Source organism: Shewanella zhangzhouensis (assembly GCF_019457615.1).
GTDB classification, from domain to species: domain Bacteria; phylum Pseudomonadota; class Gammaproteobacteria; order Enterobacterales; family Shewanellaceae; genus Shewanella; species Shewanella zhangzhouensis.
Genome location: NZ_CP080414.1, coordinates 3,199,794 through 3,256,485, shown reverse-complemented (window position 1 = coordinate 3,256,485; position 56,692 = coordinate 3,199,794). Strand labels below are relative to the sequence as shown.

Annotated in this window: 56 protein-coding genes (2 of these 56 only partly in view); 41 read left to right on the top strand and 15 right to left on the bottom strand. The window is 54.4% G+C overall.

Annotated features, from left to right (window positions below; genetic code table 11):
- From prmC to K0H63_RS14185, 6 genes are all read left to right on the top strand, one after another.
- Positions 1–579 carry the 3' portion of a peptide chain release factor N(5)-glutamine methyltransferase gene (prmC, locus tag K0H63_RS14210; protein WP_258405586.1) on the top strand. Its footprint begins 279 nt before the window's first position, so only the last 579 of its 858 coding nucleotides appear in the window; the start codon falls outside the window, past its left edge; the stop codon is at positions 577–579.
- A gap of 151 nt (positions 580–730) precedes the next feature.
- A complete protein-coding gene (locus K0H63_RS14205) occupies positions 731–1,129 on the top strand; it encodes a SirB2 family protein (protein WP_011760673.1) in 399 nt (132 codons plus the stop codon).
- Complete coding sequence (locus tag K0H63_RS14200; protein WP_220065244.1) at positions 1,126–1,914, top strand: transglutaminase family protein; 789 nt, start codon at positions 1,126–1,128, stop codon at positions 1,912–1,914. Before K0H63_RS14205 ends, K0H63_RS14200 begins: the two co-directional genes overlap by 4 nt.
- Positions 1,915–1,962: 48 nt before the next feature.
- Complete coding sequence (locus tag K0H63_RS14195; protein WP_220065243.1) at positions 1,963–3,201, top strand: DUF819 family protein; 1,239 nt, start codon at positions 1,963–1,965, stop codon at positions 3,199–3,201.
- A gap of 45 nt (positions 3,202–3,246) precedes the next feature.
- Positions 3,247–4,095, top strand: coding sequence for a 3-deoxy-8-phosphooctulonate synthase (kdsA, locus tag K0H63_RS14190; RefSeq protein ID WP_220065242.1), 849 nt, complete (start codon positions 3,247–3,249; stop codon positions 4,093–4,095).
- A gap of 90 nt (positions 4,096–4,185) precedes the next feature.
- The gene (locus K0H63_RS14185; protein ID WP_220065241.1) at positions 4,186–5,061 is read left to right on the top strand and encodes a DMT family transporter; all 876 of its coding nucleotides are present in this window, start codon (positions 4,186–4,188) and stop codon (positions 5,059–5,061) included.
- Between the two features lie 12 nt (positions 5,062–5,073).
- On the opposite strand, the gene K0H63_RS14180 is transcribed toward K0H63_RS14185, so the two are convergent.
- Both K0H63_RS14180 and K0H63_RS14175 read right to left on the bottom strand, forming a co-directional pair.
- Positions 5,074–5,976: a ketopantoate reductase family protein gene (locus K0H63_RS14180; protein WP_220065240.1), complete on the bottom strand. Its 903-nt coding sequence runs from the start codon at positions 5,974–5,976 to the stop codon at positions 5,074–5,076.
- The gene (locus tag K0H63_RS14175) at positions 5,973–6,368 is read right to left on the bottom strand and encodes a VanZ family protein (protein ID WP_220067912.1); all 396 of its coding nucleotides are present in this window, start codon (positions 6,366–6,368) and stop codon (positions 5,973–5,975) included. Before K0H63_RS14175 ends, K0H63_RS14180 begins: the two co-directional genes overlap by 4 nt.
- 165 nt (positions 6,369–6,533) lie before the next feature.
- Between K0H63_RS14175 and K0H63_RS14170 the strand changes: the two genes are divergently transcribed.
- Positions 6,534–7,019 carry a YajQ family cyclic di-GMP-binding protein gene (locus K0H63_RS14170; protein WP_011760666.1) on the top strand — a complete coding sequence of 162 codons (486 nt, stop codon included), beginning with the start codon at positions 6,534–6,536 and terminating at the stop codon, positions 7,017–7,019.
- 13 nt (positions 7,020–7,032) lie between these two features.
- On the opposite strand, the gene K0H63_RS14165 is transcribed toward K0H63_RS14170, so the two are convergent.
- The 4 genes from K0H63_RS14165 to K0H63_RS14150 form a co-directional block, all read right to left on the bottom strand.
- A complete protein-coding gene (locus K0H63_RS14165) occupies positions 7,033–8,433 on the bottom strand; it encodes an AmpG family muropeptide MFS transporter (RefSeq protein ID WP_220065239.1) in 1,401 nt (466 codons plus the stop codon).
- A 129-nt stretch (positions 8,434–8,562) separates the two neighbouring features.
- Positions 8,563–8,889 (bottom strand): hypothetical protein, encoded by a 327-nt coding sequence (locus tag K0H63_RS14160; RefSeq protein WP_011760664.1) that lies wholly within the window; start codon positions 8,887–8,889, stop codon positions 8,563–8,565.
- Positions 8,890–8,954: 65 nt separating this feature from the next.
- The gene (locus K0H63_RS14155; RefSeq protein WP_220065238.1) at positions 8,955–9,542 is read right to left on the bottom strand and encodes a peptidylprolyl isomerase; all 588 of its coding nucleotides are present in this window, start codon (positions 9,540–9,542) and stop codon (positions 8,955–8,957) included.
- Between the two features lie 21 nt (positions 9,543–9,563).
- Positions 9,564–10,124, bottom strand: coding sequence for a YajG family lipoprotein (locus K0H63_RS14150; RefSeq protein WP_220065237.1), 561 nt, complete (start codon positions 10,122–10,124; stop codon positions 9,564–9,566).
- Positions 10,125–10,266: 142 nt separating this feature from the next.
- Here K0H63_RS14150 and K0H63_RS14145 point away from each other — a divergent pair, with 142 nt between their 5' ends.
- The 4 genes from K0H63_RS14145 to grxB all read left to right on the top strand — a co-directional run bounded on the left by K0H63_RS14145 (position 10,267) and on the right by grxB (position 13,713).
- Positions 10,267–10,827 carry a porin family protein gene (locus K0H63_RS14145; protein ID WP_220065236.1) on the top strand — a complete coding sequence of 187 codons (561 nt, stop codon included), beginning with the start codon at positions 10,267–10,269 and terminating at the stop codon, positions 10,825–10,827.
- A gap of 240 nt (positions 10,828–11,067) precedes the next feature.
- Complete coding sequence (locus K0H63_RS14140; protein ID WP_220065235.1) at positions 11,068–12,051, top strand: DUF2804 domain-containing protein; 984 nt, start codon at positions 11,068–11,070, stop codon at positions 12,049–12,051.
- 87 nt (positions 12,052–12,138) lie between these two features.
- On the top strand, positions 12,139–13,002 hold the full coding sequence (locus K0H63_RS14135) for a sterol desaturase family protein (RefSeq protein WP_220065234.1): 864 nt from the start codon (positions 12,139–12,141) through the stop codon (positions 13,000–13,002).
- Positions 13,003–13,062: 60 nt separating this feature from the next.
- On the top strand, positions 13,063–13,713 hold the full coding sequence (gene grxB, locus K0H63_RS14130; protein WP_258405585.1) for a glutaredoxin 2: 651 nt from the start codon (positions 13,063–13,065) through the stop codon (positions 13,711–13,713).
- Positions 13,714–13,822: 109 nt separating this feature from the next.
- Here the strand turns inward: grxB and K0H63_RS14125 are convergent, their stop codons facing one another.
- Positions 13,823–14,974, bottom strand: a complete 1,152-nt coding sequence (locus tag K0H63_RS14125; protein ID WP_220065233.1) for a methyltransferase — start codon at positions 14,972–14,974, stop codon at positions 13,823–13,825.
- A 91-nt stretch (positions 14,975–15,065) separates the two neighbouring features.
- Here K0H63_RS14125 and K0H63_RS14120 point away from each other — a divergent pair, with 91 nt between their 5' ends.
- From K0H63_RS14120 to K0H63_RS14015, 22 genes are all read left to right on the top strand, one after another.
- Positions 15,066–15,686: an alpha-ketoglutarate-dependent dioxygenase AlkB family protein gene (locus K0H63_RS14120; protein ID WP_220065232.1), complete on the top strand. Its 621-nt coding sequence runs from the start codon at positions 15,066–15,068 to the stop codon at positions 15,684–15,686.
- 117 nt (positions 15,687–15,803) lie between these two features.
- Positions 15,804–16,331, top strand: a complete 528-nt coding sequence (locus K0H63_RS14115; RefSeq protein ID WP_220065231.1) for a glycine cleavage system transcriptional repressor — start codon at positions 15,804–15,806, stop codon at positions 16,329–16,331.
- Between the two features lie 55 nt (positions 16,332–16,386).
- Positions 16,387–16,686, top strand: coding sequence for a BolA family protein (locus K0H63_RS14110; protein ID WP_220065230.1), 300 nt, complete (start codon positions 16,387–16,389; stop codon positions 16,684–16,686).
- Between the two features lie 150 nt (positions 16,687–16,836).
- Positions 16,837–17,343 carry a TRAP transporter small permease subunit gene (locus K0H63_RS14105; RefSeq protein ID WP_220065229.1) on the top strand — a complete coding sequence of 169 codons (507 nt, stop codon included), beginning with the start codon at positions 16,837–16,839 and terminating at the stop codon, positions 17,341–17,343.
- A complete protein-coding gene (locus tag K0H63_RS14100) occupies positions 17,343–18,704 on the top strand; it encodes a TRAP transporter large permease (RefSeq protein ID WP_220065228.1) in 1,362 nt (453 codons plus the stop codon). Before K0H63_RS14105 ends, K0H63_RS14100 begins: the two co-directional genes overlap by 1 nt.
- A gap of 33 nt (positions 18,705–18,737) precedes the next feature.
- On the top strand, positions 18,738–19,829 hold the full coding sequence (locus K0H63_RS14095) for a TRAP transporter substrate-binding protein (RefSeq protein ID WP_220065227.1): 1,092 nt from the start codon (positions 18,738–18,740) through the stop codon (positions 19,827–19,829).
- A gap of 85 nt (positions 19,830–19,914) precedes the next feature.
- Positions 19,915–20,424: an S-ribosylhomocysteine lyase gene (luxS, locus tag K0H63_RS14090; RefSeq protein WP_220065226.1), complete on the top strand. Its 510-nt coding sequence runs from the start codon at positions 19,915–19,917 to the stop codon at positions 20,422–20,424.
- Between the two features lie 117 nt (positions 20,425–20,541).
- Positions 20,542–22,347, top strand: coding sequence for a hypothetical protein (locus K0H63_RS14085; protein ID WP_220065225.1), 1,806 nt, complete (start codon positions 20,542–20,544; stop codon positions 22,345–22,347).
- Between the two features lie 385 nt (positions 22,348–22,732).
- Positions 22,733–24,067 (top strand): Na(+)-translocating NADH-quinone reductase subunit A, encoded by a 1,335-nt coding sequence (locus K0H63_RS14080; RefSeq protein WP_220065224.1) that lies wholly within the window; start codon positions 22,733–22,735, stop codon positions 24,065–24,067.
- Positions 24,067–25,266, top strand: coding sequence for an NADH:ubiquinone reductase (Na(+)-transporting) subunit B (locus K0H63_RS14075; RefSeq protein ID WP_011760647.1), 1,200 nt, complete (start codon positions 24,067–24,069; stop codon positions 25,264–25,266). The genes K0H63_RS14080 and K0H63_RS14075 overlap by 1 nt, the downstream gene beginning before the upstream one ends.
- Positions 25,259–26,056 carry a Na(+)-translocating NADH-quinone reductase subunit C gene (locus K0H63_RS14070; RefSeq protein ID WP_220065223.1) on the top strand — a complete coding sequence of 266 codons (798 nt, stop codon included), beginning with the start codon at positions 25,259–25,261 and terminating at the stop codon, positions 26,054–26,056. The genes K0H63_RS14075 and K0H63_RS14070 overlap by 8 nt, the downstream gene beginning before the upstream one ends.
- Complete coding sequence (locus tag K0H63_RS14065) at positions 26,056–26,682, top strand: NADH:ubiquinone reductase (Na(+)-transporting) subunit D (protein ID WP_011760645.1); 627 nt, start codon at positions 26,056–26,058, stop codon at positions 26,680–26,682. Before K0H63_RS14070 ends, K0H63_RS14065 begins: the two co-directional genes overlap by 1 nt.
- A gap of 5 nt (positions 26,683–26,687) precedes the next feature.
- A complete protein-coding gene (gene nqrE / locus K0H63_RS14060; protein ID WP_011760644.1) occupies positions 26,688–27,296 on the top strand; it encodes an NADH:ubiquinone reductase (Na(+)-transporting) subunit E in 609 nt (202 codons plus the stop codon).
- Between the two features lie 49 nt (positions 27,297–27,345).
- The gene (nqrF, locus tag K0H63_RS14055) at positions 27,346–28,602 is read left to right on the top strand and encodes an NADH:ubiquinone reductase (Na(+)-transporting) subunit F (RefSeq protein WP_220065222.1); all 1,257 of its coding nucleotides are present in this window, start codon (positions 27,346–27,348) and stop codon (positions 28,600–28,602) included.
- Positions 28,603–28,677: 75 nt separating this feature from the next.
- Positions 28,678–29,703: an FAD:protein FMN transferase gene (locus K0H63_RS14050; protein WP_220065221.1), complete on the top strand. Its 1,026-nt coding sequence runs from the start codon at positions 28,678–28,680 to the stop codon at positions 29,701–29,703.
- A gap of 3 nt (positions 29,704–29,706) precedes the next feature.
- Complete coding sequence (gene nqrM, locus K0H63_RS14045) at positions 29,707–29,931, top strand: (Na+)-NQR maturation NqrM (RefSeq protein WP_011760641.1); 225 nt, start codon at positions 29,707–29,709, stop codon at positions 29,929–29,931.
- 136 nt (positions 29,932–30,067) lie between these two features.
- On the top strand, positions 30,068–31,027 hold the full coding sequence (locus K0H63_RS14040; protein ID WP_220065220.1) for a GGDEF domain-containing protein: 960 nt from the start codon (positions 30,068–30,070) through the stop codon (positions 31,025–31,027).
- Between the two features lie 148 nt (positions 31,028–31,175).
- Positions 31,176–31,646 (top strand): bacterioferritin, encoded by a 471-nt coding sequence (bfr, locus tag K0H63_RS14035; protein ID WP_011760639.1) that lies wholly within the window; start codon positions 31,176–31,178, stop codon positions 31,644–31,646.
- An 11-nt stretch (positions 31,647–31,657) separates the two neighbouring features.
- The gene (bfr, locus tag K0H63_RS14030) at positions 31,658–32,128 is read left to right on the top strand and encodes a bacterioferritin (RefSeq protein ID WP_220065219.1); all 471 of its coding nucleotides are present in this window, start codon (positions 31,658–31,660) and stop codon (positions 32,126–32,128) included.
- A 195-nt stretch (positions 32,129–32,323) separates the two neighbouring features.
- Complete coding sequence (locus tag K0H63_RS14025; RefSeq protein WP_220065218.1) at positions 32,324–34,321, top strand: methyl-accepting chemotaxis protein; 1,998 nt, start codon at positions 32,324–32,326, stop codon at positions 34,319–34,321.
- Between the two features lie 85 nt (positions 34,322–34,406).
- Positions 34,407–35,474 carry a DNA polymerase IV gene (dinB, locus tag K0H63_RS14020; protein ID WP_220065217.1) on the top strand — a complete coding sequence of 356 codons (1,068 nt, stop codon included), beginning with the start codon at positions 34,407–34,409 and terminating at the stop codon, positions 35,472–35,474.
- A gap of 109 nt (positions 35,475–35,583) precedes the next feature.
- Positions 35,584–36,747, top strand: a complete 1,164-nt coding sequence (locus K0H63_RS14015; RefSeq protein WP_258405584.1) for a tRNA/rRNA methyltransferase — start codon at positions 35,584–35,586, stop codon at positions 36,745–36,747.
- Between the two features lie 79 nt (positions 36,748–36,826).
- Here the strand turns inward: K0H63_RS14015 and K0H63_RS14010 are convergent, their stop codons facing one another.
- From K0H63_RS14010 to aguA, 5 genes are all read right to left on the bottom strand, one after another.
- Positions 36,827–37,243 (bottom strand): hypothetical protein, encoded by a 417-nt coding sequence (locus tag K0H63_RS14010; RefSeq protein ID WP_220065216.1) that lies wholly within the window; start codon positions 37,241–37,243, stop codon positions 36,827–36,829.
- Between the two features lie 77 nt (positions 37,244–37,320).
- The gene (locus tag K0H63_RS14005) at positions 37,321–38,757 is read right to left on the bottom strand and encodes a helicase HerA-like domain-containing protein (RefSeq protein ID WP_220065215.1); all 1,437 of its coding nucleotides are present in this window, start codon (positions 38,755–38,757) and stop codon (positions 37,321–37,323) included.
- A gap of 31 nt (positions 38,758–38,788) precedes the next feature.
- Entirely contained in the window at positions 38,789–39,040 is a 252-nt protein-coding gene (locus K0H63_RS14000) for a hypothetical protein (RefSeq protein ID WP_220065214.1), read from the bottom strand.
- Between the two features lie 181 nt (positions 39,041–39,221).
- The gene (locus K0H63_RS13995; RefSeq protein WP_220065213.1) at positions 39,222–40,925 is read right to left on the bottom strand and encodes an amidase; all 1,704 of its coding nucleotides are present in this window, start codon (positions 40,923–40,925) and stop codon (positions 39,222–39,224) included.
- A gap of 35 nt (positions 40,926–40,960) precedes the next feature.
- Entirely contained in the window at positions 40,961–42,058 is a 1,098-nt protein-coding gene (gene aguA, locus K0H63_RS13990; protein ID WP_220065212.1) for an agmatine deiminase, read from the bottom strand.
- Positions 42,059–42,391: 333 nt separating this feature from the next.
- Between aguA and K0H63_RS13985 the strand changes: the two genes are divergently transcribed.
- Entirely contained in the window at positions 42,392–43,300 is a 909-nt protein-coding gene (locus K0H63_RS13985; protein ID WP_220065211.1) for a LysR family transcriptional regulator, read from the top strand.
- 69 nt (positions 43,301–43,369) lie between these two features.
- Here K0H63_RS13985 and K0H63_RS13980 read toward each other — a convergent pair whose 3' ends face one another.
- Positions 43,370–44,830, bottom strand: coding sequence for an aminoacyl-histidine dipeptidase (locus K0H63_RS13980; RefSeq protein WP_220065210.1), 1,461 nt, complete (start codon positions 44,828–44,830; stop codon positions 43,370–43,372).
- Between the two features lie 212 nt (positions 44,831–45,042).
- Between K0H63_RS13980 and K0H63_RS13975 the strand changes: the two genes are divergently transcribed.
- The 4 genes from K0H63_RS13975 to K0H63_RS13960 all read left to right on the top strand — a co-directional run bounded on the left by K0H63_RS13975 (position 45,043) and on the right by K0H63_RS13960 (position 51,284).
- Positions 45,043–46,572: a M17 family metallopeptidase gene (locus tag K0H63_RS13975; RefSeq protein ID WP_220065209.1), complete on the top strand. Its 1,530-nt coding sequence runs from the start codon at positions 45,043–45,045 to the stop codon at positions 46,570–46,572.
- Positions 46,573–47,427: 855 nt separating this feature from the next.
- Positions 47,428–48,717, top strand: a complete 1,290-nt coding sequence (locus K0H63_RS13970) for an NCS2 family permease (protein ID WP_011760626.1) — start codon at positions 47,428–47,430, stop codon at positions 48,715–48,717.
- Between the two features lie 165 nt (positions 48,718–48,882).
- Positions 48,883–50,022: a glutamate 5-kinase gene (gene proB / locus K0H63_RS13965; protein ID WP_220065208.1), complete on the top strand. Its 1,140-nt coding sequence runs from the start codon at positions 48,883–48,885 to the stop codon at positions 50,020–50,022.
- On the top strand, positions 50,022–51,284 hold the full coding sequence (locus K0H63_RS13960; RefSeq protein ID WP_220065207.1) for a glutamate-5-semialdehyde dehydrogenase: 1,263 nt from the start codon (positions 50,022–50,024) through the stop codon (positions 51,282–51,284). Before proB ends, K0H63_RS13960 begins: the two co-directional genes overlap by 1 nt.
- Before the next feature lie 116 nt (positions 51,285–51,400).
- Here K0H63_RS13960 and K0H63_RS13955 read toward each other — a convergent pair whose 3' ends face one another.
- Positions 51,401–51,823: a hypothetical protein gene (locus K0H63_RS13955; RefSeq protein ID WP_220065206.1), complete on the bottom strand. Its 423-nt coding sequence runs from the start codon at positions 51,821–51,823 to the stop codon at positions 51,401–51,403.
- A 241-nt stretch (positions 51,824–52,064) separates the two neighbouring features.
- Between K0H63_RS13955 and K0H63_RS13950 the strand changes: the two genes are divergently transcribed.
- Positions 52,065–52,688 (top strand): hypothetical protein, encoded by a 624-nt coding sequence (locus K0H63_RS13950; RefSeq protein ID WP_220065205.1) that lies wholly within the window; start codon positions 52,065–52,067, stop codon positions 52,686–52,688.
- A gap of 48 nt (positions 52,689–52,736) precedes the next feature.
- Here K0H63_RS13950 and K0H63_RS13945 read toward each other — a convergent pair whose 3' ends face one another.
- Entirely contained in the window at positions 52,737–53,648 is a 912-nt protein-coding gene (locus K0H63_RS13945) for a DMT family transporter (RefSeq protein ID WP_220065204.1), read from the bottom strand.
- 267 nt (positions 53,649–53,915) lie between these two features.
- Between K0H63_RS13945 and dnaK the strand changes: the two genes are divergently transcribed.
- Both dnaK and dnaJ read left to right on the top strand, forming a co-directional pair.
- A complete protein-coding gene (dnaK, locus tag K0H63_RS13940) occupies positions 53,916–55,829 on the top strand; it encodes a molecular chaperone DnaK (RefSeq protein ID WP_220065203.1) in 1,914 nt (637 codons plus the stop codon).
- Positions 55,830–55,917: 88 nt separating this feature from the next.
- Positions 55,918–56,692 carry the 5' portion of a molecular chaperone DnaJ gene (gene dnaJ / locus K0H63_RS13935; RefSeq protein ID WP_011760619.1) on the top strand. It continues 356 nt past the right edge of the window, so the window shows 775 of its 1,131 coding nt (coding positions 1–775); the start codon lies at positions 55,918–55,920; the stop codon falls past the right edge of the window.

Here is a 56,692-nt window from a genome sequence, read left to right as displayed (position 1 = left end):
CTTATCCCACGGCCTGACACCGAGATGCTGGTGGAGACGGCGCTCAATCTGCCACTGCCTGAAAACGCCAGGGTGCTGGACATGGGCACGGGGACCGGCGCCATTGCCCTGGCTCTGGCCAGTGAGCGTCCAAACTGGCGCATTACGGCGCTGGATAAGGTGGATGATGCCGTGGCTCTGGCCAGGGCCAATCGAGAGCAACTGGGCTTAACCCAGGTGGAAATCCTCCAAAGCGATTGGTTCAGTGCGGTGAAGGATGGTGATTTCGATCTGATTGTCTCCAACCCGCCCTATATCGATGAGCACGATGAGCACTTGGCGATGGGGGATGTGCGTTTTGAGCCCTTAAGCGCGCTCACCGCTGCCGACGAAGGCTATGCGGACCTGAACCATATCGCCATACATGCCCGGGAACACCTCAAGGTGGGCGGCTATTTGCTGCTCGAGCACGGCTTTGCCCAGGCGTTGAAGCTCAGGGAGACTCTGGTGGCTCTTGGGTATGACAAGGTCGCCACTGTGCGGGACTTTGGCTCCAACGATCGCTGCACACTTGGACAGTGGCATGGTGACGATGCCTGAGGGCATTTGGGGCACCCTTATTTAGCGTAACATCGCCAAGGGCTGCCCAGGTTCGGGCAGCATTGGTAAGGGCTCAAGGATTCGGGTACACTAGCGCCTTTGTTTTTCGGGCATTTAGTTTCAGGACTCTTTTATAAAAGGCAGCCAGGCTATGGAATCCATCAACAACCTCTATCCCGTTTTCAAGCATCTGCACCTGACACTGGTGGCAACCAGTGTGCTCTTCTTTGTGGTGCGTTTTGTGCTCAAATTAAAAGAATCTGCCCTGCTGCAGAAAAAGGTCATGCGCATTGCGCCCCACATCATAGACACCTGTCTTTTGCTCTCGGGTCTGCTGATGTGTTTCCTTATCAAACAGTACCCCTTCGTTGACCCCTGGTTGACCGAGAAAATCCTGGCTGTGGTTGCCTATATTTTGCTGGCCATCATGGCGATGAAGTCCAACCGCAATAAGTTTTTCCGCTTTTTTGCCTTCCTCGGCGCCATCGCCTGGGTGGTGTATGCGGCCAAAATCGCCGTGTTTAAACAGGCCATAATGCTGGCATCATGAGTGAATTTTCGTTAGCAGACGGTGTTTCCCTGCCGGAAACGCCGCTGGATATACTTGCGCATTTGGGGCTCGCCGACAGGCAAAAAGCTGAGTGGGCCTGGCTTGAAATCGCCGGTGGCGTGCTTAGCCATTATCTGGTGGACAGAGACGCCAGACTCAAGGCATTGCTTAGCTGGTTTTACCGGGATCTGGGCTTTCGGGCCAAGGATGACTATTTCAGTCTTGAGGCGGCGAGCCTGGCACACACCCTGATGTTTCGTCAGGGGAACAGCACTACGCTGGCCACAGTATTGATGTTGCTCGCCAAGCAACTGGATTTGCCACTCGAACCCATTTTATTGCCCGGCCATACCTTGCTTTGCCTGAAGGAAGGCAAGAAAAAACTCTTGCTGGACCCACTCAGTGGCGAGCTTATCGACCGTAAGCGGGTGCATGCGCTGGTGCGTGGTGAGCTGGGTAACTGGGCACCAATGAAGCCGGCCTATGTGAAAACGTCCGGTGTGAAAGCGCTTATCAGCCGTATGCTGGGAGAGATCAAGGCGGGCGCCATAGTGCAGCAGCGCTTTGATGTGGCGCTTGCCTGCAGCAATATGCTGCTGGACTGGCATCCCGATGACACCATGCTCATTCGTGAAAGGGCCTTTATCGCTCAGCAGCTTGGCGCCATTCGGGTAGCCGAAGCCGACCTCAGGCAGTTTATCGACCTCAGTCCCCACGACCCTGTGGTGGAGCTGGTGAAAATGCAGCTGCGTGAGCTGGGTGAACATCACGAAGTTCTGCATTAACAATTACATACCTTACAAAATTAATAACACTTTCAGGGGGAAGAAAGGATGACAACGGCGCCATTGGTTACCAACGACGCAACCGTACTGGGATTTTTGGCCATTATTCTGGGATTTGTGTTTTACACCCACAGCCACCCCAGCTGGCAAAAATTCTATAAATTCGTCCCGGCGTTGCTGCTGTGCTACTTCCTGCCTTCGCTGCTCAATACCTTCGGCATAGTCGATGGCCACAGTTCGCAGCTGTATTTTGTTGCGACCCGCTATTTGCTGCCTGCGTGTTTGGTATTGCTGATTTTGTCGGTGGATCTCAAGGCCATCATGGGTCTGGGGCCAAAGGCTGTGATCATGTTCCTCTGCGGCACGTTGGGGATTGTGATTGGCGGCCCGATGGCGCTGCTGCTGGTGTCTGCCATTGACCCTTCGTTGACCAACGATATGGGCCCTGACTCTGTGTGGCGTGGTATGACTACGCTTGCCGGCAGCTGGATTGGCGGTGGTGCCAACCAGGCGGCCATGAAAGAAATCTATGAAGTGGGCGGCAGCGTGTTTTCGGTGATGATCACCGTCGATGTGATTGTGGCCAACGTGTGGATGGCGGTGCTGCTGTTTATGGCGTCCCGCGCCAAAGAAATCGATGCCAAAACCGGTGCCGATACCAGTGCCATCGAAGCGCTTAAAGAGAAGGTTGAAAAGTACAAGGCTGAAAATGAACGCAACCCCAGCCTGACCGATTTGATGCTGATCCTGGCGGTGGGCTTTGGTGTCACAGGTTTTGCCCATATTGCGGCGGATTTCCTGGCTCCCTTCTTTTCCGAGCACTTCCCCTGGACCAAGCAGTACAGCCTGACCTCGGGCTTCTTCTGGCTGGTGGTTCTGGTGACGACTGCCGGTTTGGCGTTGTCGTTCACGCCGCTGCGTCATCTGGAAGCGGCAGGCGCCTCCAAGGTGGCGTCATCCTTCCTTTATGTGCTGGTGGCCACCATCGGTCTGCACATGGACGTGAGTGAAATCCTCAAGACGCCGATTTACTTCCTGCTGGGTATCACCTGGATGTTGGTTCACGCGGGCTTTATGTTGCTGGTGGCCAAGCTTATCAAGGCGCCACTGTTTTATATGGCGGTGGGCAGCCAGGCCAACGTGGGCGGCGCGGCTTCAGCGCCCGTGGTCGCTGCAGCTTTCCATCCCTCATTGGCGCCTGTAGGTGTGCTTTTGGCGGTGTTCGGTTATGCTTTGGGCACTTATATGGCGTGGCTCTGTGGCCAGCTGTTGCAGCTAGTGGGCTGATTTTTCCACCGGCGCCTGCGCCGGTTTATTCTTTGAGAGGCATAGATGAGTATCAAGACTATCCAACTTGGCGACATCGCCATTGCCAACGACAAGCCCTTTGTGCTCTTTGGCGGTATGAACGTGCTTGAATCGCGGGATCTGGCCATGAGTATTGCCGAGCAGTACGTGGAAGTGACACAGAAGCTGGGGATCCCCTATGTATTCAAGGCCTCTTTTGACAAGGCCAACCGCTCGTCCATCAACTCCTACCGTGGTCCCGGGATGGAAGAAGGCCTGAAGATTTTCCAGGAAATCAAAGACACCTTCAATGTGCCGCTCATTACCGACGTGCACGAGCCGCACCAGTGCGCCCCTGTGGCCGAAGTGGTCGACATCATTCAGCTGCCGGCGTTTCTGGCACGCCAGACCGACCTGGTGATTGCCATGGCCAGGACCGGCGCCATCATCAACGTGAAGAAGCCACAGTTTCTGGCACCCCATGAGATGCGCCACATCGTGAAGAAATTCAACGAAGCCGGTAACGACGAGATTATCCTGTGTGAGCGTGGCAGCTGCTTTGGTTACAACAACCTGGTGGTGGACATGCTGGGCATGGATGAGATGAAGCAGAGCGGTTATCCGGTAATTTTCGATGCCACCCACGCGCTGCAGCGTCCCGGTGGTCGTGAAGATTCTGCCGGTGGTCGCCGTGCCCAGGCCACCGAGCTTGCCCGCAGCGGTATGGCACTGGGTCTGGCCGGTCTCTTTATCGAAGCGCATCCGGATCCCGACAACGCCAAGTGCGATGGCCCCTGCGCTCTGCCACTGCATCAACTGGAAGGCTACCTCAGTCAGATGAAAGCAGTAGATGACCTGGTGAAATCTTTTCCTGCTCTGGACACCAGCAAGTAAACCACAGCGTTAATTGGCTGTGATATGCTCAAACGCCCGGCTTTGCCGGGCGTTTTTTGTTCTGGGGAATTGAGATCTGGGGGAGAAAGTATGTGGGTGATGTTCACCCTGATGGCGGCCTTTATGCAGGCCTGGCGTAACGCCTTTCAAAGTGAGCTCAGTCGTGATGTCGGCGTGCTTGGCGTCACCTTGGCGCGCTTTCTCTATGCGGGCCCGCTGGCTGCATTTTATCTGGCCGGGCTCTACCTGTGGCAGGATGCGGCCATTCCCACCTTCGGCGTGGATGCGCTTGGCTTTATTCTCGGGGCGGCGCTGATGCAAATTCTGGCCACCGCCTTAATGGTAAAGCTGTTTCAGCTTAAAAACTTCGCCATTGGCGCCGGGCTTGCCAAGAGCGAGGCGCTGGTGGCCGCTATCCTTGGGGTGGCCTTTTTTGGCACCAGCCTGTCGCTCTTTGGCTGGCTTGGGGTGATTGTAGGCACTGTGGCGGTGTTTATGCTCTCAAGCAAGGGCGGGCTCAGGACCCTGTCGCCCAAAACCTTGCTGCTGGGGCTAGCCAGTGGCAGCGCCTTTGCGCTGACGTCCCTTTGGGTGCGGGAGGCCAGCCTTTGTCTCGACGTGCCTTTTCCCCACCGCGCCGCCTGGGTGCTGTTGCTGGTCATTGTTACTCAAACGGTGATTTTGCTGCTGTGGCTGCTGATAAGAAAGCCTGACGAGCTTAGGGCCATGATGGCCAGAAACCGGCTGACGCTGGCTATCAGTGTCAGCAGTTGTCTGGGGTCCATTGGCTGGTTTTCGGCCATGTCGCTTACCGCCGTGCCCTATGTGAAAACCCTAGGGCAGGTGGAAATTTTCTTTATGATGCTGGTGTCGAGTCTATACCTGAAACAGAAGGTACAGGTGAAGGACATGGCCGCGCTGGTGCTGATTGCGATTGCCGCCATCATGGTGATGTGGCCGCAATAAGAGGGGCGTGGCTTAAAAGCGTCGCTCCAGGGCATGAATTGCTTCGACCAAGGCTTTGTTGGTGGGCGTAGCTATGCCATGGCGATTGCCAAGGCTCACCAGATAGCCATTGATGGCATCAATCTCGGTTTTGCGCTTATGGTCCACATCCTGGCGCATTGAGGAGCGATTGGCGGCGGTAAGGCGAATGACCTCATAGACCCGGGCCGACAAACACTCTTCCTGCAATTCTATGCCCTGAGTCCCGGCTACCTGAACCAGTTCCCTCAGCACAGCGGCAATAGTCGCTTGATAGGCATTATCTGCCAGCTCGCCGTTACAGACACCGTGAATGGCGGTGAGGGGATTGATACAGGCATTCACCGCGAGCTTTTGCCACAGGGCTGGCAGTATGCCCTCCACCCACTCACTGCCGGGAATGGCGCTGAGCAGCATGGCTTTAAGCTCTGGCGCCATGGCTGGCCCCATGCAGTGACCAAATTGCGTAAGACCACTGCCGGTTTGCTTAAGGTCGTGTTTGCCAAGGCGTAGCGCACCCTGGCTGGTGGTGCCGAGCGTCAGCCCCCGTCCATCTAACAGGGCCGCCACCTCTTCGTGGGGACCAAGGCCATTATGCAGCAACAGCAGATGGCAGCGCGGTGATAATTCGGGGAGCACCCGGGTCACGGCTTCAACGACCTGATAGGCCTTCACTGTGACGATAAGAAGCTTAAGCTCGCCCAGCAGGGCTTGATTGTCCCCGGGTTTGGCGAAGCTCAGGGTGCTGCGATTGCCACTCAGGTCGGTGAGGCTGTAAGGCTCTGTAATGGCGTTCAGTTGCCGGTCGAGCAGAAAGGGCAAGGTACCCGTCGCCGCCAACTGATGGGCAATTAACTGGCCAACGGCACCGGCACCCAGAATGCCAATTCGGCTCATGCGCCCTGAAGCCTGGATGCGCGGCGGTACTTACTGTACAGCCAGGCGGTGAGGAAGAAGGCGGCCACGCCCGCAAGATCGGCGGCGATATCGCCCCAGGAGGCTGAGCGGTAGGGCAGGCGCGACTGGATGACTTCAATCAAACCTGCGTAGGCAGCCAGTGCCAGCAACATGATGTACCAGCGTGGCCTGAATGCCAGTTGGGTGAGCCAGGCCAAACCAAAGAAAGTGCCGAAATGCCCCACCTTGTCCAGATGAGGAATGGACTGGGGATAGCTGGGTTTGGAAAAGACCAGATAACTGGTGATACACAGGGCAATCACCAAAATGATTTTAAACAGAAACTGCCGATTCTTCACATGGAACTTTCGCTGGTAGACATAGGCGCCCATGATAGGGAAATGTACAGCCAAAGTCACTCACCGGCCTGTAAAACTCTGTGTCTTCACCGGCGGACTTGGGGCTTCACCTGTGCTGGCCGGATCGTTACACTATGCTCTATTCGGATTGAGGCCCGTTTCGTCAGAGGCCTGTTTTGCTTTTCAAGGGGTTAAAAAATGCCGTCATTTGATATTGTTTCGGAAGTGGATGCCGTCGAGCTGAAAAACGCCGTGGAAAACACCCGCCGTGAAATGGATGGCCGCTTCGATTTTCGCGGTGTTGAGTACAGTGTGGATTTCAAGGACATGGTAGTCATACTGCGTTCCGAGTCGGATTTCCAGTGTCGTCAGATGGTGGATATCCTCAGAGGCCAGCTAGCCAAACGCAACGTGGATGCCAAGGCCATGGAAGTGGACGACAAGATAGTCCACACCGGCAAAACCTTTGCACAAAACGTGAAATTCAAGCAGGGCATCGAGCAGGATGTGGCGAAAAAACTCATCAAGCTCATCAAAGACAGCAAGGTGAAGGTGCAGGCGCAAATCCAGGGGGATTCGATTCGGGTCACCGGCAAGAAGCGCGATGATTTACAGGCCATTATGCAGCTGGCCCGCACTTCCGAGCTGGGCCAGCCATTTCAGTTCAATAACTTCCGCGACTGACTCAAGCCTTATCTCAGTCTGTCACCTGCTCGCTCCGTGCTTCGGTGTGGGCAGGGGGCGACACCTTTTCTACCAGCCACACCAGCAGCAATACCGGCAGACCAATCAGGCTGGCGGTGATGAAAAAGTTCACATAGCCAAAGGCATCGACCCAGGCGCCGGAGAAACCGGCAATAAACTTGGGAAACAGCAGCATGATAGACGACAGCAGTGCATATTGGGTGGCGCTGTAGCCGCTGCTGGTCAGGCTCGATAAATAGGCGATAAAGGCCGCGGTGGCGATACCGCCACTGAAGTTATCGATGGATATCGCCAGCGTCAGCAGCTCCATGTTGTACCCAACCACCGCCTGCCAGGCAAACAGCAGATTAGTGGTGGCTACCAGCAGGGCACCCAAAAACAGAATGCGCATGGTGCCGAATTTCGCGAGCAAGACGCCTCCAAAGGCGGCACCTACCAGGGTCATGATAAGGCCATACACCTTGCTCAGAAAGGCGATTTCCTCTTTGGAAAAGCCCATGTCCACATAGAACACATTCGCCATAATCCCCATGACTATGTCTGAAATCCGGTAGCAGGAAATCAGCGCCAATATCAGGATTGCACTCTTGCCGTAACGCTTGAAAAAATCGATGAAGGGCGCGGCGACAGCGTTATAGGTCCAGGATAGGGCCGCAGCCGTGCGGGGGGAGTATTTTTCGCTGAGGCGCTCGCGCATCTCGGCTTCCAGCGCATTTGCCTGGCCCTGGTCGACGGCTGGCTCTTTGGCACACAGGGTGGTTATCACCCCAATCAGCATCAGGGCGGCCATGACCATGTAGGCGGTTTGCCAGGACGCGAGCCGATATCCATCGGCTTCCGGCGCGACCCAGGCGGCGATGGTCAGGGCGCCGGCGGTCGCGATAATCATGGCCGAGCGATAGCCGATTTGATAAGCCGCCGCCAGGGCCGCCTGCATCTCCTGGGGCGCCGATTCAATGCGAAAGGCATCTATCACTATGTCCTGGGTGGCCGAGGCAAAGGCCACCATCAGGGCGCAGACGGCCATATAGGTGAGGCTGTCTTTAGGGTCGCTGCTGGCCATACCCACAATGGCGCCAATCAGCATTAACTGAGCAAACAGCATCCAGCCCCGGCGCCGACCAAAGAGTTTAGAGAACACCGGCAGTGGCATGCGGTCCACCAGAGGGGACCATAGCCATTTGAAGGCATAGAGGATGGCAATCCAGCTGAAATAACCTATGGCGGTACGATCGACACCGGCTTCACGCAGCCAGAATGACAGGGTCGAGAACACCAGCATCAGGGGTAAACCGGCGGAGAAGCCGAGGAACAGCATCACCAGTACCCGGCGATGGCGGTAGACCGCCAGGAGTTCCCAGAGTCTGATTAAGGCAGCGGTAGGTAAATACATGATGGCCGGACAAGCGAAAAGGGCCTTTAGAATAACTTACTTAGCCAAGTGCGGGTCAAGCGGATTGGCAAAAGTTAATCTGTCGTCTGCATAAAAAAGACCCGCCAATGGCGGGTCTTGGGGACAGAGTCAGGATGCGGGACGCACTCCGATGCAGCCGCCCGGGATCTGACCACCGATGCTCAGGTAATCACAGCAGTCCTGCAGCTGCTTTCGCAGGAACAGGTTGCCGCGAAGTACCCAAACGGGCCAGCGGTCAAAGCAGTGCATCAAATGCCAAAACACCCTTTCAGTGTCAGACTGCGCTTCACCCTGGGGTGACAACTGTTGCCACTCCTCGAGGGTATCCCATAAATACAGCTGGATTTCGCGGTAATCGAGCTGGTCACTCAAGAACGCTCTTCCATACTGAGCCAGTTGGGGCGCTTTGCTATCGATGAAATCCGTTGGTGTCATCGTATCGCCTCCTTGTTTTGCTCCCTGAGTATAGTCAGCTTTAGAGTGCTGACTCAAAACACAGTTTATTTTCTGGGCAACAATTTGGCTGACTTGAGCACAATCTGGGTAACGGGAACATCGGGCCAGTTCAGTTTGCTGTTGTGCTCAGTGGGCACGACAGCCATGGCTTCCAGAATTTCGCGACCTTCCACCACTTCACCGAAAACGGCATAGCCCCAGCGGCGCTTGGAGGGGTCGAGCTTGGTGTTATCTGCCACGTTGAAGTAGAACTGGCGGGTGGCCGAGTGGGGATTGTTTTCCCTTGCCATGGCGATGGTGCCAAAGGCATTGGATAAGCCATTGCCTGACTCGTTAACGATGGGGGCAGACTCTGGCAGCTCTTCCAGTTTGGGGTTCAGGCCACCACCCTGCACCACAAATTCCGGAATAATGCGGTGGAAGATGGTGTTGTCGTAGTCGCCCTTCACTACATAAGTCAGGAAGTTATCGACGGTAATGGGGGCGCGGGTGCGGTCAAGCTCCACCACAATCTTGCCCATGGTGGTTTGCATTTCCACCTGGGGATAGAGGTTATCTGGCTGAATATCCACTTTGGCCGCCAGTGCCATGTTCGACAGGCCCAGCATCAGGGCTGCGATGATCCATTTCATTTGTGATTTCCTTTTTCGTTGTTATTGCATCAGAAATTGGGTCAGTTCGGGGTCGTTGACTATGTCGCCGGCAAGCTGGGTAATGAGCTTATTCATTTCCAGCTCCAGAGTGGCCAAATCCAGGCTCAGAGGTCCTTTCATGGTGCCTCTGGCGGTGTAGCGCTTACTGAACAGTTGCTGCTCGTTGCGGGCGTAGGCGCTGATAATGATTTCATTGGCGGCCTCGTAACCCAGCATGGTTTCATTGATATCTGACTGTAAACGTTCCACTTTCAGTTCAAGGACGTTGGTGGCGGCAGGGTCTAGCTGAAAGCCCTTATTACTGAAAGACTGGCGGAACAGATTGCCCAGCTGAACGGCAGGCGACTCGCCAGTCCCCATCAGTTTGGCCGGGTCATCCCCTTTGGTAATACGTACAGCGGTGTTGGTGCTTCTGGCATCCTGAGTACTCAGGGCGATGCGTCCACTGGCGCTGCTGCTGATGGCGGGCACATCGGGACTCAAAGCAAGGTAATTGGATGGACTGCCCGCGCAGCCGCTAAGGGTCAGAATGGCAGTCAATACGGCTAAGGATTTCTTCATCTGGGATCCAAAACGAGACAAAAGTCGCATCAGAATACCAGATTTGTCCGCCATCGCCAGTCAATGAAATCCAGTTCAGTAAGCATTCAGTTTGTGTCTGGCATGCTCCTATGGCTAATCGCATTCAACCATAGGGAAATCAATGAAACTATTCAGTTTAAGTGTAATGAGTACACTGATAGCGATGGGAATTGCCAGTGCCGAAGTGCGGGCAGAAGCCGGCCCCCATATCGCTGGGGTCAACCTGGGTTATGGTACTCAGGAATACGAAAGCCGTGATGGCGAGCATTGGGATGCCGGAGACGGCTTCAAGTACGATATCTGGTACAGGTACATGCTTTCCAGCAACTGGGGTGTTGAACTCAGCTATGGCCAGGGCACTGGCGGTGCGTACAGTGCCATGATCGATATACTCTCGGACGTGAGAGAGCTTGAGTACTCCAACTACCGCGCAGCCCTCTACGGCCAATACAATTTTTCCCGTGGCAACAGCGTCTATGCAAAAGCAGGGATGGCCTTTTCCGATATCACATATGATCTGGATGATTCCCGCATCAAAGAGGATGCCGAAGGCTTCTTTGGGGCAGTCGGCTGGCAACACAGATTCCACTCGGGTTTTGGATTGGGGGTTGAGTACCAGTACACCGATCTGAAGCAGCTCGAAGTCCAGAGCATTAATATCGCCTTCTCCTGGCAATTCTGATACTTCGGCGCTTGCAGCTTTGCCCTGCAATTTCACTACGCCCTCAGTCGAGGGCGTTTTTGTGCCTGTAGCCTGCGCGGTGTTTTTACAAATTGGTAACGCCGGGCTTTAATCTGCCGACAATCGGCGTTAGAGTAAAAAACCAAAATAATAATAAATTGCACGATGGAACATTCAACAAGCACAGCAGGGATGGCCAATTCAGCCACATTCAAAACCTTGGGGATCCAGGATAGCCTGATGGCTGGCGGACGCCCCTGTTTTGGGCATTTCGATGGCCCGGTTGCGTCTTTGGGGCTGGATAACTTTATCCTGATGAACGACATGGATAAGCCTGCCTCCCGCTTACAACGCCATTTTGGCTATAAACAGTTCGAGTTTATTGCCGTCAATACCCCCAATTACCTGATAGGCATAGCCCTGGCTGATATTCGCTATCTCGGCAGCGGTTTTTGCTACGTCTACGATAAAAGTAAAAACCGGGTGTATGAGCAGCACTGGATAAGGCCCCCGGGCAGCTTTAGCCTTGGCCCTTCGCCGGTATCGGCTGCCAGTGCCATGGCCGGGGTCAGCATTCACCGCCGGGATGGACTCTGGTCGGTGGCGCTGGATTTGGTGCTGGACACACTGCCGTTGAAGGCCGAGTTGCAGCTGGAGCCGTTGCCGCTTTCGCTGCCCATGGCACTTTGCAGTCCCACCGGCTACAGCGGCTGGACGTACACCCAAAAGCACAATGCCTTGAGTGTAAAAGGCAGCCTGTACATCAACCATGAGCCCCAGCCCCTTGGGCGGGCTTTGGCGGGGTACGATTTTTCTGCAGGCTACATGCGACGCGAAACCAGTTGGCGCTGGGCCTCCATCAACGCCCATGTTGGTAATCGCCTGTTTGGACTCAACATTGCTGCAGGGGTAAACGAAACCGGCAGCAGTGAAAACGTGCTTTGGTTAGACGGGGTCCGTAAGCACCTGGAGCCTGTGCATTTCGAGTTTGACCGCAGCCAGGCAGAGCATGGCCGCTGGCGCTTGTGGTCTGATAGGGACGAGCTTGAGCTCGAATTTACGCCACTGGCCAGCCGCTCAGAGCGGCTTAACCTGATACTGCTGAAAAGCAACTTTCGCCAATATCAGGGGCGTTTTTCCGGATGGGTTCGTGATGTGGCAGGGCACAAAGTGATCCTGGACGAGGTGTTCGGTCTTACCGAAGATCATTTTGCCAAGTGGTAAGTGCCCACAGCATCAGTATTGAAATCATAACAACAATAAGTTGCCCGCAAGCTGCAACGCTTTTGGATACAGACAACAGGGAAGACCATGAACCTCGACAAGCTAATCGCTCACCCGGAACTGCTGCTGATAGTGTTGGCGCCGATTTTTTTTCTGTGCATGGCGCTGGAGTTCGTGGTCGCCAATGTGCGTAAGCGACTGCCGGAAAATGCCAGGTACAACAAGGCAGAGCTTCTGTGTAACCTCAGCCTGGCGGGAATGCATCAGGCTGCCGATCTGCTCAGCGGATTTCTGATCGCCAAACTGTACCTGTATTTCTTTGGCTGGCGGCTGTTTGATATTGAAATGAATGGGCTGAATTTTGTGTTGCTGCTGCTGGCGCAGGATTTTTGCTATTACTGGTTCCACCGTTGCAGCCACCGCTGTCGCTGGATGTGGGCCGCACATGTGGCCCATCACAGTTCAGAAAACATGAACTTTTCCACCGCATTCAGACAAAGCCTGATGTATCCGCTGGCGGGAATGTGGATATTCTGGCTGCCTCTGGTTGTGATTGGTTTCGACCCCGCCTGGGTCGTGTTTGCGGTGCTGGCCAGTCTTGGGTTTCAGTTTTTCGTCCACACCCAGCTGGTGGACAAGCTTGGGCCACTGGAGTGGGTGTTCAATACTCCCAGCCACCACAGGGTGCATCACGGCTCAAACCCCCAATACATAGATAAAAACTACGCCGGTGTGCTTATCGTTTGGGACCGGCTGTTTGGCACCTTCGTCAAAGAAGAAGAAACCGTGCGCTACGGCATCACCAAGCCGCTAAACAGCATGAACCCGCTCACGGTCACTTTCAGCGAATGGCGTGATATGTTCAGGGATGCCATGGCGCCGGGGCTGAGTCTCGGCGAGCGCTTGCGTCAGCTTTTTGCGCCACCTTCCAGCGCCACCGATAAGGATTGAGCCTTCGCAAGTCCTCTGGCTTGGAGTAAGCTGGGGCGTCCAATTCTGAAAGAGAACCCTATGAAACTCTTTGTATTCGAACATTGTCCCTATTGTGTTCGCGCCATGATGACAGTGGGCTATAAGGGCATTGCGCTGGAAAAAGTGATACTGCAAAACGATGATGTGGATAGCCGTATCCGCATGGTCGGTGCCAATATGGTGCCCATTCTGCAAAAAGATGACGGCAGCTATATGGCCGAGAGCCTGGATATTGTTGCTTTTCTCGACGCGCTGGGCGGTGAGGCACAGCTTAAGCCCGCCGACCATGAGCAGCAAATCGCCGCCTGGCTGGATAAGACTGGTTATTACACCAGCCGGCTATTGCACCCCCGCAACGTTCAAATGAACCTGCCTGAGTATGGCTCCGAAGCTGCCGTCCGCTGGTACACAGAGAAGAAAACAGCGGTCATCGGTATGAGCTTCGAAGAGGCCTTTGCCGCGTCGGCCGAGTATATTGCTGCGCTGGAGCCACTTTTTACCGAACTGGAATTTATGCCGCTGCCGAGTGAGCGAAACAATCAGTTGGGTTATGACGATGTGTTGCTGTTCCCTGTGCTGAGAAACCTCACCGCGGTGAAAGGGCTTAACTTTGGAAAGCGAGTTCGCCGCTATATAGATGAAGTGGCAGTGCTTACCAAGGTTGCGCTGTTTGATGCTATGGCGATTTAGCGCCAACACCCTCCAGGCCTGTTCACCACAGTCATCCGATAACGAAAACGCCCCATAACAGGGGCGTTTTTGCGATGTCACCACAAATTGTTATCAGCACTGGCGTGCGCTATTTAACCGCCTGCAAAATCACAAATTTGCCGTTGCTGGCCACGGTTTTACATTTGCCAAACAAGCGCTTGAGTTTGATGTGATAACCTAGGTGGCGGTTGCCAACTATATGCAGCAATCCCCCCGGCTTCAACGCTCGTTTGGCATCGTTGAACATCTGCCAGGCGATATGGTCGGTAATGGCTTCCCCCTGATGGAACGGCGGGTTGCAGAGTACCAAATCCGCCTGCACCTCATGGGGCAGGTGGCTTAAACAATCATCCCAGATAAATTCAGCCCGGCCGGCATCCAGATTATTTAAAGCCCAGTTCTGGCGGGCACTTTCCACTGCCATGGCCGACTCATCCACCAGGTAGAGCCTTGCATCCGGATAAAGCTGGGCGGCCTTGAGGCCCAGCACACCATTGCCGCAGCCAAGGTCGATAATCGAGTTGAAATCTCCCGCTGGCAGATTCGCCATCATCAAGCGGGCACCAATGTCCAGTTTGCTGGCCGCGAACACGTTACTGAGATTGCTCACCTTTAAGCCGTGCTCTGGCACGTCCCATACACTGGGCTTGCTGGCTGGCCGCGGATTGCCATCGGCAACGATGGTGATGACGCGGGTCTTCTTCCAGGTGAGGCTGGCGGTTGCCGGGCCCACTGCTTTGGCAATCAGGGCCAGCAGCGATTGATTGATGTGCTTGGCTTTTGCCCCCATCAGGATCACATCCCCGGCTTTCAGGGTTTGGCTCAGCTGGTTTAAGGTATCGGTCAGGAAGTTGAGATTCTTGGGCAGTTTCATCAGTATCTGCCTGCCTTGGGCGAAGCGGCCCAGATCGATGCAGTCCTGGTAAGTGACATTGGCGTTTGCGAGCCCGTTGGCAGCCAGATTAGCCTGGCAGCCCAAATGTGTGGTGCGGGTATCGGCAGCAAAGACGATATCGGCATCGGGCCTGGCGGCGGCAAGGGCGCAGGTCAGGGCGCCAAAGCTGTCATTGATCGCCAGAAATTTGGCTGCCAAGCCGGTGTTGGACTCTTCCAGGTATTTCAGCAGGTGTTCGTCGGCGGCGTCCCAGGCTTGCAGGTTGGGATCGCTGGTGGCGGGATACCTGTGCAGGTCCAGCTCACACGGGTTACCGGAAAGGAATGCTGAAAATCGGGTCGTCATATGTCAGAGTATCTCATCAGTGGGGGCGCGATTATCGCAAATTGTCGCGCCGCTTGCGACTCTTCCTGTTACCTCAAGCATAGGGGCAGATGTGACCAATCAGCTTGAATTCGCATTGGCGGGTGCCAAGGGGGCAAAGTCAGAGCCGCCTGTCAGCCATGTACCGGCCTTTCTGAGCCCCCGGCAACAGGCACTGTTGATGGCCGAGGCCGCCGATTACCCCTTCGAGTCGCCCATGATTAAAGTCTATGGCAAGTGGCACCCCATACCCCGGCAGCAGGTGTGGTTTGCCGATGAAGGCTGCAGCTACCGCTACTCTTCCTTACTCATCTCTCCAACGCCCTGGCCACATTATTTATTGCGGCTCAAGCAGGCGCTGGAAGCGCATAGTGGGGCCGCCTTCAATGGTTGCCTCGTCAATCATTATCGCGGCGGCCAAGACGCCATGGGATTTCATGCAGACGATGAACCCGAGCTGGTGGAGGATTCTGTTATCGCCATCGTCAGCCTGGGTGCCTCACGCCCCTTGGTGATGCGCCGTCGGGTGGATGGTCTTCGTTACCGGGTGGTCTTACAAAGTGGCGATCTGCTGCTGATGCATCCCCCTATGCAGTCCACCTGGGAGCATGCCATCCCACGCAGCCAAAAGTCGCTGCCACCGCGGATAAGCTTCACCTTCAGAAACCTCAAGCCCTATTTTCACGGTCGCTGATTTTCACAGTTGCTGATTATGCGGGGCCTGGTTTGAACTGTGCACTTAACCACAGACCCGGGCGTCAGCCCCAAGTAGAGTGAGACATCACCCAGTCGTGTTTAGGGAGTCGAGTCCATGAAAATTCAGTTTATTGCCACCGTCGTTGGGCCACTCGGTCCGGACGTGCTCCAGTCTCTGGCCAAGGTCAGTCGTGAGCTGGGGGCTGAGTGGCTTTCCAGCAAGCTCATCATGCTGGATGGTCAGTTTGCCGCCATGATGAAAGTCAGCATCGACGACGATAAAGAGGCCGCGTTGAGAGACAATCTGGCGCGGGAATTCCCTGCCCTGGGATTTGTTTATGCACCAGTGGCTGCGGTGGAAGGGCCTGTGCAGCAGATACAGGTGGAACTCGACTGCAATGACAGACCCGGATTGACCCGGGATGTGAATGACGTTCTGGCCAATCTTGGTGTGTCTGTCTCCCATATGGAAAGCCACAGGGTGCAGGTCACAAGCCTTGGGCGCACTCTGTTTAACGCCTGCTTATCAGTGGCATTGCCGCCTGAGATGGACATTGGGACACTGACCTCGGCGCTGGAAGCGGTGGAGCCCAACGCCAGGGTCCATTATCGGGAATCGGCCTTTGCGGCACACAGAGTTTGATCTTTGACCGGGGCGGCGCTAATCTGCCGCCAATTGCCATTACCGGAACACTGTTATGTCTGTTGCCGATATTATTTCCGCCAAGCTGAATGAAGCTTTTGCCCCCACCCATCTTGAAGTGATTAACGAAAGTTACATGCACAATGTGCCCAAGGGCTCTGAAACTCATTTCAAGGTCGTCATTGCCAGTGACAGCTTTGAGGGACAACGTCTGATTGGCCGCCACCGCGCCGTGAATGCGGCGCTTGCGCAGGAGCTGGCCAACGGGGTTCACGCCCTGTCGATGTTTACCTATACGCCCGACGAGTGGCAGGGTATGGATACGGTACCTGCATCGCCCAAGTGCCGTGGCTGACCTGGTTATTGTGCACCATTAAAACACCCGCCCCCGGCGGGTGTTTTGGTTTTCACCCTCTGCCATGGACCTTGGCGGTTTCCTCGCTGTGGGTTTTCTGTTATCAATAGGTTGCATCGATAACAATAACGACATAACTACAGCTAAATTATGGGAAAACTGATTGGATTTTTTGAGGGGACAACCGAGGCCGTCGGTAGGCTGGTGGGTTGGTTTACCCTTGGCATGGTGCTGATGACCCTCGCCGTGGTGGTGCTCCGCTATGCCTTTTCAACCGGTGCCACGGCGCTGCAGGAAACGGCGCTGTATCTTCATGGCGCCGTGTTTACCCTGGCGGCGGGATTTACCCTGAAACGCGATGCCCATGTGCGGGTAGACGTGTTTTATCGCCAGTGCAGTGAGCGTACCCGTCATTGGATGGATTTCGTTGGTTGCCTGCTGTTTCTGTTTCCCCTGTCTCTCGCCATAGGCCTGTACAGCTTTGATTATGTGATGAATGCCTGGCGTATTCATGAAAGCTCTGCAGAGGCTGGCGGTCTGCCCTGGGTTTACCTGCAAAAATCACTGCTGCTGGGGCTATGTGCCAGTTTGATATTGCAGGGACTGTGTGAGCTTTACCGTCATGGCAAGGCGCTCTTTGGCAGGGAGTCCTGCTGATGGCGCTGCTGCTGTTTCTGATCATTTGTCTGGTATTGATGCTGGGCTACCCGGTGGCACTCACCCTGGGCGGCGTGGCCTTTTTGTTTGCCCTGGTCGCCAGCTTTTTCGGCGCCTTCGATATGGGGCTTTTTGGCCTGCTGCCCAATCGCATCTTCGGCATTCTGAATAATCAAATTTTGATGGCGGTGCCGCTGTTTGTGTTTATGGGCGTTGTACTGGAAAAATCCCGGATTGCCGAACAGTTGCTCACCACCATGGGCGAACTCTTGGGGCGTTTTCGAGGCGGCCTGATTTTCAGCGTATTTTTTGTGGGCGTGCTGCTTGCGGCCAGCACCGGCATTGTCGGCGCCACTGTGGTCACCATGGGGCTGATGTCACTGCCAACCTTGCTTAAGCGCGGTTACAGCCCCGAATTCAGCGCCGGTGCCATCTGTGCCACCGGCACCCTTGGGCAAATCATACCCCCTTCCATCGCCTTGGTGCTGCTGGGTGACGTATTGTCCAATGCCTATCAGCAGGCTCAGCTGAAGATGGGTATTTTCAATCCCAAGTCTGTGTCCGTGGGCGATCTCTTCGCCGGAGCTCTTATTCCCGGCTTGATGTTGGTCAGCCTGTATATGCTCTACACCCTGTTTCGCTTATGGCGCTCTCCGGCGGATTTTGGCACTGCTCTTGTGCAGGAAGCTGAGCCTACGTCGCTTGCCAAGGTGATTTCAGCCTTACTGCCGCCGCTGCTGCTGATTTTTCTGGTTCTCGGCTCCATTCTGGCCGGTATTGCCACCCCAACTGAGGCGGCATCTGTGGGGGCAGCAGGTGCGCTGGTGATTGCGCTGCTCAAGCGGCAAATGAGCATGCTGGCGTTGAAGGAAGTGATGCAAAGCACGGTCAAAATCACCTCCATGGTGTTTTTGATATTGATTGGTGCCTCTGTGTTTTCGCTGGTCTTCAGGGGGCTTGGCGGCGAAGAGCTGATACATAACCTGTTTGCCAATATGCCAGGTGGTGTGGTGGGGGCCATGTTGCTGGTAATGACGGTTATCTTCGTACTCGGATTTATCCTCGACTTTATCGAAATCACCTTTGTGGTGGTGCCTCTGGTTGCGCCCATTTTGCTAGCCATGGGGCTGGACCCAGTGTGGCTTGGGATCATGATTGCCCTCAACCTGCAAACCTCCTTCTTAACCCCGCCCTTTGGTTTTGCCCTCTTCTATTTACGGGGCGTGAGTGGTGACAGTGTTTCGAGCGGACAAATTTATCGTGGGGTGATTCCTTTCGTCATCCTGCAGTTACTGATGTTGATACTACTTGGGATTTGGCCGGCACTTGCCACCTGGCTGCCGTCGGTTTTGTATGGCTGATGATGTCCAGGCCTGTTTAAAGGAGTAAGGAAAATGCAAACAAGAATAGCAATTTGCCTTTTGATGGCCGTGAGCCTGCTGTCCGGCTGCAATGGCGACAAACAAGCCGCTGAGGCAGCGCCGATAGTCAGCGTCAAGCCGATAGAATGGAAGCTCGCCACGTCCTGGCCCAAGAATTTCCCCGGCCTTGGCACAGCGCCGGAACACTTTGCGGTGATGGTGGATGAAATGTCGGCCGGACGTCTCAAAATCAAGGTGTATGGGGCAGGGGAGTTGATGCCGGCACTGGAAGTGTTTGATGCGGTCAGTCAGGGCTCCGTACAGATGGCCCACAGCGCGTCTTATTACTGGAAAGGCAAGGCGCCGGCGGCGCAGTTTTTCACCTCCATACCCTTTGGGCTCAATGCCCAGGAGATGAACGGTTGGCTGACCTATGGCGGCGGACTGGAGCTGTGGGAAGAGGTGTATGCTCCTTTCGGTATTCTGCCTTTGCCGGGGGGCAACAGCGGCGTACAGATGGGCGGATGGTTTAATAAGGAAATCAACACCATTGATGACCTTAAAGGGCTTAAAATGCGCCTGCCTGGCCTGGGTGGCGAAGTGCTGAAACGCCTGGAAGGGGTGCCCGTTACTCTCCCGGGGCGTGAGCTCTATACCGCTATGCAGACCGGCGCCATTGATGCCACCGAATGGGTGGGACCATACAACGATTTGGCCTTTGGGCTGCATAAGGTGGCCAAGTATTACTACTATCCTGGCTGGCATGAACCGGGTACCACGCTCGAATTTATGATTAACAAAGCCGCTTTCGATAAATTGCCCAAGGACTTGCAGGCCATAGTGAAGATTGCCGCCAAGGCGACCAATCAGGATATGCTGGATGAATACACCGCCCGCAACGTGGGGGCACTGGATTCGCTGGTGAAAGAACATGGTGTGGTGCTCAAACAATTTCCCGAGGAGGTAATGGCGCAACTCAGAAGCGTATCGGCGGAGGTAATCTCTGAGCAGTCGAGCCAGGACCCTATGATGAAAAAAGTGAACGATGCCTACCGTGAGTACGAGGCCGGTGTCAGGAAATACCATCTGATTTCGGAAGACGCCTACACCCGTTTACGGGAATGAGTTTTGGCAGGCCCTGCTTTGATGCTATGCTTGCGTCACTTTGCACCACCCAATTGTGCCCCAACAGAAGGGGCTGGAGAGCACCATGCCATTATTGGACAGTTTTACCGTTGATCATACCCGCATGAACGCCCCGGCCGTGCGCGTGGCCAAGACCATGAGCACCCCAAAAGGCGACACCATTACCGTGTTTGACCTGCGTTTTTGTGCCCCCAACAAAGACATTCTCAGTGAGCGTGGTATCCACACTCTCGAGCACCTGTTTGCTGGTTTTATGCGTGATCATCTCAATGGTGATGGTGTCGAAATTATCGATATCTCTCCCATGGGCTGCCGTACCGGCTTCTACATGAGCCTGATTGGCGAACCGGCAGAAAAGCGTGTGGCGGATGCCTGGCTGGCCGCGATGGAAGATGTGCTGAATGTGGTTGATCAAAAGGCCATACCCGAGCTCAACGAGTATCAGTGCGGCACCTATGAGATGCACTCACTGTCCCAGGCGCAAGACATTGCCAAAGCCGTGATCGCCGCCGGGGTCAGTGTGAACCGCAACGACGAACTTAAACTGGCAGACGAAATTTTGCACAAACTCTAATTTCTCTGACAGAACGTCAAAAAAGCGGCGCCAGCCGCTTTTTTTTCGTCTAAAATCATCCATGTCACAAAAAAATTACAAATAGACCACCCAAGGTGGTAATTCCGGGATGAATGGATGAAACAAACCCCTGTGCTTGTAGGCTGCCTATTGATGGGCGTTACAAGTTCTCTAGGTTGGGCGAGTGAAGTTACAACGTCCGATACCAGTCCTTTCTTTATTGAGCGACTCGGGTTAAATACCCCGTCAGCACTGCCTCTCTATCCGTCCGGCCTGATGGTCGGCCGGGGCGATATGTTTGGCGAAAGTCGCTTTCTCCATGCCGACAGTCACGGCGCCATCCCAGACTTGATGGGCACTTCTCTTGCGGCAGCCCCCTATGTTGCTCCGGGTGTGTGGCTGGATGCCGGCCGTTTTGGTATTGAGGCCATGGAAAATTGTGCCTCGTACTCTGAGTGGGCTTTACTTGACTGCGGCAACCAAAGCGGCGGTGATTACTTGGTTCCGTCGATAGGCACCAGTGGCAATTCCATAGGGCTTGAAGCGCGGGATGATAAAACCGGCGGCCTCAGGGCGGCGTTTGCCTCCCGCAATGATGCCCTCGATATGAGCTTTGCCGGCAGCCACCTGAGACGTGAAGAAGGCGACGACTGGTGGATTCAGACCAAGGATACCGAAGTCTTTGTTGGCCTTGGGGCCTCCAGTTTACCCGGCGCCAGAAAAAAACAGCGTACCGAGCTCTCCTGGCTTTATAAAGATGCGACTTCAACCCTGCCCGGAAGCAACTGGATACAGCAGAGTGACAGACAGCGTTTGCAGCTCAGTCACAGCGTTCAAACCGGCGAAAGCCGTCGTACCGACACCCGGCTGTTTTATCAGGAAACCGGGTTTCACAGCTTTCTGGCCAATATGACGATGACGCCAACGCCGCCGATTATCCCGATCGATGAGTACAGCGGTAAACTTGGTGACAGTGCCTATCATACCTATGGCATTGTCAGTGAGAGCCTGGACAGATTTGGTGCCCATTCAATAGGCTACCGTCTCGCTTATCAAAGGGAAGGCGCAGAGTATTTGCTGGCAGACAAACACATAGAAGACAGCGCCAGTGTGCTGGATCTCGGTGTTCGTGGCCGCCTGGGCTTTGATTGGGTCGATATCGAAGTGGATGGACTGTGGCGCCGCGCCGATTTGACAAGGGATAGCACCGAAGCGGGCACTGACTTCAGGGTTGACGACTGGCAGTACGGTGTTGGCCTGTGGTTTGCCAATGACAGCGTTGTGCTGAGGGGAGAGCATCGCTTTGCCCCGCCATCACCCGGTAATCTCCAGGCCTTATCCCAAAGCGCCGATCACCTGCGTTTAACGGCGCGTTGGCCTTTGGGCGACTTGATGCTCCAGGGTGAGCTTTGGTATCAGGCATTTGATAACTTACATTTTGATTGCACAGAGCTTTCTGATTGCGAAACGGTTCGCGGCGTGTCTCAACTCAATGCCGGCGAGGTGGATGCTGAGGGGCTGAGTCTGGGGCTGCAGTGGTCAGGGCAATTCGGCATGGTAAAGATGCCCCTGTCTATCCAACTGGAGGAGAATCGTGCCAGTTTTGCGTCAAGCGCCTGCCTTGAACAGTACTCGCTGTGTTGGCAGGATGGTGACCGGGTTCCCTGGCAGCCGCAGCGGCAAGTGACCCTGGCGATGGGGTTGGCAGCAGGTGAGTGGTCACTCTCAGTGATTGGCCGTGACAGTGAATTTGTTGATGAAAACCAGCGCCGAATCGATGTCAGTCTCAGTTGGCAACGTGGTGCCCATCAGGTGTATCTCAGAGGGGATAATGTGTCCGCCGAGCCGCTGTCAACACCCACCGACTTTGGTCCAATATCCGGTGAAGTTTTAGTCAGTCTAGGATATCGCTGGCACGGTTGAACTGTAGACCTTATTGTCTCTCAAATTGTTTATGAGCCTGCTGGTAAACTAAGCAGGCTCATTTGGTTTTTATGGTTTTAAATTGATATTTATCAATTGGATAATTTTATGGTTGCGACATTTTTTTAAATCTGTCACGGCGATGAAAAAGCTGGCAGGAAAACCTTGAAATTCACTGCAATCAGGCGCTCGGGAAGTTTGAAATCACTTATAATTTTCGTGGCGATGGCAGGGCGTTTGGGGTAAAATGCGCGCGACCAGCGTGATTGCGATCGCATTTCTGTGATAAATCTGCGCCAGCTCAACGCGAACGGTGTTGTTTAAAACCGGGTGCCCCGCAGGAACGCGGCGCTTTGTCTTTCCTTCAAACGTAGTGCATGTGGATATGATTACAATTAAGAAAGGATTGGATTTGCCCATTGCGGGTGGTCCAGAGCAAGTTATCCATGATGGCCCAGCCATTAAACACGTAGCTACATTGGGTGAAGAGTATATTGGCATGCGTCCTACCATGAGAATCAAGGTAGGCGACAAGGTAGCCAAGGGTCAGGTGATTTTTGAAGACAAAAAGAATCCTGGCGTTAAATATACGGCTTTGGCCAGTGGTACTGTTACTGAAATCAACCGGGGTGCCAAGCGTGTGCTTCAGTCTGTGGTGATCGAAATCGAAGGTAACGATGCCGTTGCTTTTGATAAGTTCGATGCCGCCCAACTGGACAGCTTGAGTGCCGAGCAAGTAAGAAACAACCTGATTGAATCAGGTATGTGGACCGCCCTGCGTACCCGTCCTTTCAGCAAGGTGCCTGCAGTGGATGCGTCTCCTGCCGGTATTTTCGTTACCGCCATCGATACCAACCCCCATGCCGCCAATCCCGCTCTGGTGATTGCCGAGCATAAAGACGATTTTGCCAATGGCCTTAAGGTGCTGGCAAAACTGACTGAGGGCAAGGTTTATCTGTGTAAGGCGCCAGGTGCCGATATCCCAGCCGCTAATGCCGAAGTGCATGAGTTTGGTGGTGTACACCCTGCTGGCCTGCCAGGTACCCATATCCACTTCATTCTGCCTGCGTCTGCCAAGCGTACCGTGTGGCATGTTGGCTATCAGGATGTGATTGCCATCGGCCAACTGTTTACCACCGGTGAGCTAAACAACAATCGCGTGATCGCGGTTGCCGGTCCAAAAGCCGTTAAGCCTCGTCTGGTGCGTACTCTGCTGGGTGCCAGCATTGAAACCCTCACAGCCGGTGAAGTGGCTGAAGGCAAAGTGCGCAAGGTGTCTGGTTCTGTTCTGAACGGCCGCACCGCTACTGGTCCTCATGCCTATCTGGGTCGCTACCACCTGCAGGTTAGCCTGCTGGAAGAAGATACAGAGAAAGAGTTTATTGGCTGGATTTTGCCAGGCTCGAACAAATTCTCCATCACCCGTGCCTTCCTGGGTCACCTGTCCCCAAGTCGTTTGTTCAACATGACCACCAGTACAGGCGGTTCTGACCGTGCCATGGTGCCAATCGGCAACTACGAGCGTGTGATGCCACTGGATATTCTGCCAACCATGCTGTTGCGCGACCTGGTATCCGGTGATGTTGATGGCTCTGTTGCCTTGGGTGCACTGGAGCTGGATGAAGAAGATTTGGCACTGTGTACCTTTGTATGCCCTGGCAAGTATGACTACGGTTCCTATCTGCGCGGCTGCCTGGATACGGTTGAGAGGGAAGGCTGATGAGCTTGAAAGATTTTCTTGAGCGTATTGAACCGCAATTTGAAAAAGGCGGTAAATACGAGAAGTGGTATGCCCTGTATGAAGCAGCCGCCACTATTTTCTATACGCCAGGTCTGGTGAACAAGGGCAAGACCCACGTTCGCGATAACCTCGACCTCAAGCGTATGATGATCACCGTGTGGGCCTGTGCCTTCCCGGCGATGTTTGTTGGTATGTACAACGTAGGTCTGCAGGCTCAGCTGGCGCTGGCTGCCGGCTTCGCGACTCCAGATGTATGGCAGGTTAGTCTGTTCGGTATTCTCGGTACTGAAATGACAGCCGATGCCGGTTGGGCCACCCTGATGTGGTATGGTGCCTGTTTCTTCCTGCCTATCTATGCCGTGACTTTCGCGGTGGGTGGTATCTGGGAAGTGCTGTTCGCCATGGTGCGCGGCCACGAAGTTAACGAAGGCTTCTTCGTAACTTCTATCCTGTTCGCTCTGACCCTGCCCGCCACTATCCCATTGTGGATGGTTGCCCTGGGTATCACCTTCGGTGTGGTGGTTGCCAAAGAAGTGTTCGGTGGTACCGGACGTAACTTCTTAAACCCTGCGCTGGCCGGTCGAGCCTTCCTGTTCTTTGCCTATCCGCTGAACATGTCCGGTGACACCAGCTGGGTTGTGGCTGATGGATTCTCCGGTGCAACTCACCTGAGCCAGGCTGCTACCGGTGCCCTGGATTACAGCCTGAACCAGGACTGGTGGAATGCCTTCTTCGGCTTTATTCCAGGTTCTGTAGGTGAAGTATCGACTCTGGCAATTCTGCTGGGTGGTTTGGTCATCATCTATACCCGTATCGCTTCTTGGCGCATCGTCGGTGGTGTACTGGTGGGTATGATTGCCGTTTCCATGCTGCTGAACCTGATTGGCTCTGACACCAACCCCATGTTCGCCATGCCTTGGTACTGGCACCTGGTACTGGGTGGCTTTGCCTTCGGTATGATGTTCATGGCAACCGACCCTGTGTCTGCCTCTTTCACCAACCAGGCCAAGTGGGCCTACGGTATCCTGATCGGTGCCATGGCGGTGTTCATTCGTGTGATCAACCCTGCGTTCCCTGAAGGTATGATGTTGGCCATCCTGTTTGCCAACCTGTTTGCGCCACTGTTCGACCATTTCGTGGTACAGGCAAATATCAAGCGGAGGATTGCCCGTGGCTAAGAATAAAGATTCGTTCGGAAGAACGCTGTTTATCGTTGTTGGCCTGTGTCTGGTGTGCTCGATCTTCGTATCGACTGCGGCCGTGTTACTGCGCCCAACCCAGCAGGAAAACAAGCTGCTGGATAAGCAAAAGTACATTCTGGAAGCCGCCAGTCTGATGGATACCAAGGCCGCTAACGTGACCAAGGCTGACATCCTGGCGACCTATAACAAGTATGTTGAAGCCCGCGTGGTGAACCTGAAGACCGGTGAGTTTGTTGATGGCGTGGATGGCAATACCTTTGACCAGGAAAAAGCTGCCCGCGATCCAAAAACCTCTTCCAAGCCAGAGCACGATATTGCTTCTATCAAGCGTGTGCCTGATCAGGCTGTCGTGTACCTGGTGCGCGATGATGCCGGTGCGCTCAAGACTGTGATCCTGCCTGTGAAAGGTTATGGTCTGTGGTCTACCATGTTCGCCTTCCTCGCTCTGGAGCCGGATCTGAACACCATTCAGGGTCTGGTTTACTACGACTTTACCGGTTCAGGTGAAACTCCTGGTCTGGGTGGCGAAGTACAGAATCCAAAGTGGAAAGCGCTGTGGCACGGCAAAAAACTGTTCGACGAGCAGGGTAAGCTGGCAATCAGCGTAACCAAAAACCCAGCAGTAGCTGCGTCTGTACATGGCGTTGACGCCCTGTCCGGTGCGACTCTGACCAGTAACGGTGTTCAGCACTCGCTGACATTCTGGCTGGGTAAAGAAGGCTTTGCGAGTTTCATTGAAAAAGCACGCAACGGAGGGCTGAGCTAATGGCCAACGAACTGAAAAAGGTTCTGACCGGACCTATTATCAATAACAACCCGATTGCGCTGCAGATCCTCGGTGTTTGTAGTGCGCTGGCAGTAACCAGCAAGCTGGAAACTGCACTGGTGATGACCCTGGCGCTGACCGCAGTGACTGCGTTCTCGAACCTGTTCATCTCCATGATCCGTAACCACATTCCCAGCAGTGTACGTATTATCGTCCAAATGGCGATTATCGCCTCGCTGGTAATCGTGGTTGATCAAATCCTGCAAGCTTACGCCTATGACGTAGCCAAGCAGCTGTCAGTATTCGTGGGCCTTATCATCACCAACTGTATCGTGATGGGCCGCGCCGAAGCCTACGCCATGAAGACGCCTCCAATGATGAGCTTTATGGATGGTATCGGTAACGGTCTGGGTTATGGCGCCATCCTGCTGTCTGTAGGCTTCGTTCGTGAACTGTTCGGTAACGGTTCGCTGTTCGGCGTAGAGATCCTGTCCAAGATCTCTGACGGTGGCTGGTATCAGCCCAACGGTCTGCTCCTGCTGCCGCCAAGTGCGTTCTTCCTGATCGGTGTTCTGATTTGGATCATCCGCACCTACAAGCCTGAGCAAGTTGAAGCAAAAGGATAAGGTCAATGGAACATTATATCAGTCTGTTAATCCGCTCTGTTTTCATTGAAAACATGGCCCTGTCCTTCTTCCTCGGCATGTGTACCTTCCTGGCCGTGTCCAAGAAGGTAAAAACTGCCATGGGCCTGGGCGTTGCCGTTATCGTGGTACTGGCGATTTCTGTACCCGCTAACCAAATCATCTATCAGGGCATTCTGGCGCCTGGCGCACTGGCATGGGCCGGTGTTCCAGAGGCAGATCTCAGCTTCCTGAAGTTCATCACCTTCATCGGTGTTATTGCTGCTCTGGTTCAGATCCTCGAGATGGCGTTGGATAAGTACTTCCCACCGTTGTACAACGCGCTGGGTATCTTCCTGCCACTGATCACCGTTAACTGTGCAATCTTCGGTGCTGTGTCCTTTATGGTTGAGCGTGACTATAACCTGCCTGAGTCGCTGGTTTATGGTGTGGGCTCGGGCATTGGTTGGGCACTGGCCATCGTATTGCTGGCGGGTATCCGTGAGAAGATGAAGTACGCCGATGTGCCTGACGGTCTGCGTGGTCTTGGTATCACCTTTATTACCGCTGGCCTGATGGCGCTGGGATTCATGTCGTTCTCTGGTGTGTCCCTGTAAGGGGCACCTCAAGAAGGCTGTTAAGTAAAGGTCTTCTAAGGATAAATTAATGGATATTCTTGGTATTTTTAAATCTACTCCACTCGAGGTTTACCTCGGTGTGAGTATGTTTACCGCCATCGTACTGGTGTTGGTGCTGGTGATTTTGTTCGCCAAATCCAAGCTGGTTTCCAGCGGTGACATCACTATTGGTATCAACCACGATCCCGAAAAAGCCATCAAAACTGCAGCTGGCGGCAAACTGCTCGGTGCATTGGCAAACAGCGGTATCTTCGTATCATCAGCCTGTGGTGGCGGTGGCTCTTGTGGTCAGTGCCGTGTGCATGTGAGGTCTGGTGGTGGCGACATTCTGCCAACTGAACTGGACCACATCTCCAAGGGCGAAGCCAAAAAAGGTTGTCGTCTGGCGTGTCAGGTTAACGTAAAAACCGACATGGAAATTGAGCTGGAAGAAGAAATCTTCGGTATCAAGAAGTGGGACTGTACTGTTATCTCCAACGATAACAAGGCAACCTTCATCAAGGAACTCAAGCTGGCCATCCCTGATGGTGAGTCTGTACCTTTCCGTGCCGGTGGTTACATCCAGATTGAAGCCCCTGCTCACCATGTTAAGTACGCCGATTTCGACGTACCTGAGAAATATCGTGGCGACTGGGAACACTTCGGTTTCTTCAAGCTGGAGTCCAAGGTTGATGAGCCGACTATTCGTGCTTACTCCATGGCCAACTACCCTGAAGAGTTTGGCATCATCATGCTGAACGTGCGTATTGCGACGCCTCCTCCACGTAACCTGAGCCTGCCATGCGGTAAGATGTCTTCTTACATCTGGAGCCTGAAGGCCGGTGACAAGGTGACCATTTCCGGTCCATTTGGTGAATTCTTTGCCAAGGACACTAACGCTGAGATGGTCTTCATCGGTGGCGGTGCCGGTATGGCCCCAATGCGCTCGCACATCTTCGACCAACTCAAGCGTCTGAAGAGCAAGCGTAAGATGAGCTTCTGGTACGGTGCCCGTTCCAAGCGCGAAATGTTCTATGTAGAAGATTTCGACGGTCTGGCGGCCGAGAATGATAACTTTGTGTGGCACGTTGCCCTGTCTGATCCTCAGCCAGAGGATAACTGGGATGGCTACACAGGTTTCATTCACAACGTACTGTACGAAAACTATCTGAAAGACCATGAAGCCCCAGAGGATTGTGAGTTCTACATGTGTGGACCTCCAATGATGAACGCGGCAGTAATTGCCATGCTCAAAGACCTCGGTGTTGAAGACGAAAACATCCTGTTGGATGACTTCGGCGGATAATGGTGTTGGCCCCCGGTGCTCAGGGGGCCAAGTTTCTTAACAGTGTCTGTAAAGAATCGAGAATTGCAGGTCCCAATGAAAAAGACCTTATCAAACTGGCTGGTCCTTGTCGGACTGGCCTTTTTTATTTCAGCTTGTTCTAAAGCACCCGAGGTGGTGAGCCTGTCAGGCAGCACCATGGGCACCACGTATCACATCAAGGTAGTCCCCAGTGACGCCTTACCCCAAAGCCAACTTCTGCAGGCCGAGATTGACCTGGCATTGGAGCGGGTGAATGACCAGATGTCCACGTACCGACCCACCTCTGAGCTGAGCCGCTTCAATCAGTTGCCATTGGAGCAGGGTGTGGAAGTGTCGGACGACACTATCAAGGTGGTTCGCGAAGGTATGCGTTTGTATGACGTCACCGATGGTGCGCTGGATATTACCCTTGGGCCTCTGGTTAATATTTGGGGATTTGGACCGGATAAGCGTCCTATCAAGTCTCCTACCGAAGAAGAGATTGAAGCTGCCAAAGCACGCACCGGTATTCAGAATATCAGCATTGACGGTAACCGCCTCTATAAGCGCAATGCTCATCTCTATGTAGATTTGTCATCCATCGCCAAGGGGTATGGCGTGGATGTAATTGCCGATTTGCTGGATAAGTATCACACCAGTGGCTATCTGGTAGAAATTGGTGGCGAACTGCGCATCAAGGGCACCAAGGGGGATGGCAGCAGCTGGCGTATAGCTGTTGAAAAGCCCCAGGCTGAAGGCCGCGCAGTGTCTCAGGTAATCGAACCCGGCAATATGGGTATGGCTACCTCGGGCGATTATCGCAACTACTTCGAAGAAAATGGCAAACGCTTCTCGCATCTGATAGACCCAAGAACCGGTTATCCCATCGAGCACACCTTGGCATCTGTCACCGTGCTGCACCCAAGCTGTATGACTGCCGACGGCCTTGCGACGGCCATGATGGTACTGGGCACTGAAGCGTCATTGGAACTTGCCAAACAGCAGGGACTGGCGATAATGCTGATTGAAAAACAGGGCGAAGAGTTTGTGGTACACTACAGCGACGCATTTTTGCCCTTCGTTAAGTCCACTCAGGAGTGATGTATGAGTACCTTTATCGCAGCTTTTGCGGTGCTTATGGTGTTTTTCCTTTTGATGTCAATTGGTTATATCATCAAGAAAAAGGCCGTTGCCGGTAGTTGCGGAGGCCTCGGTGCCTTGGGTATCGATAAAGCCTGTGACTGTGATGATCCCTGCGACAAGCGCAAAGCCAAAATGGCTGCCGAAGAGGCTCGCAAGGAAAAGCTGACCAAGGACAGGATCCTTTAACGCAGGACAGCATCAAATAAAGGCTCCCATGGGAGCCTTTATTGTTTTCCGCCTCGGTTTTATTTCCCCGAATAAACACCTATGCTGGCTATACTGGCATGGGTCGGTCATTCAGCACCAAACGGGGGAAAGTGTTATGAGTTCTGCACCCGAACATATACTGAATTCTGTTGCTTCTATTACCGAGCAGCGTCAGTTGCAGTCACTTGCCACCTGTTTGATTGAAACCATTGAGCAAACACTGGGGGTAAAGCAGGTTGCGGTTATCAATGTGGGCGATTTGCCTCATTTTCCAAAATTCCTCACCTCAACCGATTTCGTGCTGGCACTGGATAATCCACCACCCTGTGTGCAGCAATGCATAGAAACCGGTAAAAACGCAATTTGCGATCAGGATGAGCGCTGTAAGGTGGCGCTGCCGGTCAAAATGAATGATGCCGTGGTTAAGGTGCTTCTGGTTTACGACCTCGACTTGAACAATGCCAACCTGATGATGCTGCAGGCATTCGCCCGTATTTACGAAAACTTTGCCCGGGTCGTACTCGACAGCCAGACCGATGGCTTAACAGGCCTGCTTAACCGAAAGGCCTACGACGCACGCCTGTTTCATCTTTTCAGCCACATTCGGACAGAGACCCGCAGGGCACCCTATTTTTGGATGCTGACCTTTGATATTGACTTCTTCAAGAAGATAAACGATACCCTTGGCCACCTATACGGGGACGAAGTCCTGCTTCGGATTAGCCGGGCGATGAATGACTGCTTCAGTGACGAAGATGCCTTATTTCGCTTCGGGGGTGATGAGTTTGTGGTGCTGCTGGACAACAAATCTCAGCATGAAGTCGAGTACATCTGCCGTAAGCTGATGGCGGACGTCGGTAAAATCCAGCACGAAAAAACCGGCCCGGTCACGCTTTCTATCGGGATAACGTCACTCACCCTGGAAGATAACCCCATGTCCGTTATGATGAAAGCCGACAAAGCCCTCTATTTTGCCAAAGACAATGGCCGCAACAGATGGGCGTTTTATCATGACCTCTTTAATCATGGCGATTTGCTGCCGACGCAAATCGATGACGATATAGAGCTGTTTTAATCCCCGCTCGTTGATAAGCATAAACGCAATAAGAATAATTAACCTTTAGATGTTGTTGATATTAAAGGAAAAGTTGATTATTCATCCCAGCTGTACTAGGGTTGAAATTGATGTAGATCAATTTTCATCCAACCAAGGACGTTTGCTTATGAAAGGCCATGCCAGTGTGGTAAGCCACCTCAACAAGGTATTGACTGCCGAGCTTACTGCAATCAATCAGTATTTTCTCCATGCCCGGATGTTCAAAAACTGGGGGCTGGAAAAGCTCAACAGCAAGGATTACAAAAAATCCATCGAAGACATGAAGCATGCCGACAAACTGATTGAGCGGGTGCTTTTCCTCGAGGGATTGCCCAACCTTCAGGCATTGGGCAAGCTGCGGATCGGTGAACATTCAGAAGAAATGCTGGGCTGCGACAAGAGCATGCTGGAAGAGCAGTTGCCTCTGCTGCGTGCTGCCATCGCCGAATGCGAAAAACTGCAGGACTATGTAAGCCGCGACATCCTCGAGGACATCCTTGAAGACGAGGAAGAGCATCTCGACTGGCTTGAGTCCCAGTTTGAGCTTATTCGCCTCACCGGCATTCAAAATTACTTGCAGTCGCAAATGGACGATTGAAGGAGAGCAAAATGAAAGGTCATCAGGAAGTTATAGATGCGCTGAATGGTTTGCTAACCGGTGAATTATCGGCCATGGATCAGTATTTTGTGCATGCCAGAATGTATGAGGATTGGGGACTGAATGAGCTTTACGAGCGCATCGCCCATGAATCAGACGACGAGCGCGAGCATGCGGCCAAATTGGTGTCCCGTATCCTGTTTCTGGAGGGCACGCCGGATGTCGCCAGCAGGGAAAAGCTCAACATAGGCAAAGATGTGGAAGCCATGTTAAAGAGCGATCTGGCGTATGAATACAAGGTGGCCGACAACCTGCGACGGGTTATTGCCCTGTGTGAAACCAAGGGGGATTATGTCACCCGTGAGCTGCTGCAGCAGCTGTTGGAAGAAACCGAAGATGACCACCTGTACTGGCTGGAAAAACAACTGGGTTTGATAGACCGCGTTGGTTTGCCCAATTACCTCCAGTCCAAAATGTCCTGAAGCTATTTGTTTACTTTCTGCTTCACCTCCATGGAAAACGCCGGCAAGTACGCCGGCGTTTTTATGTTAAAGACGCCCAGCTGTACGGAGCTATTTGCCTAAATTTACTGTGATTTCACTGTTATCCTGCGGCTATTGTTGCTAGATTGGTGGGCTTATTTCGCCCAACAACAATAACTGCGAAAGGGTAATCCGATGGGACATATCAAACGTTCTTTGAGCCTACAGCTTGTACTGACGCTGGTTGGCGCTCTGGCGATATTGCTGGCGCTGGTCGCAACCTTTTTGGTGCGTGATGCCAGCCAATCCACCCGCGCCACCATTGATGGCGACATCAATGCGCTGATGGAGCAAAAAAGCCGCGACATTCGTGGCTACTTCGTTGCCAAGGGCCAGATCATCCATGCGGTGTTTGCCGAGCCCGGCCTGGTGGATTGGTTTACCCATTACAAGGCCAGGGGCAGCAATCTTGCCAGCGATGCCCAATATCAGCGCATAGTGCAGTACTTCAGATATTTTTCCGACAAGGATGCCGATATCAAGTCGGTATTCTTTGGCTCTGCCAATACCTTTGAATATTTCGACCTCAATGGCCGTTACGATGGCGACCCCAATTACTACACCAACAAGCGTCCCTGGTGGCAGGAAGCTCTGGACAAGGGCGGTCTGTTTGTGGGCGACCCGGCTGTCGATGCCAATGATGGCTCTATCTCGGCAACGGTAAAAACGCCGGTTTATGGTGCCAACGGCCAGTTGTTGGGTATTGGCGGCATGGACATTCTTATCGATACCATTGGCAAGTCGCTGCTGGCACCCATTAAATATCAGGGTTCTGGCCAGGCGTTTCTGATGACTGGCGATGGCAAGCTGGTGTACTTCCCCGGATTTAACGAGAGCTTTCCTCCTGGCTCAGCCATTCAAAAGGTCGACAATAATGGCAGCGAAGGTTTCACTGCCCTTGGCCAGCTGATGCAGCGTCAATCAAGTGGATTTACCGATGTGGTCTATCAGGGGAATCCCCAACGCGTGGCCTTCGTTGAAGTGGCGGGGGACTACCCCAAACAAAAATGGCACCTGGCCTTTATGCTTCCCCACGAGGTGATTGAGGCGCCGGTGCGCGATGCATTCTGGAATGCCTGCCTGATGTCCCTGGGTATCATCCTCCTGGTGGGCGTGACCGTTTGGCTGTTGCTACTCCCGCTTCGCAGGCAGCTCAAGTCGCTGCTCGGTGCCATGGACAACATGGCCAGTGGTGAGGGTGATTTGTCCCGCCGTATCGACATTCAGCGGGAAGACGAGCTGGGACTCATGGCCGATGCCTTCAATCGGTTTGCGGCCAAGGTACAACAAATGCTGCGCCAGACCCGCGACCTGACCCGTGACGTGGATGACGGCATTGTCGAAGCCCGTAAAATTTGTGATGTGGCTGTTGGCGCCGTTTCCAGGCAAAAGGCACAAATCGACTCGGTAGCGGCCGCCGCTATCGAAATGGCTCACACCAGTCAGGAAATGGCTGCCAGTGCGCAGCGGACGGCTGACTTTGCCGAAACTGCCCAGACACAGGCCGATGACGGCAAACAAATAGTCGCTGAGGCTACCACCGGCATAGAAACCCTCTCATCCAGGGTGATAGAAGCCGCGGCAGTGATAAAAGATCTCAGGGGCAGCTCAGAAAAAATTGGTGAAGTACTCAGCGTTATCCGTAACATTGCCGAGCAAACCAACCTGCTGGCGCTTAACGCCGCCATTGAAGCCGCCAGGGCCGGAGAGCAGGGACGGGGTTTTGCCGTGGTGGCCGATGAGGTGCGCACCCTGGCGTCCCGTACTCAGGATTCTACCGCCAACATTCAGGGCATCATCCAGCGCTTGCAACAAAGTGCCATGGAGGCTGAATCCGTGATGGAGGCAGGCGTGAACGACGCCAAGCGTGGGCAATTGCTTACCAGTCAGGTGCAGGATTCACTTGGCAAGATCACCGATGCCATTGGCGCCATATTGCAGCAAACCACTGAAATTACCGTGGCCATCGGCCAGCAGGCGGTGGTGGCCGATGAGGTGGCGCAGAACGTGGAAAATGTGCGCGGACTGTCCGATGACTCCCATTCTGCCAGTCAGGAATTGGCGGGCAGCCTCAAGGCATTTGAGCAGCTCACCCACGCACTGTCCGGCAATATCTCGCAGTTCCGGGTGTAAGCCGGGTAAAAAGCGCCTCAGGGCGCTTTTTTATTGCCTGTAATTCTGATACTGTTTTTATATACAGTAATATCAGGGCTTACCCATGCGAAAAATCATTCATATCGATATGGACTGCTACTTTGCAGCCGTCGAGATGCGCGATTTTCCACAGTACCGCGGCAAACCACTGGCGGTAGGCGGCAGCAGCGACCGGCGAGGTGTCATCAGCACCTGTAACTATGAAGCCCGCGCCTTTGGTGTGCGCTCTGCCATGGCTTCGGCCTATGCCCTTAAACTGTGCCCCAACCTGCTCCTGGTTCCCGGCCGGATGGAGGTATACAAGGCTGTTTCGCAACAAATACGCGAAATCTTCAGTCGTTATACGTCCCTGATTGAACCTCTGTCGCTGGATGAAGCTTATCTGGATGTGAGTGACTGCAGCTTGTATCAGGGCTCGGCCACCCGTATTGCCGAGGCGATTCGCAGTGACATATTCAAAGAAACCGGCCTGACGGCCTCGGCGGGCGTGAGTCCTATCAAGTTTGTTGCCAAGGTTGCTTCGGATCTCAATAAGCCCAATGGCCAGTATGTGGTGTCGCCCGATACCCTGATACAATTCGTCAGAGCCTTACCCCTGGGTAAGATCCCCGGTGTCGGCAAGGTCACCGAAGAAAAGCTCAATGTGCTGGGACTTAAAACCTGCGCCGATGTACAGCAGGTGCCGCTGACGCTGCTGACAGAGCACTTTGGTAAATTCGGTGCCGTTTTGTACGAAAGGGCACATGGCCGGGATGAGCGGGCCATCGTCTCCCATCGCGAGCGGAAGTCCGTGGGGGTAGAGACCACACTGCCCAAAGACTTGCACACCCGTGAGGCATGCCTGGATGTGCTTTCATCACTCATTCCGGAGCTTAATCGTCGTCTTGGCCGCAGTGCTTCGGGGCGACGTATTCACAAGCTGGTGGTAAAGCTCAAGTTTGATGATTTTCGTCAGACGACCATAGAAAGCCGCGCCGAAGAACCCTCGGTGAGATTATTCGAATCGCTGCTCAGTCAGGCCTTTGTGCGTGCCGAGGGCAGGGGCATTCGCCTGGTGGGAATTGCCGCGGGCCTCGTGTGTCAGAGTGAGTCAGAACAGGAGAGCAGCGCCCAGTTGGCGTTAAGCCTTTAGCGATGAATAAAACTTTCTTGATGCGCCTGTGGTTGTGAGTCAGCGCCTGGGCATCTAAAATAGCGCTGTTTCGTGGCCAGTGGGCCGTGAGTTTAACAGTGAGCACAGCGTGAACAATCCCAAATCCCAACAGCGCGTTTCCAGGCGTCAATCCCCATCGGCCAACGCATCTTCTCCCTGGCAGAAGCAATCCCACGGCAAGCCGTCATCAGGGCGCAAGCGCAGCGACGCGCAGGATGATATGCGACCCGCCAGAGCCGAGCGCTATCAAGGCCGCAATCAACAGGAGCGCACTCAAGGCGACAAGGGGAGCGCAGTGGAGCAAGCTCAGGGCAAGGAAGGGCGCGAGAGAAAAGGCGCTGACCGAAGCTCGGGTAAGGGACGTTTTGACCGCAACCCAGGTTCAGGCCGGACCGAACGACGCGACTCTTATCAACACAGAGAAGATATGCGCGGAGAAGCTACGCGCCGAGAAGCTCCTCGCCGAGAGCCAGCGCACAGAGCGTCCGGCGCCCAGGCAGGTTTCGATGGCAAGGATCAGCGCCTGAACGAGACCCGCCTCTACGGCATTAATGCCTGCCGAGAAACCTTCAAGCTGCGCAGCGATGAGGTGATTAAGCTGTATCTGGATGAGGAGACTGCGCCCAAGTTTGCCGATGTGATGAAATACCTCGCCAGAAACCGCAAGGCATACCATGTGGTTGACGCCGATGAGCTGGAGAAAATTGCCGGCAGTCAGCATCACGGCGGTGTTGTGATGGTAGTGCGTCGTAAACCGGTACAGGACATGGCGGCCTATTTGGCTGCCAACACTGCTAAATCCCGGGATTGTTTACTTGCCCTCGACGGCGTGGGTAATCCCCACAACCTGGGCGCCATTATGCGCAGTTGTGCCCATTTCGGCGTGGCAGGCATAGTGATGACCGAAGCCGGATTACTTCAGTCCGGTGCTGCCGCCCGCACCGCGGAAGGGGGCATGGAACATGTGGAGGGCATTCTCTGTGACAGGCTGACCGATGCGCTGCAGTTGTGCCGTGATGCCGGTTACAGCATCATCACTACTTCCAGCCATGGTGGTGAGTCTCTCTATCGCAGTAAGCTGCCCGCTAAGGTGGTTGTGGTGTTTGGCGAAGAGATGGACGGTGTGTCCAAGGCGGTGGCGAGCCGCGCCGATATTGGCGTGCAAATTCCGGGTACCGGTTTGGTGGAGTCGCTGAACGTGAGTGTGGCGGCCAGCCTGATATTGGGTGAATGGTATCGCCAGCAGGGCTGAGTCAGTCATAACTCACGTGCTACTCGCACAACTCACCTCTTATGATAAAAGCGCCTCTGGGCGCTTTTATTCTTTTATCTCAATCGATTCGGGACAAGGATGGCAATTCGTGCCGGGTGAGATACAGCCTGATAGTCATCAGGGCTATGATGCCGCCAATCAGGGCACACAGCACATGATGCAGTACCAGGTGGCTGAGCAGAAATGCCGGTATATCCTCAAGGCCATCCATCATCAGCAGCTTTATCACCAAGGCGAAATACACAGCCAGATGCAGCAGTACTGCGGTTACACACAGCTGGGCGAATTTGCTGCCCAGATGATTGGTCTGTGACTGGTCGCTCACCTGTTTGCCCTTGAAAGGCCGCGCGCGGGAGCGCATCCAGAGGCGGTTTAGCAGATACGCCACGGAGGCAATGGCCAGTGACATTCCCCCAAGCCCCATCAAAGAGGTTTTAACAATGATGGCAGCGACCACCAGATAGCCAATAAACATCGGAAATACTCAAAAATGTAAAGCCATATGCCACAGCGCAGCAGCTTAGGGTGCCTCGCTTAAAAGTGGCTTAAGCCTCAGCGTTTGAGTGAGCCCAATATTCCCCGCACCAGACTCTGCCCAAGCTTCGAGCCCACGGCCCGGGCGAGACTCTTGAAAAAGGCTTCGGCTGCGTTATCGCTTTGCCGAGAGGATGGCTTTTTCGCCACGTTCGGTTTGGATGACGTTTGGGCTGCATTAACGCGCTGTGACAGGATTTCGAAGGCGGATTCCCTGTCCACGGTTTCCTGATATTTGTTTTTCAGCGGCGAGCGTGCAAGCAGTGCCAGACGCTCTTCATCGGATATGGGGCCGATGCGGGAGGCAGGAGGGCAGATAAGTACCCGCTCTACCTGTGTTGGTGCACCTTTGTTATCCAGCACAGATACCAGGGCTTCACCAACGCCCAGGGTCGTTATCACTTCGGCGGTGGAAAAATTCGGGTTGGGTCTGAAATTCTCGGCGACGGCCCGAATGCTTTTTTGATCTTTGGGGGTAAAGGCCCTGAGAGCGTGCTGAATTCGACAGCCCAATTGGCCAAGAATATTCGGCGGAATATCCATGGGGCTTTGGCTGATAAAAAACACCCCCACACCCTTAGAGCGAATTAGCCGCACCACCTGTTCAATTTTATCAACCAGTACCTTGGGCGCATCATTAAACAGCAGGTGCGCCTCATCGAAAAAGAGCACCAGTTTGGGTTTGTCGGCATCGCCAACCTCGGGCAGGTTTTCAAACAGCTCAGAGAGCAGCCAAAACAGGAAGGTGGCATAGAGTTTGGGAGCCTGATGGATAAGCCGTGTCACATCCAGCAGACTGATAACCCCCTTGCCGGAAAAATCGTTTTGCATCAGGTCGCCGAGCTCCAGTGCCGGTTCGGTAAAAAAGGCATCGGCTCCCTGTTCTTCCAGTACCAGCAGTTTTCTTTGAATGGCGCCTATGCTGGCAGTGCTGATATTGCCGTAATTGCCCGACAGGCTATTGCCTTTGTTGGCCATAAACCCAAGCAGCGCCCGCAAATCCTTGAGATCGAGCAGCAACATGCCTTCATCGTCGGCAAAGGCAAAGCAGCTATAGAGCACACCGGTTTGGGTATCGTTCAGCTCCAGCAGGCTCGAAAGCAGTAGCGGCCCCATTTCACTGATGGTGGTACGGGCCTGAAGGCCACGCTGGCCGTAGATGTCCCAAAAAAGCGTTGGCTTGGCAGAAAAGTTGGGTACGGCCATGCCAATGTGATTGCAGCGTTCTGAAATTTTGGGGTTGTCTTTACCTGCTGCAGCCAGGCCACTGAGGTCGCCTTTTACGTCTGCCACAAAGCAAGGCACGCCAAGCTCGGAAAAGGATTCCGCCAGCAGCTGCAGGCTGATGGTCTTGCCGGTCCCTGTTGCCCCGGAGATAAGGCCATGGCGGTTTGCCATGGCCGCGTTGAGAACAACCTGGGTATTGCCATTGCCACCGAGAAGAATGGAATTCATCTGTTGCTCTCCATGTCAGTGATGCCGAGTATTAGAGGCAGTTTTCCTCTTTATCTTCATCTTTGAAAAGGCCAGCTATTCCGGCAAAAAGGGCATTTATCACGCCAACAGCGGCATTTTCTTTGGCCGTAGTTTCTCTGTGATCCGGGTTGCTGCGATTTTGGTTGTCGTTTTCATAAACGCCAGTCACAAAGGCGCAGCCGGATTGGCTTACCTGATTGGCACTGCAGGCGGTCAGCAGCAGGGTAAGAGCTGTGGCAAGTGTCACAGGAAGTAAACGCATGAGTCTTCCTTGAATCTTATGTAGATAGGTTTATGACTGAGTCCGTCACTGATGGTTCCATGGTTATAGCAAAGAAGCCCCGGCCGGTCATGTTCCTTGACGTCGGAAATTGAGCCTAAAATAGCAAAAAGCCACCCATTGGGTGGCTTTTGATTCAGTATCAGCGAGTTACTTTACCTAATCAGGATAGCTTAGGGGTGCGTGGTGGTATTTGGCGTTTGTTACCGGTGGATTCAAACGCCGAAGCCAGGCTCAGCAGCGCGTTGTCATCGTAGGCTCGGCCAGCAAACGTCAGACCCACAGGCATACCGATATCCGCCATCACACCCATGGGGACAGTCACTGTGGGTACGCCCAGGTGACGGATGGCGAGGTTGCCATTGGCTACCCAAACGCCGTTGCTCCAGGCGATATCGGCAGAAGCCGGGTTCACATCGGCATCGGCAGGGCCCACATCGGCCACGGTGGGGAAGAGCACGGCATCGAGCTTAAGCGCATCCATCCAGTCTTCAAGGTCAAGCTTGCGGGTCTTTTCAAGGCCGCGCAGACCGTCGGGCACTGTGGCAATCTCATTCCACGGCTTGATGCCGCGCTTGGCCATGTTGACGTACTCATCCATACCGGCGGCAAGGTCGCCCTCGCGGTTTGGCAGTGTGCCAGGGTCATGGGGGAAAATCTTGGGTCCATCCACGTCCTCAAGCTTATTGAGCTTGGGGTCACCATTGGCACGCAGGAAGTCATCAAAGGCCCAGCCGGAGAGCTCCCACAGCTCGTCGTGCAAAAACTCTGGGGTGACTATGCCGCGATTGAACACGGTTGGCGCGCCGGGGCGATCGCCTTCGCAGTTGGACACCAGCGGGAAGTCCACTTCAATCACTTCGGCGCCGGCGGCTTCCAGCGCCGCTCGTGCCTGCTCCCACAGGGCAATCACAGAGTCACGGGTATGAATGCGCTGACCGGTCGGGCCGCCAATACCTGGGTTTTCGCTGGTGCCGGCGAGTTCATCCTTATTGATAAACATCTTGGGCACACCAAAGCGCTTGCCTTTGAGGCTTTCAGCGCCAGAGGCTAGGGCGAGATACGACTCGGGGCGCACTTCAGAGGCCTTGGGGATGCTTACCCAGGGCTGCATGCGCCACAGATCGCCGCGGGTATCATTATCGTCGGCTACCACCACATCCAGCACCTCAAGCAAATCTGCCATGGTGCGGGCATAAGGCACGACAACGTCCATGGTGGGGGTCAGTGGCCAATTGCCACGCACCGAAATCACGCCGCGGGACGGGGTGTAGGCGCACAGGCCGTTGTTGGAAGCAGGGCCGCGGCCGCTGGACCAGGTTTCTTCGGCAAGGCCAAAGGCGCAAAAGCTGGCAGCGGTGGCGGTACCGGCGCCATTGGAGGAGCCGGAGGCGAAGGGTGCGGTCAGGTAGTCGCCGTTATAGGGGCTTTCGGCGCGGCCATACACACCGCGCTGCATGCCGCCATTGGCCATGGGCGGCATATTGGTTTTGCCAAGGCAGATGGCGCCATTGGCGCGCAGACGCTCTACGGTGAAGGCATCGCGCTGGGCAACCAAATCTTTAAAGGCCGGGCTGCCGGAGGCGGCGGTCAAACCCTTAACCAGATAGCTGTCTTTGGCGGTGTAGGGGATGCCATCGAGCGGCCCCAGGGGCTCGCCACGGGCGCGGCGCGCATCGGATGCTTCGGCTTCTTTAAGGGCATCGGGGTTGTGCACCACCACCGCATTGAGTTTGGTGTCGGTATCGGGGCCATCAAAGGCCTCGATGCGGGCAAGATAGGCTTTAACCAGTTCGACCGCTGTGGTGCGGCCGGACTCGAGCGCGGCGCGAAGCGTTGCAATGGAAACTTCGGTTACTTCGAACATACGGGTAACTCCGAAAAGATGAATGAACAGGCCGATTATTTGCCGGATGGGATCTGCTGAGTAATGCAGTGGATATTACCACCGCCAAGCAGGATCTCACGGGCCGGGACGCCGATAACCTTATGCTCAGGGAAGATGTCTTCCAGAATGCGCTGAGCTTCACCGTCGGTGGCTTCGTCCAAAAGCGGGTAGACGATACGGTCGTTGGTGATAAGGAAGTTCACGTAGGAACCGGCCAGACGACCTTCGGCCTCACGGGGCACGCCGGTGCCGCTCTCGACGCCGGCAGACTCTTCTTCGGTGCAGTACAGCGGGCCTGGCTGAGGCAGCTTCCATACCTTGAGTTTACGGCCCTTGGCATCCACGGCGGCTTCCAGCACCTTGAGCGCGGCAACAGAGCGTTCGTACTGCGGGTCGTTCACATCGTCGGTCCAGTGCAGTGCTACTTCGCCGGGGCGCACAAAACAGCAGATGTTGTCGATGTGTCCATCGGTCTCGTCCATGTAAACGCCGTCACCCAGCCAGATAAAGCTGGTCACGCCAAGATAGTCGCGCAGGTGCGCTTCGATTTGCTCTTTGGTCAGGTGTGGATTGCGGTTTTCGTTCAGCAGGCACTCGGCGGTGGTGAGACAGGTGCCTTCACCGTCCACGTGGATAGAGCCGCCTTCGAGGATAAGCGGCGCCTGGTATCTGTCCATGCCGTGCTGGGCGAGCATCTGGGCTGCCACTTTCTCATCCTGATCCCACGGGTAGTAGAGGCCGCCCTTGTGGCCGCCCCAGGCATTGAAGCCCCAATCGATACCGCGGCACTCGCCGGCGGCGTTGGTGACTACGGTTGGGCCTGTGTCGCGGGCCCAGCAGTCATCACTGTTCATCTCAACCAGGGTCACGTGGGCGGGCATGATGGCGCGGGCCTTGTCCATAAACTCGGCTGGCACCCCCATAAACACAGGTGTGGCGCCGCCAATGGCATCGGCCACCTTGGCGAAGGTCGCCTGGGCGAAGCGACCGGCTTCGCGCCAGTTATCGGTGCGATAGGGCCAAATCATCCAAACAGCCTGCTGGTGTGCCCATTCGGCTGGCATGGTGAAGCCATCACTGGCGGGAGTAGAGTTAATGGTGTTGATGCTCATCGCTGTGTCCTTGCGACCCTGTGTCGGCAACAAGCCAAGCAGGGACGGTAATGGGAAAATGGCGCATGCCGTTATGTCTTGCGTCGCCACCAAGCAAAGTGGCAACGCGGTGGAATTAATCTTAGCTTCGAACGTCCAGAATCCCAGCGTGGGTAATGCTACACCGGCAAGCCTGGAGACTTTTTCGAACTCTGTTAAATCTTATCACTGAGCCTTATCGAAAAAGCCTTACATCACAGGGTCAAAGTCAAAGCTTTCACAGTGTAAGAAGTTGCACCATCATACAACAAATGAATAAGATGTATGTGCCCATAAATAATGTGAATAGTGGTCATGAAACTGCATCAACTCGACCTTAACCTGCTACTTGCCTTTGACGCCCTGATGACCCAGGGCAGTGTGACCCGCGCGGCCGAGTCGCTGTTTATCAGTCAGCCGGCCATGAGTCATGCCCTGGGCAGACTGCGCACCGCCTTTGGCGATCAGCTGTTGGTGCGCACTCCGCAGGGGATGGTGCCCACGCTCCGGGCCCAGCATCTGCACAGCGGCGTGCGTCAGGCGCTAAGGCTTTTGGAGCAGCAACTCAGCGAAGAAGAAGCCTTCGACCCCCAAAGTTCACGGCGCCGCTTTGTGCTTTGCACCACCGACTATGTGGAGTGCGTGCTGATGCCGCCGTTGATGCAGCGGCTGAATGAACTTGCCCCCGGGGTCAGCATCGAAATTCGTATTCTGCGGGACAGGCTACCGGAGGCGGAGCTTGCGTCCGGCGAAATAGATTTGGTGCTGGGCTTTGATGAATATATGCAGGTACCGGCCTATCTTGGCAAAGAAACCTGGCTCACCGAGCCGCTGGCAGGTTTGGTGCGAAAAGACTTACCCGGGGTTGGCGAGCAGATGGCGCTTAGCGAGCTTATCGCCATGGCCCATGTGTTTCACTCGCCACTTGGCACCTCTGAAGCCAGGCTCGATAGTTGGCTCGGTAGCCAGGGCTTGTCGCGGCGTATTTCGGTGAACAGCCAAAGCTACATGTCGGCGGCGGCGATTGTGTGTCGAAGCGATTATGTATTGGTGCTTCCCCAAAAGGTCGCAGATTTACTGGCCGAACACTGGCCGCTGAAGCGGCTTCAACTGCCTGAGGATGTGCCCGGGTATCACCTTAACTGCGTCTGGCACCCGGCGCTTGGCGGGCATCCGGCGCTGATTTGGCTTCGCAGCCTGATGAAGTCGTTGGTGAGTGCTTAAATGCCGGTTACAGCAACAAATAAAAAGGGCGACTGAAGAGTCGCCCTTTTTATTTGGTTAATTTAAGGCTCAGGCCTTCTCAGGAATACGCTCAAGCACTGCCAGCAGCAACTGCCAGTATTGGCCCACGGTTTCGATGTTCACCATCTCATCCGGGCTGTGTGGGAAGCGGATGGTGGGGCCAATGGAAACCATGTCCATCTCGGGGTAGGGCTTCTTGAACAGGCCGCACTCGAGACCGGCGTGGATAACCATAATCACCGGCTCTTTGTTGTAGATGTCCTGATAGGTTTCACGGACGATGGCCATCACAGGCGAGCTGTTGTCTGGCTTCCAGCCTGGGTAAGCGCCAGAGAGCTCGATTTCAGCGCCAGCGAGGTTAGACAGCGCAATCAGCATGCCTTCAACCTGGGTGCGGCCAGAGTCAATCAGTGAGCGGATCAGGCAGAGGATTTTCACATCCTGCTCGCTGGTGGTGATAACGCCCACGTTAAGCGAAGTTTCGGTGACACCGGCTACTTCATCGCTCATGCGCATCACGCCGTTGGGGCAGGCGTTCAGCAGGTCGATAAAGGTGTTCTGGCTGTGCTCGCTCATCACTCGCTTGGGCTCGGCCACTTCAGTCAGGGTCAGAACGGCGCCGGGATCGGCAATGGCCAGCTCTTCACGCACCAGGGCTTCGAAGGCGCTGACGGCGTCTTTCAAGCCTTGCTCGTGCTCGGCAGGTACCATCAGTGTCAGGCCAGCTTCGCGGGGAATGGCATTACGCAGCGAGCCGCCGTTGAAATCGGCCAGCTCCAGTTGCAGGGCTTCGACGTTTTCAAACAGGAAACGGGCCAGCAGCTTGTTGGCATTGCCACGGCCAAGGTGAATGTTCACCCCGGAGTGACCACCCTTGAGGCCAGACAGGTTCAGCGCGAAGCTCTTGTAACCTTCGGCCGGGGCTTCCCATACCATGGGCAGGGTGATTTCGGCGTCTACGCCACCGGCGCAGCCCATGTAAATTTCGCCTTCCTGCTCGGAGTCGGTATTAATCAGGATTTCGGCATCCAGATAACCGGCTTCCAGACCGAAGGCGCCGGTCATACCGGCTTCTTCGTCGATGGTCAGCAGCACTTCCAGTGGACCGTGGGGAATGTCATCGCTGCCAAGAATGGCCAGGGCTGATGCCATACCAATGCCGTTGTCTGAGCCCAGGGTGGTGCCACGGGCCTTAACCCACTCGCCATCCACATAGGCTTCAATGGGGTCTTTGGTAAAGTCGTGTACCTTGTCGTTGTTCTTCTGCGGCACCATGTCGATGTGTGCCTGAATAACCACAATCTTGCGGTTTTCCATGCCGGGAGTGGCGGCTTTACGGATAATCAGATTGCCGACTTTATCTTCCACCACAGGCAGGCCTTTATCGCGGGCCCATGCCTGAATGTGCTGGCTCAGGGCCGCTTCGTGTTTGGAAGGATGGGGAATGGCACAGATTTGTTCGAACCACTGCCATAGAGGCTGAGGGTAGAGCTGATTAATAGCAGTCACGGAATACTCCCGGCTTTTTTGTCATGACTGGGCGGTGCGCCCTTGATTGCGCCGAGTTTACCACAGTGTGGGCCCCGGGTGGATGGGCAAACATCCCTCTTGTGGAAGCCAAAGTTTCCAGCGAAAGGCCGTGCAGCGGGTGGCAAATGATGCTGATTGCAGGAATAATCAGCCGAGCCTTGCAATACACAATCAAAAGAATAGGACGGGTCATGTTTCAGGCACAATTTGTTGTTGAACAGGATGAAAATGGCATCTTCGCCGGGGAGGGCTTTGATGCCCTCTTGGTGCTGAGCCCCTCATTGGATGCAGTTTCCCTCGATGAAGTACGTCTGCTGGCAGGTCACGCCGCCAGTATCGACAACCGGGTGGGAAAGACCACCACCTTACTGCTGGCACCGGGCCTCGCCGGTGGCCGCTTGATTTACGCCCCCATCGGCAGCAGCTATGGCGATTATGATGACGTGCGTTCTGTCACCCAGGCTGCCCGTAGCGCCATTGCCATGGCAAGAGATGCCGGTGCCTCCCGGCCACTGCTGGCGGTGTTTGGCCGTGACGATAAGGTTGAAGCCATGCTGGCCGCCGCCCTTGGCTGTGGTCAGGAATTATGGACCAGCCTCGAGGCCCGAGAGCAGGGCGCTGCCCCTTGCAGCATTGAAGCCATTGGCCTTTATGGCGCCGATGAGTCGCTCGCCATACTGGCCAGCGCCCTCGAAACCGGTCGCAATCTTGCCCGAGACCTGTGCGGTACCGAACCTGAGCGTATGTCGGCGCCCGCGTTTGCCGATTACTGCGTGAAGGCCTTTGCTGGCACTGATATTCACACCCGGGTGATTGAAGGCCGTGATGAACTGGAGCGCGACTATCCGCTTTTGAGCGCCGTAGGCCGCGCCTCTTTTGCGGTGGGGCGTCATCAGCCTAGAGTCGTGAAACTCGAATACGTGGGCGAGGGCGAGATAGAGCGCACTTTCCTCTTTGCCGGAAAAGGCGTGGTATACGACACCGGCGGCGCCGATCTGAAAATTGGCGGGGCCATGGCAGGCATGAGCCGTGACAAGGGCGGCGCGGCTGCCGTTGCAGGGCTCATGAAAACCCTGTCGTTGCTGAAACCCAAAGGTATTCGTGTCATTGCTGAGCTTGGACTGGTGCGTAACAGCATTGGCTCAGAGGCCTTTGTCACCGATGAAATCATTCCAAGTCACGCCGGGGTGCGGGTGCGCATTGGCAACACAGATGCCGAGGGGCGCCTGGTGCTGGCCGATATCTTAAGCCACCTGCGGCAGAAGGCAGTGGGCGCCGTCAACCCGGAAATATTTTCGGTAGCAACGCTTACCGGCCACGTCGTGCGTGCCTACGGCGGTTATCCTGCGGCGGTGGCCAACTCGGTGGCCCATAGTGGCGATGTGGCCGGGACCATTGCCGCACTCGGTGACAGCGTTGGTGAGCCCTTTGAAGTCTCCAGACTGCGCCGGGAAGACTTTGACAAGATTAAAGATGTATCTGGTGCGTCAGACATATTGTCATCCAACAATGCACCTTCGTCTGTGACCGCCCGCGGCCATCAGTTCCCGGCGGCATTTCTTATCCGCGCCTCGGGCCTTGAGGCACATGGACTTGGCAGCGATAAACCCCTGCCTTATGTGCATCTGGACATCGCGGGCAGCGCCACCGAAGGTGACCCTTTGTATGGTAAGCCAACCGCATCGCCTTTGGCAGTAATGTGTCATTACATTACAAAATAATTACACAATTTATAACTTGTTGAAAAATTGCGGAATGCCATTGGTGTTCCGCTTTTTTATCCGATGTCTGTCACAAATAACCCCAGTTTTAATGTGTAATAAAATTACAGAAATTCGCCAAAATAAAAAATTTATCAAATAATGCTTGTAATAAAACTACAGATAGCTATACTTGCTCTCGTTGACGGGGCAAGATGCCTGTCACCTCTAGTCAATCCAGGATGGATACCTCTCCAGGGAACCGAGTGACAAGTTGTCTCCACGGAAATGAGAATCTCTAGCTCCAGGGAACCGAGCCAAGCTTCGCTAGAGTACTAACTGACTTGTTAATTTGGAGCTTATGACTATGTCTTACACTGGTAAAAACGCTTTCGTTTGGCAGAACACCTGGTTTAACGCAACTCTGCTGCGCGGTGGTCTGTACACCATGACTTTCAAGGGCTAATCGTCCCCTCTATGGCGATTCAAGGGCTTAACTACCCCTTCTTGAAGTAGTTTCCATCATCCATCAACCTTTGTGTTACCCCTTTGGGTACTTTTTGGACTCAAGTAGTATGTTGATTCGCATCATCAACATACCAAGGTGTTTCCGCTAGCGCGGTAATTCTTTTCCCATCCGGGACGCTTGAAACATGTCTTTGCCTGCTCATTGAGCAGGCTTTTTTTTATCCATCGAAAGCTTCCTTTCTAACCATCGCAATCGATTGCATTCTGCGCCAGCGCTCGCCTTGGGCATTTGTTCTGGCCTGACCAGGGGAAAGCCCCTATAATCTGCGCCGAATCGAGAATGTTAAGGCATTTTTACATTCACCCTCTCGTACCCAATACTAAAACAAGATCAAGGAACCCAGTTCCATGTTAGAAAAACTCTTTAAACTCAAAGAAAACCAAACGACCTTAAAGCAGGAAGTGGTTGCGGGGTTAACAACCTTCCTGACCATGGCGTACATTATTTTCGTCAATCCCATGATGTTGGCCGACGCTGGTATGGACCATGGCGCCGTATTTGTGGCGACCTGTCTTGCGGCTGCTGTAGGTTGTTTGATCATGGGCCTGATGGCCAACTATCCCATTGCGCTGGCACCCGGTATGGGGCTTAACGCCTTCTTTACCTACACAGTGGTCGGTGAAATGGGTTACAGCTGGGAAACGGCGCTGGGCGCCGTGTTTATGTCCGGTGTCTGCTTCCTGATTTTGTCGCTGGTCCGCATTCGCGAGTGGATTGTTAACTCCATCCCCATGTCACTGCGTCTTGGCATTGCTGCCGGTATCGGTCTGTTCCTGGCGCTGATTGGCCTTAAGAGCGCGGGTATTGTGGTGGCGAGCCCTGCCACCCTGGTGACAATGGGCGATATCAAGGCCTTCCCGGCAGTGATGGCGGTTCTGGGCTTCTTCCTGATTATTGCCATGGTAAACCGCGGCATGAAGTCAGCGGTTATCTTAAGCATTCTCGCCATTACCGGCCTGGGACTGCTGTTTGGTGATGTGCAGTACCATGGTTTGGTATCGGCGCCACCGTCAATCGCCCCCACTTTTATGAAGATGGATCTCTCGGCCGTGCTCGAAGTAAGCATGCTGTCGGTGGTATTCGCCTTCCTGTTCGTGGACCTCTTCGATACCTCTGGCACCCTGGTTGCTGTAGCCCAGCGCGGTGGATTCCTCGATGACAAGGGCCGTTTGCCTCGCCTGAACCGCGCCCTGACTGCCGACAGTGTGGCCACCATTGCCGGTGCCAGCCTGGGTACCTCAACCACAACCAGTTATATCGAGAGTACAGCCGGTGTGAGTGCCGGTGGCCGTACCGGTCTGACTGCCGTAGTGGTAGGACTCCTGTTCCTGGCGTCACTCTTCATTTCGCCGCTGGCGGGCATGGTGCCTGCTTACGCTACCGCAGGTACGCTGTTCTACGTGGCCATTCTGATGATGTCAGGCCTGGTGCATGTTGAGTGGGAAGACATCACTGAAGCCGCGCCTGTAGTGGTGGTGTGTCTCTTGATGCCGCTGACCTTCTCCATTGCCTCGGGTATTGCCTTTGGCTTTATTTCTTACGCCGCCATCAAGGCCCTCAGTGGTCGCTTCCGCGACCTCAACGTGGGTATTGTGGTGCTGGCACTGCTGTTTGTGGCGAAGTTTGCCTTTGCCTGATAGCCCCCGGGCTGGTTAACAGATTAAGGGTCATACAATGTATGGCCCTTTTTTTGTGTATTTTTTTAACTTGAGCGCTTTTTGTGGCAAATATCCATCGGCGCCGTTGTGCAATGGCGGTTGCTTTGGGTATAAGGTGAGTTCGGCTTTTTTACATGGATCAAGATGAACTCGAGTGTGCAGGGCTACCGACGGGTAGTGGTAAAACTGGGGACCAGTGTACTGACATCCGGCAGCAAGTCGTTGGATAAGGCGCATATGGTGGAGCTTGCCAGGCAAATGGCAGGACTGATGAAGTCAGGTGTGGAAGTGGTGTTGGTGACCTCGGGTGCCATTGCCGCTGGACGTGAACATCTGGGTTACCCGGTATTGCCCGACACCATGGCCAACAAGCAACTCCTGGCCGCTGTCGGGCAAAGTCAGCTCATTCTCGCCTGGTCACAACTCTTCAGTATTTACGGCCTGCATGTGGGCCAGTTGCTGCTAACCCGGGCCGATCTGCACGACCGTGAGCGTTATCTCAATGCCCGCGATACTCTCAATGCGCTGCTGGCGCAGGGGATTGTCCCCATTATCAATGAAAACGATGCGGTGGCGACCACCGAAATCAAGGTGGGGGATAACGATAATTTGTCTGCCCGGGCGGCGCTCCTGTGCGATGCCGACCTCTTGATGCTGCTCACCGACCAAAAAGGTTTGTTCGATGCCGATCCCCGCAAAGAGCCCAATGCAAGCTTGATCCCCGAGGTTGAGCACATCGACGACAGCCTGCGTCTACTGGCCGGTGGCTCTGTGTCAGGCCTTGGCACCGGCGGTATGGCCACCAAGTTGCAGGCCGCTGATATTGCCCGCCGTGCCGGCGTGGAAGTGATCATTGCCTCGGGTCATCACCCGGAGGTAATTCAAAAGGCGGCCCGCCGCGAGGCCGTGGGTACCCGTTTTCTGGCCATTGAGAGTCCACTGGAAAGTCGCAAACAGTGGATCCTGGCCGGTCCCAAGGCGAAAGGCCGCCTGCTGCTGGACCTTGGTGCCGTTGCCGCGGTGACCTGCCGGGGGCGCAGCCTGCTATCCAAAGGTATCACAGGGGTTGAAGGCCAGTTCGAGCGTGGAGACACACTGGAGCTGGTGAGTCCCGATGGCCGGGTGGTGGCCAGGGGGATTGCCCGTTATCAGTCTCAGGCACTGCATCAGATAGCCGGTAAGCACTCCGACGAGATTGAACCTCTGCTTGGCTACGACTATGGCGATGCTGTGGTGCACCGCAATGATATGGTGGTATTGGAAATGATTGGGGAGGCCAAGTGATGGACACTCAGGCATATTTGCAGCAACTGGGTCAGGCCGCCAAAAGCTCAGGTTTTTCGTTGGCAAACCTTGGCGTGATGGCCAAAAACCGCTTGCTGGGTCGGGTTGCCGCCGAGCTTACTTCGGCATTTGATGAGATATTAGCCGCCAATGCCAAAGATGTATCGGCAGCGCGTGCGTCGGGTTTGGGGGATGCCATGATAGACAGGCTGCTCCTTAATGAAGACAGGCTGAGTGGCATCATTGCCGATATCGATAATGTGATCTCCCTTGCCGACCCAATAGGTGAAGAGTTTGACAGTCGGCTGCTGGATAACGGCATGCGCCTGTGCCGTCGCCGTGTTCCCCTTGGTGTGATTGGCGTGATTTACGAGGCCCGCCCCAATGTCACAGTGGAAATTGCCGTGCTGGCACTGAAAACCGGTAACGCGGTCATCCTTCGCGGTGGAAAAGAAACCCGTGAGTCGAATATCGCACTTGCCGCTGCTATTCGCCGCGCCCTGGCCGGTGAAGGCCTGCCCGAAGATTGCGTGCAGCTTATTGATAATCCAGATAGAGCCTTGGTCACTGGCCTTTTGAAGCTGGATAAATTCGTCGACATGATAGTGCCAAGAGGTGGCCAGGGTTTGCAGCGGCTTTGTGCTGAGCAGGCCACCATTCCAGTGATCCTGGGGGGCATTGGCATCTGTCATCTGTATCTTGATAAGGACGCCGATATCAATCGCGCTGCTGATGTGATTATCAATGCCAAGGTACAGCGCCCCACAGTATGCAATGCGCTGGACACCCTGCTTATTCACAGGGATAGACTCGACTGGTTGCCTGAACTCGCCAGAGCGCTGCAGGAAAAAGACGTGAAGCTGGTGGCCTGCGAGCAAAGCCAGAGCCTGCTCACCGCTGCGGGAATCAAGGCAGAGGCGGCCAGCGATGAGAGTTTTGCAACCGAGTGGTTGTCACTCACCCTGGGGGTGAAGGTAGTTTCGGATATCGATGAGGCCATCGCCCATATTCGCCACTACTCATCCGGGCACACTGAGGCGATTCTTACCGACAATCTTGCAGCGGCGACCCACTTTTTGAATGAAGTTAACTCGGCGGCCGTGTACCTCAATGCTTCAACCCGCTTTACCGATGGTGGCCAGTTCGGCCTTGGCGCAGAGGTGGCGGTCAGCACGCAAAAACTCCATGCCAGAGGCCCAATGGGACTCGAGGCCCTGACCACCTATAAATGGTTGGGTGTTGGGGATTACAGCTGCCGATGAGCAGCCGAACCCAGTTGAAGCAAGACTTAAAAAAGCCGCGTTATGCGGCTTTTTTATTGGGTTTGGTCAGGCTGGTAGAAATGTGCTGTTTCGACCAGAGATTAACCCACTGACGATTACGCTGAATCATCCATAAACAGCCGCGCCTGAGTCATGGCCTGCGAAGACTCATAATGTTCCCCCATTAACTCTTTTAGCCGCTCTTCCTTGGGAAAAACGGGGGGATTCAACACATGGTCGATAATAGCCACGGTCCACACCACAACCAGAGCGGCACAAATCAGTAGGCTCATAATGCGAAAAGCGATGATGGGGTCCTGGGCGTGGGAAAAGTATTTGAGTTGTACATTGCGATTTAAATAAATCGCCGGAAACACAAACATGGCGTACAGCAATAACGCTGTGGTGGTAAAAATGTTGCCGTAGTAATGGTCGACAACAATCATCGAAATACATACAGCCAATGCACTGAAACGAAGGCGTTTTTCAGCTTTGGGTGAGAAATTGAGTATTGGGGTGCCGTTGATAACCAGGCTCATGCTCTTGCGCGCTCCTTTGCACTTGAGGTTTAAAGTTATAAACCTGTTAATCAAGGTTTTCAACCTTGTGATGTTGAATTTGATGCCTGAGTGGTGAAATTCACCAATTGGTTGTGTGCTTGATTGATGACTGAGAGATGTTTCATTCTAAGGCTATGAAAAATATGGCTATAAATAGTTGGCATCCTCTTTGCTGAGTGCATACATCAATCTGCACTTGTGTACTGAATGGAGAATGCACATGAAACCTGTCCTGACTGCTGTGACCCTCGCGACCCTACTGATGGCTGTGCCTGCCCTTGCCGAGGAAAGAACCCTTTCACAAACCTTCGCCTATCAGGGAGAGACGCTTTATCTGGACGTGGGAGTGGGTGAGGTAGAGATAGAAGCCGTTGATGGTGATGAAGTGGCCGTGGAAGTGGTGCTGACCCCATCCAATGCCGGTTGGCTCTTTGGCGGCAATACGGATTTAAGTGATGTTGAAATCAGTCCCAGGATCACCGAGGGCAAACGTATGGTGTTGTCACTCAACGATAACGATGATCTGAAAGAGCAATGGCGTATCAAGTTGCCCGCCAACGCCGCCGTCTCTGTGGACATGGGGGTTGGGCGTATCGCCACTTCCGGCTTGGACAATAGCGTGGAAATTGATTTGGGTGTGGGCGAGGTGCAGGTAAACCACAGCCATGACTATGGCAGCATTTCACTGCACTCCGGGGTCGGTGAGGTTAACTTTATTCGCAATGGTCAGCAGCAACAGGTCAGCCAGACGCTGGTGAGCCAGAGTTTTCAATCTCATAGTGGCGGAAGCGGCAAACTGAAGGTTGACGTGGGCGTTGGTGAAGTCGGTATCGAGCAGCTTTGATATGCTTTCAAGGCTTAGGCAGAAAAAAGGCCCTGTTCAGGGCCTTTTTTATGAATTCACGGTTTCGGTCTGATTACCAAACCAACGCGGCAGCCATTGTTGCAGGGCCAATGCACTGAGGATAAGACCAAGGCCAATAAAGGTGGAAAGCCTGATTTCTTCACCGAGCACCAGCGCGATAAAGCCAATCGACAGCACGGGGGAGAGAAATACCAGGGTGCTGATGCTGGCGGTGCGCTCGCTGCTTTTGAGGGCCATCAGCCAGAGCACAAAGGTCACCCCCATCTCAAACAGACCCACATACACGGCGGCGGCAAGACCTTGACCCGAAAAGGTCGGCAGGCCCTGAGTCATTAACATCGCCACTGTCACAAAGGGTAAGCCAACCAAAAAGCTGAGCAGCAGGCTCACCACTGGGTCGCCCTTATCTTTGGTGTTCACTATCCAGTAAAGACACCACAGCAGGGTGCTGGTCAGTGCCAACACAATACCGGTTGGCGCAGACAGGGAAAACCCGGCCAAACTGCCGCCGGTGGCAATCACAAATACGCCGCCATAGGCTATCAGGGCCGCCAGCAGATCGGTTTTACGCAGCTGTTGACCAAGGAGAGGCACGGCCAGCAGCGGCAACAGAATCGCCCAGGTGTAGTTAAGTGATAACGCTTGCTGCGCCGGTAAGAGGTCGTACGCCTTGAAGAGTACCAGATAATAGAGGAAGGGATTAAGCAGCCCCGTTTGCAGATAAAACAGCGGGCGTTCCTGCCACTGGCGTGTGATATGTCTGAGCTTGCCCTGAAACCCTAGAATGACCCCCAGGGCCAGAATAGAGGTAATTACGGCGATAAACAGCAGTTGCAGCGGCGAATACTCTGCCAGCGCCAGTTTAAAGGCGGTCGCAACGGTAGACCACAAAAGCACCGCGGCCATTCCATAGAGGTAGGCCAGATTTGAGGTTTTCAACGAACAGATTCCTGTGACTCGAGACAAACCGGTCAACCCGAATGGGTCAACGCTTCGATTGCATGCATTATACGTGTTTGTGGCCTTGATTCTGTAAAAAGGATCAAAAATTTTTATCCAGCCCTTGTAATCGAAATGACTGACCCAATATAGGCGTTAAGGATGATATGGCGAGTGATGAACTGGGGACTTGAAAACCCAAAATCCCATCCCCATATCGACATCAGGTAACGAATTATTGCGTGACAGAATTTTTTGGAGGACTCCATGGGTAAGATTATCGGTATCGACCTCGGCACAACCAACTCTTGTGTAGCTGTGCTCGATGGCGGCAAGGCGCGAGTGATTGAAAACGCTGAAGGCGATCGCACTACGCCCTCCATCATTGCCTTTACTGAAGACGAAACGCTGGTGGGCCAGCCTGCAAAACGCCAGGCCGTGACCAACCCGACCAACACCTTCTTCGCTATCAAGCGTTTGATTGGTCGCCGTTTCAAAGATGACGAAGTACAGCGTGATGTGAACATCATGCCATTCAAAATCATTCAGGCTGACAACGGTGATGCCTGGGTAGAAAGCCGCGGCAAGAAGATGGCACCTCCTCAGGTGTCTGCCGAAGTGCTGAAAAAGATGAAGAAAACGGCTGAAGACTTCCTCGGTGAAGAAGTGACTGAAGCGGTAATCACAGTACCTGCTTACTTCAACGATGCGCAGCGTCAGGCTACCAAAGATGCCGGCCGTATCGCGGGTCTGGAAGTAAAACGTATCATCAACGAGCCTACTGCTGCGGCGCTGGCCTATGGTATCGACAAGAAGCAGGGCGACAACATTGTGGCCGTGTATGACCTCGGTGGTGGTACTTTCGATATCTCCATCATTGAAATCGACAACAACGATGGCGATCAGACCTTCGAAGTACTGGCTACCAACGGTGATACCCACCTGGGTGGTGAAGACTTCGACAACCGTCTGATCAACTATCTGGCTGACGAGTTCAAGAAAGAGCAGGGCCTGGATCTGCGTAACGACCCTCTGGCCATGCAGCGTTTGAAAGAAGCCGCTGAAAAAGCCAAGATTGAGCTGTCCAGCACCAACCAGACCGAAGTGAACCTGCCGTACATCACGGCCGATGCTACAGGTCCAAAACACCTGGTGGTGAAAGTGACCCGTGCCAAGTTGGAATCTTTGGTTGAAGACCTCATTCAGCGCTCTCTGGAGCCGTTGAAAGTGGCTCTGGCCGATGCGGACCTGTCAGTGTCTGACATCAACGAAGTGATTCTGGTGGGCGGTCAAACCCGTATGCCTAAAGTGCAGGAAGCGGTAACCAACTTCTTCGGCAAAGAGCCTCGTAAGGACGTAAACCCTGACGAAGCCGTGGCTGTCGGTGCTGCCGTGCAGGCGGGTGTTCTGGCCGGTGACGTGAAAGACGTACTGCTGCTGGACGTAACCCCACTGTCTCTGGGTATCGAGACCATGGGTCAGGTAATGACCAAGCTGATTGAAAAGAACACCACCATTCCTACCAAGGCAAGCCAGGTGTTCTCTACTGCCGACGACAACCAGAGCGCCGTGACCATTCACGTGCTGCAGGGTGAGCGTAAGCAGGCCAGCGCCAACAAATCACTGGGTCAGTTCAACCTGGAAGGTATCGAGCCTGCTCCACGCGGCATGCCACAGATTGAAGTGACCTTCGACATCGATGCCGACGGTATTCTGCATGTGTCTGCCAAAGACAAGAAGACCGGCAAAGAGCAGAAGATCACCATCAAGGCGTCTTCTGGTCTGTCTGATGACGAAGTCGCCCAAATGGTACGTGACGCCGAAGCCCACGCCGACGAAGACAAGAAATTCGAAGAGCTGGCTCAGGCCCGTAACCAGGCCGACGGTCTGGTACACGCTACCAAGAAGCAGGTAGAAGAAGCCGGTGAAGCCCTGGGCAGCGACGACAAGGCCAAGATTGAGGCGGCCATTGCCGAAGTTGAAAAAGCAGTGAAGGGCAACGATAAAGAAGCCATCGACACTGCCACTCAGTCACTGATTGAAGCTTCTGCCAAGTTGGTAGAAATTGCTCAGGCCAAGGCGCAGGGCGCCCAGGGCAGCGCTCAGGGTAGCTCTGCCGAGAAGACCGCAGACGATGTGGTTGACGCCGAGTTTGAAGAAGTGAAAGACGACAAGAAGTAATAGGCCCGGCCTATTAACTTAAGTGGCGGGCGTTAAGGGGAAACCCTAACGCCCGTTTGTCCTAACGAATCCCAGATAGCGTGAACCTATGTCAAAGCGAGATTATTACGAGGTGCTCGGCGTTGGCCGTGATGCCAGCGAACGGGAAATCAAGAAGGCCTACAAGCGCCTGGCGATGAAGTATCACCCCGACCGTAACCCCGGTGACAAAGAGGCCGAAGCAAGCTTTAAAGAGGTGAAGGAAGCCTACGAAATCCTCACCGATACCGACAAAAAGGCCGCTTACGATCAGTTTGGCCATGCCGGTGTTGATCCCAACCGCGGTGGCGGTGGTTTCGGTGGTGGCGGTGATTTCGGCGACATCTTCGGCGATGTGTTCGGCGATATCTTCGGCGGCGGCCGCCGTGGTGGCCAGCGTCAGGCAGCCCGTGGCTCCGACCTGCGTTATAACCTGGAGCTGTCTCTGGAAGAGGCCGTACGCGGCCTGACCAAAGAGCTGAAAGTGCCAACCCTGGTTGGCTGCGACAGCTGTGATGGCTCAGGTGCCAAAAAAGGCTCGTCTGCCACTACCTGTGGTACCTGTCACGGTATGGGCCAGGTACAGATGCGTCAGGGCTTCTTTGCCGTGCAGCAGACCTGTCCAACCTGTCATGGCCGCGGCAAGATTATTAAAGATCCTTGCAGCAAGTGTCATGGCAATGGCCGTGTCGAGAAGACCAAGACACTGTCGGTGAAAATTCCGGCCGGTGTCGATACCGGTGACCGCATCCGCCTGGCCGGTGAAGGTGAAGCGGGCGAATTCGGTGCACCACCAGGGGATCTGTACGTTCAGGTTACCGTGCGTGAGCACCCGATTTTTGTGC

What these genes read in the sequence shown, in the direction of transcription:
- K0H63_RS14205 (WP_011760673.1), top strand. Translation starts at nt 731, where the DNA reads ATGGAATCCATCAACAACCTCTATCCCGTTTTCAAGCATCTGCACCTG.
- K0H63_RS14200 (WP_220065244.1), top strand. Translation starts at nt 1,126, where the DNA reads ATGAGTGAATTTTCGTTAGCAGACGGTGTTTCCCTGCCGGAAACGCCG.
- K0H63_RS14195 (WP_220065243.1), top strand. Translation starts at nt 1,963, where the DNA reads ATGACAACGGCGCCATTGGTTACCAACGACGCAACCGTACTGGGATTT.
- kdsA (WP_220065242.1), top strand. Translation starts at nt 3,247, where the DNA reads ATGAGTATCAAGACTATCCAACTTGGCGACATCGCCATTGCCAACGAC.
- K0H63_RS14185 (WP_220065241.1), top strand. Translation starts at nt 4,186, where the DNA reads ATGTGGGTGATGTTCACCCTGATGGCGGCCTTTATGCAGGCCTGGCGT.
- K0H63_RS14180 (WP_220065240.1), bottom strand. Translation starts at nt 5,976, where the DNA reads ATGAGCCGAATTGGCATTCTGGGTGCCGGTGCCGTTGGCCAGTTAATT.
- K0H63_RS14175 (WP_220067912.1), bottom strand. Translation starts at nt 6,368, where the DNA reads ATGGGCGCCTATGTCTACCAGCGAAAGTTCCATGTGAAGAATCGGCAG.
- K0H63_RS14170 (WP_011760666.1), top strand. Translation starts at nt 6,534, where the DNA reads ATGCCGTCATTTGATATTGTTTCGGAAGTGGATGCCGTCGAGCTGAAA.
- K0H63_RS14165 (WP_220065239.1), bottom strand. Translation starts at nt 8,433, where the DNA reads ATGTATTTACCTACCGCTGCCTTAATCAGACTCTGGGAACTCCTGGCG.
- K0H63_RS14160 (WP_011760664.1), bottom strand. Translation starts at nt 8,889, where the DNA reads ATGACACCAACGGATTTCATCGATAGCAAAGCGCCCCAACTGGCTCAG.
- K0H63_RS14155 (WP_220065238.1), bottom strand. Translation starts at nt 9,542, where the DNA reads ATGAAATGGATCATCGCAGCCCTGATGCTGGGCCTGTCGAACATGGCA.
- K0H63_RS14150 (WP_220065237.1), bottom strand. Translation starts at nt 10,124, where the DNA reads ATGAAGAAATCCTTAGCCGTATTGACTGCCATTCTGACCCTTAGCGGC.
- K0H63_RS14145 (WP_220065236.1), top strand. Translation starts at nt 10,267, where the DNA reads ATGAAACTATTCAGTTTAAGTGTAATGAGTACACTGATAGCGATGGGA.
- K0H63_RS14140 (WP_220065235.1), top strand. Translation starts at nt 11,068, where the DNA reads ATGGCTGGCGGACGCCCCTGTTTTGGGCATTTCGATGGCCCGGTTGCG.
- K0H63_RS14135 (WP_220065234.1), top strand. Translation starts at nt 12,139, where the DNA reads ATGAACCTCGACAAGCTAATCGCTCACCCGGAACTGCTGCTGATAGTG.
- grxB (WP_258405585.1), top strand. Translation starts at nt 13,063, where the DNA reads ATGAAACTCTTTGTATTCGAACATTGTCCCTATTGTGTTCGCGCCATG.
- K0H63_RS14125 (WP_220065233.1), bottom strand. Translation starts at nt 14,974, where the DNA reads ATGACGACCCGATTTTCAGCATTCCTTTCCGGTAACCCGTGTGAGCTG.
- K0H63_RS14115 (WP_220065231.1), top strand. Translation starts at nt 15,804, where the DNA reads ATGAAAATTCAGTTTATTGCCACCGTCGTTGGGCCACTCGGTCCGGAC.
- K0H63_RS14110 (WP_220065230.1), top strand. Translation starts at nt 16,387, where the DNA reads ATGTCTGTTGCCGATATTATTTCCGCCAAGCTGAATGAAGCTTTTGCC.
- K0H63_RS14105 (WP_220065229.1), top strand. Translation starts at nt 16,837, where the DNA reads ATGGGAAAACTGATTGGATTTTTTGAGGGGACAACCGAGGCCGTCGGT.
- K0H63_RS14100 (WP_220065228.1), top strand. Translation starts at nt 17,343, where the DNA reads ATGGCGCTGCTGCTGTTTCTGATCATTTGTCTGGTATTGATGCTGGGC.
- K0H63_RS14095 (WP_220065227.1), top strand. Translation starts at nt 18,738, where the DNA reads ATGCAAACAAGAATAGCAATTTGCCTTTTGATGGCCGTGAGCCTGCTG.
- luxS (WP_220065226.1), top strand. Translation starts at nt 19,915, where the DNA reads ATGCCATTATTGGACAGTTTTACCGTTGATCATACCCGCATGAACGCC.
- K0H63_RS14085 (WP_220065225.1), top strand. Translation starts at nt 20,542, where the DNA reads ATGAAACAAACCCCTGTGCTTGTAGGCTGCCTATTGATGGGCGTTACA.
- K0H63_RS14080 (WP_220065224.1), top strand. Translation starts at nt 22,733, where the DNA reads ATGATTACAATTAAGAAAGGATTGGATTTGCCCATTGCGGGTGGTCCA.
- K0H63_RS14075 (WP_011760647.1), top strand. Translation starts at nt 24,067, where the DNA reads ATGAGCTTGAAAGATTTTCTTGAGCGTATTGAACCGCAATTTGAAAAA.
- K0H63_RS14065 (WP_011760645.1), top strand. Translation starts at nt 26,056, where the DNA reads ATGGCCAACGAACTGAAAAAGGTTCTGACCGGACCTATTATCAATAAC.
- nqrE (WP_011760644.1), top strand. Translation starts at nt 26,688, where the DNA reads ATGGAACATTATATCAGTCTGTTAATCCGCTCTGTTTTCATTGAAAAC.
- nqrF (WP_220065222.1), top strand. Translation starts at nt 27,346, where the DNA reads ATGGATATTCTTGGTATTTTTAAATCTACTCCACTCGAGGTTTACCTC.
- K0H63_RS14050 (WP_220065221.1), top strand. Translation starts at nt 28,678, where the DNA reads ATGAAAAAGACCTTATCAAACTGGCTGGTCCTTGTCGGACTGGCCTTT.
- nqrM (WP_011760641.1), top strand. Translation starts at nt 29,707, where the DNA reads ATGAGTACCTTTATCGCAGCTTTTGCGGTGCTTATGGTGTTTTTCCTT.
- K0H63_RS14040 (WP_220065220.1), top strand. Translation starts at nt 30,068, where the DNA reads ATGAGTTCTGCACCCGAACATATACTGAATTCTGTTGCTTCTATTACC.
- bfr (WP_011760639.1), top strand. Translation starts at nt 31,176, where the DNA reads ATGAAAGGCCATGCCAGTGTGGTAAGCCACCTCAACAAGGTATTGACT.
- bfr (WP_220065219.1), top strand. Translation starts at nt 31,658, where the DNA reads ATGAAAGGTCATCAGGAAGTTATAGATGCGCTGAATGGTTTGCTAACC.
- K0H63_RS14025 (WP_220065218.1), top strand. Translation starts at nt 32,324, where the DNA reads ATGGGACATATCAAACGTTCTTTGAGCCTACAGCTTGTACTGACGCTG.
- dinB (WP_220065217.1), top strand. Translation starts at nt 34,407, where the DNA reads ATGCGAAAAATCATTCATATCGATATGGACTGCTACTTTGCAGCCGTC.
- K0H63_RS14010 (WP_220065216.1), bottom strand. Translation starts at nt 37,243, where the DNA reads ATGTTTATTGGCTATCTGGTGGTCGCTGCCATCATTGTTAAAACCTCT.
- K0H63_RS14005 (WP_220065215.1), bottom strand. Translation starts at nt 38,757, where the DNA reads ATGAATTCCATTCTTCTCGGTGGCAATGGCAATACCCAGGTTGTTCTC.
- K0H63_RS14000 (WP_220065214.1), bottom strand. Translation starts at nt 39,040, where the DNA reads ATGCGTTTACTTCCTGTGACACTTGCCACAGCTCTTACCCTGCTGCTG.
- K0H63_RS13995 (WP_220065213.1), bottom strand. Translation starts at nt 40,925, where the DNA reads ATGTTCGAAGTAACCGAAGTTTCCATTGCAACGCTTCGCGCCGCGCTC.
- aguA (WP_220065212.1), bottom strand. Translation starts at nt 42,058, where the DNA reads ATGAGCATCAACACCATTAACTCTACTCCCGCCAGTGATGGCTTCACC.
- K0H63_RS13985 (WP_220065211.1), top strand. Translation starts at nt 42,392, where the DNA reads ATGAAACTGCATCAACTCGACCTTAACCTGCTACTTGCCTTTGACGCC.
- K0H63_RS13975 (WP_220065209.1), top strand. Translation starts at nt 45,043, where the DNA reads ATGTTTCAGGCACAATTTGTTGTTGAACAGGATGAAAATGGCATCTTC.
- K0H63_RS13970 (WP_011760626.1), top strand. Translation starts at nt 47,428, where the DNA reads ATGTTAGAAAAACTCTTTAAACTCAAAGAAAACCAAACGACCTTAAAG.
- proB (WP_220065208.1), top strand. Translation starts at nt 48,883, where the DNA reads ATGAACTCGAGTGTGCAGGGCTACCGACGGGTAGTGGTAAAACTGGGG.
- K0H63_RS13960 (WP_220065207.1), top strand. Translation starts at nt 50,022, where the DNA reads ATGGACACTCAGGCATATTTGCAGCAACTGGGTCAGGCCGCCAAAAGC.
- K0H63_RS13955 (WP_220065206.1), bottom strand. Translation starts at nt 51,823, where the DNA reads ATGAGCCTGGTTATCAACGGCACCCCAATACTCAATTTCTCACCCAAA.
- K0H63_RS13950 (WP_220065205.1), top strand. Translation starts at nt 52,065, where the DNA reads ATGAAACCTGTCCTGACTGCTGTGACCCTCGCGACCCTACTGATGGCT.
- dnaK (WP_220065203.1), top strand. Translation starts at nt 53,916, where the DNA reads ATGGGTAAGATTATCGGTATCGACCTCGGCACAACCAACTCTTGTGTA.